Here is a 57,671-nt window from a genome sequence, read left to right on the forward strand (position 1 = left end):
AGTTCCAGCAGGCGATCGCCGCCTTCCAGCAGGCGTTGCAGTTCTTGTACACCCTTGCGCGGGACGATGATCTGACGCTTACCGCCTTGTCCTGGCTCCAATGCCGCTTCGCATAGCGCCAGACGGTGGCCATCGGTTGCGACACAACGCAACGACGTTTCACGCAGATCAAACAAGAGACCGTTGAGATAAAACCGGACATCCTGCTGGGCCATGGCAAATGCTGTGCGCTCCAGCAGTTCTTTCAAAGAGGCTTCCGGAATCTGCAGGCGTTCGCTGGCATCGACTTCATCCAACGACGGGAAGTCGTTGGCGGGCAAACTGGCGAGTGTGAAGCGGCTGCGTCCTGCTTGAACAGCAACTTTGTCCCCCGTCTTGCTGATGGTGACAAGGCTCCCATCGGGCAGGGCGCGCACGATTTCGAACAATTTGCGTGCAGGAATGGTGAGTTCGCCATCCTGAGCGCCATCGACGGCCACGCGCGCGACCATTTCCACTTCAAGATCCGTGCCGGTCAGCGACAGTTGGCCGCCATCGAGACGAGCAAGCAAGTTGGCCAGTACTGGCAGTGTATGGCGGCGCTCGACCACATTCACGACTTGTGCCAATGGCTTGAGTAGAACTTCGCGTTGCAGGGAAAACCGCATATCAACCCCTTGCCCTAATTGGGTGGTGGAGCGTTGCCGCTTGGCAAGCTCCGGCTTTTGAAAGGATATAAATCTAGAAAGCAGGTGGTGTTGGTACAACGAAATTATCTGTAAAACTTCATTAAGTTATTGTTTTAAAAAGTAAATTCGCAATCCAAAAGGCTGCGGGAAAAGCACGGGTAGATTGCGGAAAACTTGTGGATAACTTTGGCGGCGTTGTGCCATCCCGAGTTATCCACAACTCTTGCCTGGCTTATTCACTGAGCTTGCGGATCAATTTTTCCCAATCTTCGTACAACTTGCCATCACTGTCTTTGAGTTTCTTGATCTGACGGCACGCATGCAACACGGTGGTGTGGTCGCGGCCATCAAACGCATCCCCGATGTCGGGCAGGCTGTGTTCGGTCAACTCTTTGGCCAGTGCCATTGCCATTTGCCGCGGACGCACCAATGACCGGGTGCGGCGCTTCCCCAGCATCTCTCGAAGCTGTAGCCCGTAGTAGTCTGCCACGGCTTTTTGGATGTTGCCGATGCTGATCGATTGCTGCAGCGCGCGCCAACGATCGCGCAGGGTTTCCTGCGCAAACTCCAACGTTACCGGTCGCCCCAGCAAGCCAGCTTGGGCGGTCAGTTTGTTGATTGCGCCTTCCAACTCACGCACATTGCTGGGCATCTTCTTGGCGATCAGCTGGGCGACTTCATCCGGAATCGACGTGCCCCGTTCACGTGCTTTGGATAACACGATCTGTGCGCGGGTTTCGAAATCCGGCGGGTCAATGGCCACCGACAATCCCCAGCCCAGCCGGGACTTCAGCCGCGGCTCCAAGCCTTCCACTTCACGCGGATAGCGGTCGCAAGTCATGATGATCTGCTGCTTGCCATCAAACAGGGCGTTGAAGGTGTGGAAGAATTCTTCCTGGGTGCGATCCTTGCCGGCAAAGAATTGGATGTCGTCGATCAGCAGCGCGTCGATTTTCTGGAATTGCCGCTTGAATTGATCAGCAGATTTTTCCTGAAGCGCACGGAAAAACGCGCTGTAGAAATCGTTGGAACGCAGGTACAGCACTTTGGCTGCCGGATTGAGCCGGCGCATTTCATTGCCGGCGGCAAACATCAAATGCGTCTTGCCCAAGCCGGTGGCGCCATACAGCAACAACGGGTTGTGGCTACGCTCGCCAGGCTTTTGCGCGGCTGACCATGCCGCAGCACGAGCCAGCTGATTGCTGCGGCCTTCAACGAAATTCCCGAACACATAATGTGTGTCCAGATTGCCCCGAAACGGTTCCTCGGCAGCCGCAGCTGGTGCGGTGCCAGCGCGTGGTGATGTTGGCTCGGCAAGCGTGCGTGTCGGCGCACCGACGTTCAGCGAGACATCGTCAAACCCACCAAAATGGCGCGCCAATTCGCGAATTCGCGGCAAAAACCGATCGCATACTTCGTCGCGCACAAAGGTATTGGGCGCGTACAGCAGCAGCCCATCATCGCGTGGTACCGATTGCAGGGGTTTGAGCCAGGCCAGCACATCTTCCTGTGCGACTTCGGATTCCAGGCGATGCAGGCAGGCGAGCCAGACGTCCATGCGTTGGTGCGTTCTCTCAGAGACGAAAACCCACAGGCGCAGATGAGGGCCTGTGGATAACATTGGGGAAGACTGGCAGATTAGCATCCCGAACGATTCCCGCCAAACCACGGCGTAGGGTTTCGGGTATCGCTTGGCTTGCACAGGCCGCATAAAGCCGCTATCATTCCGAGTCTTTTCCGTTCAAAACAAGCAAGCAGGCCCGAAATGGCGACCAAGCGCACTTACCAGCCCAGCAACCTCAAGCGCAAGCGTGATCATGGCTTCCGCGCCCGTATGGCAACCGCCGATGGCCGCAAGGTGTTGGCGCGTCGCCGCGCCAAGGGCCGTCGCCGTCTGACGGTCTGACCCCCAAGCGGGGTCAGCTCTCCGGTTTCGGCCGGAATGCGATGACGCAGGATGCTTTGAACCTAACGCCGGTATCCACTCAGGATGCCGGCGTTATCGCGTTTGCGGGTTCATGTGGGTTGCCGCCGCAGGCAAGAGTGCGCGCCAAGGCCGAGTTTACGCAGGTGTTCGAGACCGGCAAACGCGTGGCCGAACCGCTGATGGCGTTGCATTGGTTGCACGATACGCATGCACCCAGGATCGGCTTGGCGGTGTCGCGCAAGGTCGACCCGAATGCGGTAGGTCGTAATCGGATCAAGCGCGTTCTGCGCGACGCCTTCCGTCATCTGCGGCCGCAGTTACGCCCCGGTGCGTACGTGATTGTGGCACGTGCAGCGGCGCGACAAGCCGATAACGTAGCGCTGCGCGATTGTTTCGATCGCCTGCTCAAGCGCGCTTGTGCATTGCCGCAAATACAGGCGCGGGGCACAATGCCGCCCGCACCTTCCCTTCCTCAAGATGCTTCCGGGCCGATCATGGCTGTGGAACCAGGCAAGCCTGTCCAATGAATCAGACCCGTACTTTCCTGTTGATGGCTTGGCTGATGGTGGCCTTTTTGCTGTGGCGCGAATGGGGCAATGAGCATGCCCCGGCGGCAACGCCGGCGGCCATTCCGGCAGCCCAGCAGACTACACCCGGTAATTTGGCCAATACGTCCAATTTGCCCACCGCCAGCGCGATTCCCGGCGTAGCGGCGAGTGCTGCGAGCGCACAACTGCGTGCCACCGCCGAGACCGGCCCGCTGGTGCGGTTGCGCAACGACGTGCTGGATCTGCAATTGAATGGCCTTGATGTGGTGCGTGCCGAGTTGCTGCAATACCGGCAGGCACGTGCGCCGGGTAGCCCGGCAGTGGTTTTGTTCAACCCCGAGCAGGCCCAGTTTTTTGTTGCCCAGGCCATTTGGCGTGGCGTCGATGGCACTGTGTTGGTGCCGCTGCCGGAAGGCCCAGCGCGTGAATTTACCCTGGCCAACGGTGCCGCTGCCGTCAGTGCGCGGTTTGTCGCCAATGCCGCCAATGGCATTCAGCTGCAGCGCACCGTGACCCTGGCGCGTGGTAGCTATGCGCTGCAAGTGCACGACGAGCTCGTCAATACCGGCAATGTGGCGTGGACCGGCAATGTCGCGCGGGTGCTGGATCGGGTGCCACCGGTGGTCAAAACCGGGTTCACCAATCCGGAAAGTTTCAGCCTGAGTGGCGCGGCGTGGTACAGCGCCACGGACAAATACAAAAAGCGCAAATACACCAACTTCACCAAAGATGGCCCGCTGGATCAGACTGTGACCGGGGGTTGGGTGGCGCTATCGCAGCATTATTTTTTAACCGCATGGGTGCCGCAGAAAGATCAAGCGGCGTTGTTCACTTTGGCTGAAAAGGGCCGCACATACGAAATCGCCGCCCGTGGCCCACAGGTGAGTCTGGCCCCGGGCCAGCGGTTTGCGAGCAATGCCACGTTGTGGGTGGGGCCAAAATTGGCCGATAAACTGGAAGCAACCGCACCGGGGCTGGAGTTGGCGCTGGACTACGGCATGTTCACGGTGTTGTCCAAACCCATTCACTGGTTGCTGACCCAATTGCACAAACTCACCCACAACTGGGGTTGGGCGATCGTGCTGTTGGTGGTGTTGATCAAGTTGGCGCTGTATCCGCTGTCGGCTGCGCAGTACAAGTCGATGGCCAAAATGCGCAAGTTCCAGCCGCGCATCGCTCAGCTCAAAGAGCGCTATGGCGAAGACAAGCAGAAATTCCAGATGGCGATGCTGGATCTGTACAAGAAAGAAAAGATCAATCCCGCCGGCGGCTGCTTGCCGGTATTGATCCAGATGCCGGTGTTCTTGGCGCTGTATTACGTGCTGCTGGAGGCGGTGGAGTTGCGCCAGGCACCGTGGATCGTGGGTTGGGTCAGTGATCTGACCGCGCAAGACCCGTACTTCATTTTACCTTTGCTCAATGCTGCGGTGATGTTCTTGACCCAGCGCCTGACCCCGGCGGTGGGGATGGATCCGATGCAGCAGAAGATGATGCAGATGATGCCGTTGGTGATGGCGGTGATGTTTGCGTTCTTCCCGGCCGGTTTGGTGCTGTACTGGGTCACCAATGGCACCTTGGGGCTGGCGCAGCAGTGGTGGAATACGCGCAGGTTTGCCGAGGAGCCGGCCAAGGCGTAACCCAGGTAATGTTGGCCGTGGATGCTTGACGGGCTTTATCACGATCCTATGTCGATGCACGCAGACACTGACACCATCGTTGCCATTGCCACCGCACCGGGTGCCGCTGGCGTTGGGATTGTGCGGTTGTCCGGCCCGGCGGCACGCAGCATCGCTGAAACGATCTGCAGGCGCAGCCTGTCGCCCCGCGTTGCGCAGTACGCACGTTTTGCCGATGCCAATGGCGACATCCTTGACGATGGCATCGCCTTGTATTTTGCCGCGCCGGCCAGTTTCACCGGGGACGATGTGGTGGAGTTGCAGGCGCATGGCAGCCAAGTTCTGCTGCGCGAGCTGGTGGGCCGCTGCATCGCACTGGGTGCGCGGCAGGCACAGCCGGGGGAGTTCAGCCAGCGGGCATTTGGCAATGGCAAATTGGATCTGGCACAGGCCGAGGCACTGGCCGATTTGATCGCTGCGGCAGATGTGCGTGCGGCGCGTGCTGCAAGACGCTCACTGGATGGTGTGTTCTCACGGCGGGTGGACGCGTTGATGGCGCAAGTGTTGGCCCTGCGCGTACACGTGGAGGCGGCGATCGACTTTGCCGACGAGCCCTTGGATACGCTGGGTGGGCGCGCGTTGCAGGACAATTTGCACATAGCGCAGGACACGCTGGCGCAATTATTGGCTGCCGCCAGCAATGGTCAAGCCTTGCGGGATGGTTTGCATGTGGTGCTGGTGGGGCCACCGAACGCGGGCAAAAGCTCGATCCTCAATGCTTTGGCCGGCCGCGATCGTGCGATTGTGACTGACATCCCAGGAACCACCCGCGACCTGCTGCAAGAAACCATTCAGGTCGATGGTGTGGCGTTGACATTGGTGGATACCGCGGGTCTGCGCACCGCCAGTGATGCCATCGAAGCCGAGGGTATCCGGCGTGCACAACACGAGCTTGCGCGTGCCGATTTGGCGCTGGTGGTGGTCGATGCACGCGATCCACAGGCGGGGCGACAGGCGGTCGAAACGGCGCTGGTTGGCATACCGGACGTGTTGTGGCTGTACAACAAGATGGATTTGCTGGCCACGCATCTGGAGCTTGCCGAAGATGCGTTGGCGGTGTCGGCCAAAACCGGTGCCGGGATGCCTGCGCTGCATGCGCGGTTGCTGGCGCTGGTGGGGGGGGAGGCCACCAGCGGTGCATTTTCTGCGCGCAGCCGACATGTGCAGGCGTTGCGGCATGCCCAGCATGGGCTTGAGCAGGCAACCCTTGAATTGCAGCACGAGCGACTGGAACTGGCAGCGGAGGCGCTGGCGCAGACGCACGCGGATTTGGGCACCATTGGCGGCGCAATTGACGCAGATGGATTACTGGGTCACATTTTTTCGACGTTTTGCATCGGAAAATGACTTTCGGATGGCGCACGCTTGACAAACACGCTGCGTTGCCGCGTGCTATCGTCAGACAAGCCATGGTTTAACGGGGGAAATACTCATGTCTGCAAGCAAAAAGCTGTTCCACGGGGTCGCACCGGTTGCCCTGACGCTGGCCATCGCCTGTGCGCTTGGTGCCTGTAAAAAAGACGATGCTGCAGCCACTGGGCCAGCAGCGCCACAAGCCGCCGCCAAACCCACGCCGGAGTCGGTGGTGTCGGCCAGCGTGGCATCCATGGGGGCCGATCAATTGCGTGAAGCCGCAGGCAAGGCCTACAACGAGAACCGGTTGTATGCACCGGCGGGTAATAATGCGATGGAGTATTACTTGGCCCTGCGTGACAAGGTGCCAGGCGATGCCGGCGCGTCGAGTGCGCTGAATGACTTACTGCCGATGGCGGTGGTGGCAGCTGAGCAGGGTGTGACTCGGCAGGATTATGCCGAAGCCAATCGTCTGTTGGCGCTGATTGGGAAGGCCGATGCCAACCATCCGGCGCTGGCGCGTTTGAAGGCCAGCGTAGCCAGCAATGAAGCCAAGGCTCAGAAAGAGGCCGAAACGCAGAAATTGACGGCGGAAGAAGAAGCCAAGAAGCAGGCAGATTTGGCGAAGAAGCGCGAAGAAGACCAAAAGAAGCTGCAAGAACAGCAGAAGCAGCAAACCGCAGCACAAGAGCAGCAGCGCCAGCAGCAGGCCGCCGCCGAGGCGGAACGCCAGAAACAAGCCGCCGCCGCCGCCGAGGCGGAACGCCAGAAACAAGCGGCAGCCGCAGCAGAAAAGCCAACCCAAGCGGCCGCACCGTCTGCAGCACCGGCCGCACGGCCGTCTGCAGCATCCAACGAATTGCGCCCGATCTCCACGCCCAGCCCGCGCTTCCCGCCGGCGGCGCAGCGCGCCGGTGGCACCGGTTCGGTGCAGGTGGAATTCACCGTGGGTACCGATGGTTCGGTGTCCAGCGCGCGCGTGGTGTCGAGCGATACCCCACGTCAGTTCCAGCGTGATTTTGAACGTGAGGCACTGGCTGCGGTCAAGCGCTGGCGCTTCCAACCGGTGGGTCAGGCCACCACCAGTCGGCGCACGATTTCGTTCGAGTAATTCCGAACGGATGGAGGCTGCAAAAAAGCCCGGCGTTGCGCCGGGCTTTTTCTTGTTTGCACATCCCGCGTCAGGTCAGGCCGAGATCGCCAATTTTTCCTGCTTGTAGCGCCACACCGCCAGCGCCCACAGCAGCGCGGCCAGCGCCAGCGAGCTGGCGAGGTAGACGCCCCATTGCTGCAGCGAGGCGACTTCGCCGCGCGAGATCTTCTGGATCAGCTGGTTCTGCGACAGGAACGGCACCGCGTACTGCCACACCGCGGTGTCCTTCAACGGGTAGGCCATCAGCCCGTAGGCCGGCAGCATCGGCAGCATCATCAGCCACATCATGTGGCTCTGTGCTTCCTTCATGCTCTTGGCACCAGCGGCCAAGGTGGTGATCAAGGCGGTGCCGATCAATACCAGCGGCAGCAAGGTCAGCAGCAGTTTGCCCATCGCCGCGAAGCTCACATCCATCTGACTGCCGATGCCGCCGCTGGCCAGTGATGCCGACGTTTTGAAGGACACCAGGATCAGCAGCATCGACAGCAGGCCCAAGGATACCGCCGCCAGCATCTTGCCGCCGACCAATGCTGCACGTGATGCCGGTGTGGCCAGCAGTGGCTCAAGGGATTGCCGCTCACGTTCGCCGGCGGTGGTATCCATCGCCAAGTGTGCGCCGCCGATGAAAGCGAAAATGGTCAGGATCATCGGTAGCAGCACGCTCATGAACTGGCTGTTCTTGGCTTCCTGAGTGGCCATGTCGCGGGTGCCCACGCGCAGGGGCGTGGCGATGGCCGGGTTGATGCCGCGGATCAGCAGCCGCATCGCGCCAATGCTGTTGCCGTAGCCTTCCAGCACCTTGGTGACCCGCGCCACTTTGACATCGCCATTGCGGCGGGTGGAGTCGGTGATGATGTCGATTTTGGCTGGCTTGCCCGCCGCCCAGTCCTTGTCGAAATCGGTGTCAATCGCCAGCGCCAGATCTTCCTGTTGGGCCCGCACGCGGGCGTCGATGTCGGCCGGCGCGGCATGAGTGTCGATGCCGTAGCTGGCCAGGAACGTGATCAAATTCGGCGCACGTTCAATGCCCACCACGGGCAGATCCAGGTTTTTTTCCAGTTGGGTTTCGGCCCGCATTTGGGTGAGCTTGCCGATCCCGAGAAACAGCACCGGATATAGCAAGGGCGCGACCAGCAAGGTCAACAGGAAGGTGCGGCGATCGCGCACGAAGTCACGCCATTCCTTGCGCATCACCGTGAATAACGTGCTGAAAAAATGTTGCTGGTTCATGCGTGCAGGCCCTCTTCGCTGCCGATCAAAGTCACGAATGCGTCTTCCAGATTGTCTTCGCCGGTCATCGCACGCAGCTCATCGGGGGTGCCCTGCGCGGTCACCTTGCCGTGCGCGATGATTACGATGCGGTCACACAGCGCGGCCACCTCTTGCATGATGTGGCTGGAAAAAATCACGCAGCGGCCTTCGCCGCGCAGCTCTTTCAAAAAGCTGCGCAGGCCACGCGTGGTCATCACATCGAGGCCATTGGTGGGCTCATCCAAAATGACGTTTTTGGGGTCATGCACCAGCGCACGGGCGATTGCGGTCTTGGTGCGCTGGCCTTGTGAAAAGCCCTCGGTGCTGCGATCGAGGAAGTCTTCCATTTGCAACGCGGCGGCCAGTTTTTGGGTGCGCTGGGCAATCGCCTGCGCGGACATGCCGTGCAGTTGGCCGAAGTAGTCGATGTTCTCGCGTGCGGTCAGACGCTTGTACACGCCGCGTGCATCCGGTAGCACGCCCAGGCTGCGGCGCACGCGCTCGGCATCGGCGGCCACATCAATGCCATCCACCAGCACGCGGCCGGTTTCCGGTGTCATCAGGGTATAGAGCATGCGCAAGGTGGTGGTTTTGCCGGCACCATTGGGGCCCAGCAAGCCGGTGATCTGGCCGTCGTGTGCGGTGAAGCCGACGTCATCCACGGCGATCACGCGCTGCTTGTCCTTGCCCTTGCCGGGGAAAGTTTTGCGAAGATGTTCTGCAACGATCATTGCGTTGTTCCTTGAAGGTAGGGGCGCTTACGGCGCGGCGCCGTTGAAGCTGGTAAAGGGCTGTGCATAGGCCAACGTGTCCAGGCAGCTGGCGTCCAGGTGTTTGCCATCGGCTTGTTCGATGAACTGCGCAAACAGTTTCGGCATGCAGCCGGCACCAATCACGTTATGGCCCTGGCCTTTGAGTACAAACAGGCGGCTATTGGGAAGGGTCTTCACCACCTCGCTGCCGTAGCGCGGCGGGGTGACGGGATCAAACTCACCCTCCAACACCAGCGCCGGCACTTGGGTGGCAAGCGCCTTGTGGAAATCCGTCGGCGGAGTGCCTTTGGGCCAGATCTTGCACATCGCAGCCATCCCTTCCGACATGGTGTTGCCAAGCAAGGTGTGGCTGTCTTCCTCACGCGCCACCATGCTGGCCGCGTCTTCGCTGCACACCACCGACAGCTGCATGCCCATCGCCATCGCGTCTTTCATCTCGCCGGACATCATCTTGATCAGCGCCAGCAAGCCTTCGTAGTGGCCGCCATTGGCTTCGTGGATGAGCTTGGGCAGCAGTGAACTTGCCAGTGGCATGTAGGCATACATGCGCACCATGCCGGCCACGCTGTCGGCATGCAGCACGTCCTGCTTCCATTCACCGCTGCTGGCATCGCGATAACTGACGGTGGGCGGCGCGGCGCGCAGTTTGGCCAGCAACGTGTCGAGTTCGGCACGCGGGTCGCCCAAGGCGGTTTTGCACGCAGGATTCTTGCTGCACACCCCGAATTGCAGGGCCAGCGCATCATCCAGATTGCGGGCGAAGATATTGCCCAGCCCCAGCGTATTGGGTACCACCGAATCCAGCACGATGCTGCGTGTGGCCGCCGGGTAGCGCATCGCATATTGCTGCGCTACGCGGGTGCCATAGCTCACGCCCACCAGGTTGATCTGCTTGGCACCGATGGCCTGCCGCACCGCATCCAGATCGGTAATCGCATCGGTGGTGGTGTAGTGGCGCAGGTCGGCTTGCTTCGACAAGGTGTCTACGCAGGCCAGCGCCTTGGCTTGCATCACCTCGGGCGTGGGGGTGCCGGTGCTGCCGTCGTCATCGTCGGCTGCACATGACAACACATTGGATTTGCCGGTGCCGCGTTGATCGACCAAGATCACGTTGCGGTGCTTGCGCACTTCCTTGAACACCGGATCCAGCCCGGGATAGGAGTCCACTGCTGACTGTCCGGGGCCGCCTGCGATGAAGAACACCGGATCGGGCGTGGCAGAGCCATTCTCCGAAGCAGGTACCCACGCGATATTCAGCGCGATCTTGCGGCCATTGGGTTGGCCGCGATCTTCGGGCACTTCAAGGCGCGTGCACTGGGCTTCCAGGGCGTCTTTGCTGAACGGTGAGCTCAAGCTGCAGGGCGTGAATGCCAGCGTGCCCAATAGCGTGGGCTTGATGGGCGCAACCGGTGCGGTGCTTTGCTTGCTGGCAATGGTCTTGCCGGAGTCCGTATCGGGGGTGTGGTGTAGCGTCTTGTAGCCGAACACGGCGACAGCCGCGACGATGGCCAGAACAAGTCGAGTCTTGCGGGAATTCATCGGAAACAACCTCGTTGGATGGTTGTGGTTGGAAAGGAACTGGCGTCAGCCTGCATCAGGCAGAAACACATCTTCGATATGCAGTGAAAACAAGCGGGCGATGCGAAACGCCAGTGGCAAAGAAGGGTCGTACTTGCCGGTTTCCAGCGCGTTGATGGTTTGTCGCGAGACCTCCAGCTGTGTTGCAAGTTCACCCTGCGACCAGCCGTGGGCCTCACGCAATTCGCGCAGCCGGTTGTTCATAGATAGCGCTTGGTGACAAAAAATTTGGCGGCGCCGTAGCACAGCATCAGCAGCGGGAACACCCAGATCATCGCCATCGCGGCATCAAAGTGCAGCACTTTGGCTTTGTCCAGCAGGCCGCCGGCGAAATACAGCACCGAGACCAGCAGGCTGGCGATGCCGATGGCTTCGGTTTCGATCCGCCGTTGCAGTTCGTCGATCTCGCGCAGGTAGCGCAGGGCCGCCCACATCAGCATCAGGATGGCCAGTGCCGGCGATACGGCGATGACGGCGCGCAGCGGGATCGATGCGATGCCCTGCTTGATCACCCAGATCGAAGCAAACAGGGCCAGTGAATAGAACCCCATGATCGGCAGCAGCGCGCGGATATAGCGTTTGCCGGCCGGCTGCGCGTACATCTCGTCGCAATGCTCGCGCCACCAGCGCGGCAACAGCAGCATCAGCGCGGAACCGGCCAGATAACCGGTGCCGATCCCGAGCCAGGTGCTGACGGCGTTCTGCGGCCATTGCAACAGCCACTTGCCGGCCCCGGCCAGGGCAAACGAACCCAGCCCGATCAGCACGAAGCCCCAGATCCAGCGGCGCAGGGTCACGGCTGTTTGTCCTTGCGTGCTTTGGCGATGAACGCGATCCCCAGCCCGATGAAGGCCATGCCTACCCCCAAGAAGGCGGATTGGCCGCTGGCGGCAACCGCCATAAACGCGATCCCGATACTGAGGAAGCTGATTCCGGAGGCTTTCGTGGGGTGTTGGGTTTTCATGCGGTACGCCGTGACTTGTCAAGCTTGCTTGACAAGATGATGCACGCATCAAAAATGGCTTGTCAAGTCCCCTTTACAGCACTATGCGTCGAAGCATGAGGCAGTCACTTGTTGCTGACGTACTTCTCGCGGCGAATCATCGGAATCGGTAGGCCGATGGCTTTGAGCGCTTCGAAATTGGCATCCACCATGTCCGGGTTGCCGCACAGATAGGCGATATCGGTAGCGGCATCGGGCACTAGCTCGGCCAAGACGTTTTGCACATAGCCGTGGCGCACGTCGGGGTGCGCATGCGGGGAATCGGCGGCGGGCAATTCGCGTGACAGGCAGGGCATATAACGGAATTGCGGATGCGCCTCGGCAAACGCGCGGAATTCATCGCCATACAGCAATTCCGCTGGCGTGCGTGCGCCTTGCAGCAGCACCACCTGCACGCCGCGCTGGGCCATTTGCTGCGCCAACTGCGGCAGCATCGCCCGGTACGGGGTGATGCCGGTGCCGGTGCCGATCAATACATAGCGGCGATTGGCATCATTGGGATACAGACAAAAGCGCCCAAACGGGCCGCTGGCATCGACCGTGGCGCCGATGGCCAGCCCTTCGAACAAGGCGGTGGCGGCACCGCCGGCCACGTAGCTGACAGCGATATCCACCTGCGCATCCGGGGCGTCGTCAGGCTGCCGGCCGATGGCGATGGAATAGCTGCGCTTGGCCGCGCTGCCATCGGCGTATTCGAAATGGATCTGGATGAACTGCCCGGGGATGCACGGCAACGGCTGGCCGTCATCACGCAGAAAGGACAGATGCGCCACGGTCGGCGCAATCATGCGGCGGGCGGTCAATTTAAGCGGAAAGTGAACAATGGCCACGGCGTTGCAACACTGCGTGGCAAGAGTGGTGCCACAAGGCTGCCTATACTACCAGCCAACTTGCGCGGCCTTCGCGCACGAGGGCGTTCATGAGCATTTCCACTTCCGCGCCGGCATTGCGCGTCAATGCGCTGCGCAAAACCTACGATAACGGTGTCGTGGCGCTGCAAGGCGTCAGTTTGGATGTGACACCCGGTGATTTTTTCGCCTTGCTGGGGCCCAATGGTGCCGGCAAAAGCACGCTGATTGGCATCGTCAGTTCGCTGGTCAACAAAAGTGGCGGCAGTGTCGAAATTTTTGGCATCGATATCGAACGCGAGCGCAGCTTGGCGATGCGCCAAATTGGTCTGGTGCCGCAAGAATTCAACTTCAACATGTTCGAGAAGCCGCTGGATATCTGCGTGAATTACGCGGGTTTCTACGGCATCCCGCGCGAGCAGGCATTGGCGCGTGCCGAACAGGTGCTGAAAGAGGCGCAGCTGTGGGACAAGGCGGACAAAGTGAGCCGCTCATTGTCTGGCGGGATGAAGCGGCGGCTGATGATTGCCCGCGCCATGATGACCCAGCCGAAATTGTTGATCCTAGATGAGCCCACCGCCGGGGTGGATATCGAAATCCGCCGCGGCATGTGGAAGACGCTGAAGGACATCAATGCCGCTGGAACAACCATCATTCTGACCACGCATTATCTGGAGGAAGCCGAGAGCCTGTGCCGCAATCTGGCCATCATCGACCACGGTCGCATCGTGGAGCAGGGGCCGATGAAGTCGCTGCTGGCCAAGCTTGACGTGGAAGGTTTCGTGTTCGATATCGAAGGCGGGCTGCCATCGGTATTGCCGCAGATCGACGGTGCCGTGCTGCTGGCCAGCGATGTGCATACGCTGGAGTTGGACATGCCGCGAGCGATGGATTTGAATCGCGTGTTTGCCGCCTTCGAGGCCGCCGGCATTCGGGTGCGCTCGATGCGTACCAAGAGCAACCGGCTGGAAGAATTGTTTGTTCGCCTGACCGGCAAGGAGGCCGCATGAACACCAATGCAAACCTGGTCGCGCTTGCCACCATTGCGCGGCGCGAAGTGATGCGGATCTTGCGCATCTGGACACAAACCCTGATTCCGCCCGCCATCACCATGACGCTGTATTTCTTGATCTTCGGTGGGCTGATTGGCTCACGCGTGGGCAAGATGGGTGGCATGGATTACATGCAATTCATCGTGCCGGGGCTGGTGATGATGAGCGTGATCCAGAACAGCTACGGCAATGTGTCGTCGTCGTTTTTCAGCTCCAAGTTCGGCCGCTATGTGGAAGAACTGCTGGTCAGCCCGATGCCCAATTGGGTCATCCTGACCGGCTATGTGACCGGCGCGGTGCTGCGTGGGGTGATGGTGGGTGCGATTGTGCTATGCATCGCGATGCTGTTTACCCGCGTGCATATCCCGCATCCTCTGGTGACGCTGAGCGCGGTGTTACTGGGCGCCACAATCTTCTCGCTGGCCGGTTTCATCAACGCGGTATTTGCCAAGAAGTTTGACGATGTGGCCATCGTGCCCACCTTCATCCTCACCCCGCTGACCTATCTGGGCGGCGTGTTCTATTCGATCACCTTGCTGCCGGCTTGGGCGCAGGCGGCCACCCATGCCAACCCGATTTTCTACATGGTTAATGCCTTCCGCTATGGCTTGCTGGGGCAAAGCGATGTGCCGTTGTGGGTGGCATATGCCTTGATGTTGGGCTTCGTGGTGGTGTTGGCCACGATTGCCTTGGCCTTGTTGAAGAAAGGTGTGGGGCTGCGCAGTTAAGTCGTCATCGTGCGGTGCCAGTGCCGCGCGATCCATGCGCCAGCATCATCCAACACGGTGTAGGCGGCGGGCACCACCAGCAGGCTGAGGGCGGTGGAAGTGACCAGGCCGCCAATCACCGCCCACGCCATCGGCGCGCGCATGCTGGATTCGCCGGAAAAGCCCAGCGCCAGCGGCAGCATGCCGGCACCCATCGCAATCGTGGTCATGATCACCGGGCGGGCGCGCTTGTGGCAGGCGTCGATCAGCGCGGCGTGCCGCGACAGGCCGTGCTGGTCTTCGGCCATCACCGCATAGTCCACCAGCAGGATGGAGTTCTTGCTGGCGATGCCGATCAGCATCAACAGCCCGATCAAGGCCGGCAGCGACAGCATGTGGCGGGTAATCAGCAGTGCGCCGAATGCACCGGCGGCGCACAGCGGAATCGCGCTCAAAATGGTCAGCGGTTGCATTGGGTGACGGAACAGCAACAGCAGCACCATGTAGATGCAGGTGATGCCGGCCACCATCGCCATGGCGAAACCGGTGAACAGTTCGACGAAGATTTCCGAATCGCCGGTGTTGATGAACGAGACCCCCGGCGGCAAGGCTTTCACCGCGGGCAGTTGTTGCACCTGCGCCATCACCTCGCCCAGCGGACGGCCATTGAGCTCGGCGGTCAAGGTGATGTTGCGTTGGCGCTTGTAGCGACTGATCACCGACGGCCCGCTGCCATCACGCAGGGTGGCCACCGCCGCCAGCGGCACCGCGCCACGCGCACCCGGCACGCGCAATTGCACCAGCAGGTCCGGCTGCGCCAAGGTGGCTTGGTCGAAGCCGACGCGAATCGGAATTTGTCGGTCGGCCAGATTGAGTTTGGCCATGCGCTGCACGTAGTCGCCACTGGTGGCGATGCGTGCGGCTTCGGCAATCGCGGTGGTGGACACACCCAGTTCGGCGGCGCGTGCCGAATCCGGGAGGATCTGCACTTCCGGGCGCAGCAGCGAGGCCGACGAGGACACGCTGCCCAGCCCGGGAAGCGTGCGCAGTTCGCGCTCCACGTTCGCCGCCGCCGCGTACAGCGCATCGGCATCGTCACCGGCCAGCACCAATTGCATCAGCTCGCCGGGCTCATTACTCATGAAGCTCAGGCGCACGCCGGGTAGGTTGGCCAGGCGGTTGCGCACCTCGGTTTCCAGCGTGCGTTGGCTGCGTTGGCGGGTGTTGGATGCGCCCCATTCCAAGGTCAGTACCGCGCGACGCAGATCGGGCAAGCCGCTTTTGCCGGGGTCGCCCAGATTGGGCACGCTGCCAATTTGGGTGAACACTTGCTTGAGTTCGGGGATGGCGTGCAGTTGCGCGCGCGCCTGCTCGGTCATGCGGGCGGTGTCTTCGATGCGCACGCCGGGTGCCAACTCCAGCGACAGCATGCTGCGGCCTTGGTCGGATACCGGGATGAAGGTGGTGGGGATCAGCGGAATCAAGGCCAGCGAGGCAAAAAAAAGCAGGGCCGCCGCACCCAGAGTTTTCCAGCGATGCTGCAGCGCCTTGTCCACCCACACCAGATAGCGGCGCATCAGGTTGCCGTCTTCCTCGGCATGCGGCTTGGGCTTGAGCAAATGCGCGGCCATCATCGGCGTCAGCAGGCGCGCCACCAGCAGCGAGAACAATACTGCGGTGGCGGCGGTCCAGCCAAATTCGCGGAAAAACTTGCCGGACACGCCGGGCATGAAGGCCACCGGTACGAACACCGCCGCCAAGGTGATGGAGGTGGCGATGACGGCGGTGCCGATTTCATCGGCAGCATCGCGCGCGGCGTCCAGTGGCTTCTTGCCCATGCCCAGATGGCGCACGATGTTTTCGATTTCGACGATGGCATCGTCCACCAGCAAACCAATCACCACGCTCAGCGCCAGCAGGGTGATCATGTTCAGGCTGAAGCCCAGCCACTGGATCACCGCAAAGGTGGGGATGATGGAGAGCGGCAGCGCAATCGCCGACACCCAGGTGGCGCGCCAATCGCGCAAAAACCAGAACACCACCGCCAGTGCCAGCAGCGCGCCTTCCCACAGCATCGTCATCGAGGAGGAATACGAGCGCTGGGTTTCTTCCGACATATCGGTCACTTGCCGGAACCTCACGCCGGGGTGCTGCGTGGCCAGCTCGGCCAGCGCCGCACGCACGGCATCGCGCACCTTCAACTCATCGGCCCCACGTGAGCGCGCCAGCGAAAACCCCACCACCGGCTTGCCATCGAGCAGCGCGATCTGGCTGGGGTCGGCACTGCCATCGTGCACCGTGGCCAGTGCGTCCAACCGGGTGTGCTGGCCATTGGGCAGGGCGATGCTGAAGGCGCGCAGGGCCTGCGCATCGGCCACCGTGTTGAGCGTGCGCACACTCTGCTGGCCGCCGTCCTGCTCGGTCTTGCCGCCGGGGCGGTCCACCTGCATCGCCGCCAATTGCTGGTTCACCGCGCCGGCGGTGATGCCCTGCGCCAGCAGGGCTTGCGGGTTCAGATCCACCCGAATCTGCCGGTCCACGCCGCCGATGCGGGTGACAGCCGCCACCCCGTTGACGCCATACAAGGTGCGCGCCACGTAGCGATCGACAAACCACGACACGTCGTCCGGCTGCAACGCCGGCGCATCCACCGCATAGGTGAGCAGCGAGCCGACGATTTCCACTTTCGACACCACCGGCTCCTGGATGTCCTGCGGCAGATCCATGCGAATCCGCGTGACGGCGTCTTTGCTGTCGTTCAGTGCCTCCAGCAAATTGGCGTCGATGCGAAATTCAATGACCGTGGTGGACTGCCCATCCACCACCGTGGAGAACACACGCTTGACGTGGTTGAGCGTGGCGACCGCATCTTCCACCTTGCGCGTCACTTCGGTTTCCAACTGCTGCGGCGAGGCGCCTGGCTGGCTGATGACCACGGTCACCATCGGGAAACTGATGTCGGGGAAGCGCGCCACTGGCAATTGATGGAAGCTCCACAGCCCCGCCACGCACAGCACGAAGAACAGCATGATGGCGGGCACCGGGTTGCGGATGCCCCAGCTGGACAGATTGCCGCCGCCGCTCATGGGGTCTTGCCTGGAGAATTGCCTGCGCTTGGCACCACGCGCACGCGGTCACCGTCGGCCAGAAAGCCGGCGCCTGCGCTGACCACGGCGTCACCGACCTTCAGGCCACTGCGGACTTCGATCAGAGCACCTTGGGTGCTGCCGGTGTCGATACGTACTTGCTGCGCGCGTTGCTCGCGGCCCACGCGGAAGGCATAGGTGTGGCCGTCGCGGCGCACCACCGCCGCCACCGGGATCACCAGTGCGCTGCCCTGCCCGATCGCAATCCGGCCCTGCACATAGGTGCCGGGCTGCACCGGCCCGGGCGCGGGCAGATCCACATAGGCGGTGCCGGTGCGGGTCGTGCTGTCCACGCCGGGTGTCACGGCGCGCACGCGGCCGTGCACGCCGCTGCCTTCCAGCAGCACCGCTTGTCCGGGCTGTACCTGTGCCAGTTGTGCTTCGGGCAGCTCGGCGCGCCATTCCAGCCGGCCTTGGCGGATCAGCCGCAGCAACTCGCTGCCGGCACCCACCACTTGCCCGGGCTGCACCAAGCGTCTGGAAATGGTGCCGGCATCGGGGGCGCGTAGTTCCGCATAGCTGCGACGCAGCGCGGCGGCATCGCGCACCGCACGGGCGGTGCCCAACTGGGCCTCGGCCTGGGTGCGGGCGGCGCGCAGTTCATCCAGCGCCATCGCACTGATGTAATGCCCATCCACCAGCGATTGCCCGCGGGTGTATTTCGAACGCGCCAGCTCGGCCCCGGCGTCGGCTTGCCGCAGCGCGGCGGTGGCCTGCGCCAGATCGCTGTCCAGGCTGCGATGGTCCAGCTCCAGCAGCAGCTCGCCCTTGCGCACCTGTTGGCCCACGTCCACGTGCAGCGCGGTGACGCGCAGGCCGGACAGTTCCACCCCAAGCTGCATCTCTTCCCACGCCGCCACCGGACCGGCGGCCGGCACGTTGCGCGACAGGGTTTGTAGTTGTGCCGGCATCACGCTGACCGCTTGCGCCGATAGCGCGGCGGGAGTGCTGTCCTGTTTGTGGCAGGCGGTGGCCAGTAGCGTCAAGCACAGGGCAAGCCCCGGCAACAGCAGGCGTGAACAAGCGCGCATACACAACGATCCGATGGGAGGCGGTGGCGCGCAGCCTAGCATATAACTAAACCAATGGGTCTATTAACTCACGGCGCGTGCTGGCAAGCGGAAAAACGCCGTCGCCGTTGCCGTGCTGTTGGCCGCTGTGGTGGCCACGTCCTCGCCACGATCGTGCGCCAATTCTTCGACGATATGGGCCAGATACATCGGCTCGTTGCGGCGGTCTTTTGGCATCGGTTTAATGGTGCGCGGCAGCAGATAGGGCGCGTCGGTTTCGATCATCAAACGCTGGGCGGGAATGTGCTTCACCAGTTCGCGCAGATGCACGCCACGACGCTCGTCACACAGCCAGCCGGTGATGCCGATATGCCAGTCCTGATCCAGATAGTCGAACAGCTCCTCGCGGCTGCCGGTAAAGCAATGCACCACCCGCGGGCCAAGCTGGCCATCAAAGTTTTGCAGCATCGCCATGAAGTCGGCATGCGCATCGCGCTGATGCAGGAACAGCGGCTTTTGCGTGTCTACTGCAATCTGCAACTGTTTTTCGAACGCACTGCGTTGCGCCGGGCGCGGCGAAAAATCGCGAAAGTAATCCAGCCCGCATTCGCCCACCGCCACCACTTCCGCGTGCGCGTGCAGGGCGCGCAGCTCGGCATCGCATTCGGCGGTGTATTCGCCGGCGTGGTGTGGGTGCACACCGGCGGTGGCAAACCACTGCCCGGGTTTGCTGCGCGCCAATTCGAGTGCCTTGGGCGAATGTTCGCGGGATGCGCCGGTCAGGATGGCGCGGGTCACCCCCGCCGCCACGGCGCGTTGCCACACCGCTTCGCGGTCGCGGTCGAAGCTGTCGTGGCTGAGGTTCAGGCCGATGTCGATCAAATCCATGGCGTGATGTTACCTGTGTCACTCACAACAGCGTGCCGCCCAAGATCATTGCGGCGATGCTGAAATAGATAACGAGGCCGGTGACATCGACCAAGGTGGCCACAAACGGTGCCGAGGCACTGGCCGGGTCGAAGCCCAGCCGTTGCAGTGCAAATGGCAGCATCGAGCCGGTCAACGAACCAAAACTGACAATGCCAATCAAGGCCGCCGCCACGGTCAGCGCCAGCAATACCCAATGCGGGCCATAGTCGTAGATGCCGCCGTATTGCCAAATGCTGATGCGGATGATGGCGATCGCACCCAGCATGGCGCCCAGCAACATGCCGGTGGGCAATTCGCGCAAGGCCACTTTCCACCAGTCGCGCAAGCGCACTTCGCCCAAGGCCAAGCTGCGGATCAGCAACGAGGTCGCCTGCGAGCCAGAGTTGCCGCCCGAGCTCATGATCAGGGGAATGAACAAGGTCAACACCACCGCTTTGGCCAGCTCGTCATCGAAATGCTGCATCGCGCTGGCGGTGAGCATTTCACCCAGGAATAACGCGCACAACCAGCCGGCGCGTTTTTTGATCATCGCCCAAAACCCGGTATTGATGTAAGGCTGCGCGATGGCCTGCATGCCCCCGAATTTGTGCGCGTCTTCGGTGCCTTCGGCAATCAGCGCATCCAGTACGTCATCCACCGTCACCACGCCCAGCACATGCCGGGCTTCATCCAACACCGGGATCGCCAACAGGTCATGGCGACGAATCAAGCGCGCCACTTCTTCCTGGTCGGTGCTGGCCGACACCCACACCGGCTCGGTGCGTTGCGCTTGCGACAGCGCGGGGGCATCCGGTTCGCCGGCCACCAAGCGCCGCAGTGACACCGTGCGCACCAGCGCATGCGTGGCGGGATCCAACAGATAGATGGCGTACACGGTTTCGCGGCTGCGCTCGACATCGCGGATATGCGCCAAGGTTTGCGCCACCGTCCAATCGGCGGGAACCGACACAAATTCGGTGGTCATCAGGCTGCCCGCAGTATGCGGCGGGTAGCGCATCAGCTGGCGCAGGGCCTCCAGGGTGCCGCTGCGCATCCGCCCGGACAGCCGTGTGCGGTCGGCTTCGTCCAACTCCAGCAGCACGTCGGCGGCGCGGTCATCGGCCATGCCTTCCAGCAGCGCAGCGGCACGTGCATCCGGCATCCGCGCAATCAAGTTGCCGGCGCGTTGCAGCTCGGGGCGGTCGAACATGTCGATGACGCGGGCCAGCGGCAAGCCCGCAACAATGTCGGTGGCCGCATCAAGGCTGCGGGCATTCAAGGACTCAACGGCATCGGCAATATTTTGCGATGCAAAGGGCAACAACTCAGGCGCTACCGCCTGCAAGATCGGGGTCATGGCTCACCTCTGTGAACAAGGTTGCGGCTGTCGCCGCGTGAGCCGGTCAACAATCAGTCCGGTGCGCGCAACGACAGCATGGGCAATCGACTGCAACTGTCGCTTGGCATCGTGAAAATCTCCTGGGAATGCCGGGCTTGGGGGCGATGACACACACCATCCAAGGCAGGCGCGGCAAGGCTACGCTGCTGCTGCGTGAGGGTCAACGTTATGGCGTATCCCTTCGCAGGTGGCAGTGGTTTTTGGTGGCGGGCGGTTAATCTTTAGCGATGTCGTCAACCTCATTTCCCATCGCGCCACTGTTGGCAGACATTCGCGCATCGCTTGCGACGCATCCGCGTTTGGTGCTGGAAGCACCGCCCGGCGCGGGCAAGACCACGCAGGTGCCGTTGGCGCTGCTGGATGCCGATTGGCTGGGCGAGCAAAAAATCGTACTGCTGGAACCGCGCCGCGTCGCCGCGCGCAGCGCCGCCGTATTCATGGCCAAGCAGTTGGGGGAAGACGTTGGGCAAACCGTGGGTTATCGGATTCGGTTTGAAAACAAGGTGTCGGCAAAGACTCGGATTGAAGTGGTCACCGAGGGCATCCTCACCCGCATGTTGCAGGATGACCCGTTGTTGGAAGGGATCGGCGCGATTGTTTTTGATGAATTCCACGAACGCCATTTAAGCGGCGATTTGGGGTTGGCGCTGGCACTGGATGTGCAAGCGGGGCTGCGCGAAGACCTGCGCATCGTGCTGATGTCGGCCACCCTGGATGGCGAAAAACTCGCCAGCTTCCTGGATGCTCCGCGGCTGTCCAGTGCGGGGCGAAGTTATCCGGTCGCAGTTTCGCATTTCCCTGCCAAGCGTGAAGAAGCGTTGGAGCACCAAGTGCGGCGCTGCGTGGAACATGCGCTGGCGACGCATCCGGGGGATCTGTTGGTGTTCCTGCCGGGGCAGAGGGAGATTGCGAAGGTGGAGCGGCTACTCGCGGCTGCGCTGCCGGTACCTGGGGTGCTGCTTTCCCCTCAGTCGGGGCATCCTGCCCCGATTCGGGCGCGCGCCATCCATGGCGCGCTTGACGCAACACCCCAGGTACCGGCATCACAGCTTTCGACCATCGAGGTGCTGCCCCTGCACGGCGAGCTCCCCCTCGAACAACAAACCCACGTGTTGCAAGCTGCGGCAGATGGTCGCCGCCGCGTGGTGTTGGCGACCAATGTGGCGGAATCCTCCGTCACCCTGCCAGGGGTGCGCGTGGTGATTGATGCCGGGTTGGCACGCGAGCCGAAATTTGAGCCCAACAGCGGGTTTTCGCGCCTGGAAACCGTGGCCATATCGCAAGCCAGTGCCGACCAGCGCGCCGGCCGTGCCGGGCGAGTGGCAGAGGGCTTTGCGTATCGGCTGTGGCCACAATCGCAGCGCTTGGAGCCGCAGCGCAAACCGGAAATCGCGCAGGTGGAATTGGCGGCACTGGCGCTGGAATTGGCCGTGTGGGGGAGTAGTGAATTGCGTTTCGTGGATGCGCCGCCCTCCGGCGCATTGGCGGCGGGGCGGGAGGTGTTGCAGAGGCTGGGTGCGCTGGATGCGCAAGGCGCCATCACCGCACGCGGCAAACGCATGCTCGGCTTGGGCACGCATCCACGTTTGGCTGCCATGCTGCTGGCAAGCGGCGAGCCGCAGCAGGTGGCATTGGCTTGTGATCTTGCCGCGCTGGTGGAAGCGCGGGATCCGCTGCGCACACGGTCCGATGCGCTGGCGCAGCGCTGGCAGGCCTTGGCGGCATTTCGCAATGGTCGGGTGCCCGTCGATGCCAACCGCAGCGGCTTGGCAGCGATGGATATCGCGGCCAAACAATGGCGCCGCCGCCTGCGTTGTACGGCGCTGCCGCCCGCCTCTGCACCTGCGCATGCACTGGGCGATCTGCTGGCGCACGCCTTTCCCGACCGCATCGGCAAACAGCATCCGCAAGACCCCAAACGCTATCAGCTGGCCAACGGCCGCATGTTGCGCTTGTTCGACGATTCCGCGTTGTATGGCGAGCCGTGGCTGGTGGCCAGCGAGCTGCGTTTCGAGGCCAAGGATGCGTTGCTGCTGCGCGCTGCACCGGTGGATGATGTGTATCTGCGCCACGCCTTCGCCGCGCATTTTCAAACCAGCGATGACGTCCGTTGGGATGCCGGCAAACGTGCGCTGCTGAGCGAGCGCGTTGAACGCTTCGATGGCATCGTGCTGGCAACAAAATCTGCCGGAAAAGTGGATCCTGCGTTGGCCGCGCAGGCCTTGATCGATGCGGTGCGTGACTTGGGATTGGGCTGTTTGCCGTGGAGTGAAGCGCTCACGCAATGGTGCAACCGTGTGCAATGCCTACGGGTGTGGATGCCGGAGCTGGGCCTGCCGGATCTATCGGATGTCGCGCTGCTTGCCACACTGGAGACATGGTTGAAGCCCGCCTTCAGCGGCAAGACGCGCCTGGATGCCCTCGACCCCAGTGAACTTTCCGGCGCATTGAAATCCGGCATCAACTGGAGCCTGCGGCAACGCATCGACCAGTTCGCGCCCACCCACATCAACGTGCCTTCGGGCTTGCAACGGGCGATCGAGTACCCGCTTGATGACCACGGCCAACCGGCATCGCCGGTGCTGGCGGTGAAGTTGCAGGAATTGTTCGGGCTGGCGCACACCCCGCGTATTGCCGATGGCCGCGTGCCGCTGCTGCTGCATCTGCTCTCGCCCGGCGGAAAACCGCTGCAAGTGACCGCCGACCTGCACAACTTCTGGGCCAATACCTATGCCGAAGTGAAAAAGGAAATGAAAGGCCGCTACCCGCGCCACCCATGGCCGGACGACCCGTGGAATGCCACCGCCACCCATCGCGCCAAACCGCGTGGCACCTGAATGACCGGACACGGGGTACTGCAAGGCGACCCAAATATCGCCATACTCGAATCAGACCATCCGTACACAGCCAAGGAGTACGTCATGAGCAAACTCGACAAAGCACAAGATCGCGCGCTGGAGTTGATCGGCGAGATTGGCGACGGCTTGCGCAAGAAGGTGCCGGACAAAGCGGTGCAATGGCTGGAAACCGGTGCTGCCATTGGTGCGTTGCGGGCCGGCTCGAAAGTGGCGGGCACGTTTGTGCGGCGCAACCCGGTGTTGGTGGGGGCGGCGGTGGTCGGCGCGGGGGTGCTTTGGTACGCGGCGCGCCAGCGGGCCAAAAAATCCGCGGTGATTGATGGCCAAGCCACACGCCTGCGACACGCCGATGCCGAACAGGACGAATACGGCGTGTAATCCCGGTTACCCGGAGCAATGCGCGCAATCGGCTTCGGGGAGTTCCACCACAAAGCGTGCGCCGCGCTCTTCGCGGTCTTCGTACCACAGATTGCCGCCGGCATTGGCAATCCATTGGCGCGACAGCGCCAAACCCAGGCCGCTGGAGTGGTCGTTAACCTCGGCCGGTCCTGCGGCGCGTTGGAAGGGCTGAAACAGGTTTGCCTGGAAATCGGCGGACACGCCCGGGCCACGGTCTTGCGCCACCAGTTGCCACGTCCCTTGGCGTCCGTTGCGGATCAGCAATTCCAGTTCGCCGCCTGCACGGGCATATTTCAACGCGTTGCTGACCAAATTCTCACCCACCTGACGCATCAGTTGGTCGCTGATGGCGACACAGGCGGTGCTGCTGGTGGTGTGGATGTGGAGGTGCAGCCCGCTGGCTTCCAGTTGCAATTCATAGCGCGCGGCCAGCCACTGCACGATGTCGGCCAGATGCGCGCAGGTGTGCGTGTTGCGCGGCAATGCGGATGCCGGCTTGGCTTGGCTTTGCAGATAGCTGCGGATATAGCCCAAGGCTTCGCGCGTGCTGTCGTCGATGATTTGCAAATAGCGCGGCCTGCGTTCGGGTTTGCAATCCGGTAGCGCCAGCATTTCACTGGCAAACAGCACACTGGCCAGTGGGTTCTTCAAATCATGCGCGACCAAATTCAGGAGTTCTTCACGCTCACGCGCCACTTGCGCCAAGCGGTCTTGGGTCAGCTTGAGCGACAAATGCACGCGGATATGCGCCAGCACTTCATTGTCGTCATAGGGCTTGCGGATACAGGCCACCGCGCCAGCGGCGAAGGCATTGAGTAGCCGCTGGTGATCATGCGCGATGGTCAAAAACACGACCGGAATTGCGCGCACGCTCGATTGTTGCAAAGCGCCCAGCACCGGCAGCCCGACGGCGCCAGGCAGCGGGGTATCGAGCACGATTAAATCCGGTTGCTGGGCCACGGCGGTTGCCACCGCAGCATCGCCACCGCAGACCTCCACGTGGTGCCCGTCTTGCAGCAGCCGCTGCACCAATACCGCATCGGTACTGGGTTCGGGCATTACAACCAGTACGCGACCCTTAGTGACAACTCGATGAGGCATCCGCGCAAGTATCGTTCACGAAATCAGCTGCTACGTTAACAAACAGCGGGCACGGGTGGCATTACTGTTTGTCCACACCTCGCCATTGCCCCGGTTGCAGGTCTTGCAGCGTGTGCTTGCCAATTGCCACCCGCACCAGCCGCAATGTGGGCAAGCCCACCGCTGCCGTCATCCGCCGCACTTGTCGGTTGCGGCCTTCGTGGATCAGCAGTTCGATCCAGGCATCCGGCACGGTTTTGCGAAATCGCACCGGCGGGTCACGTGGCCACAGTGGTGGTGTTTCGATGCGCCGCACTTGCGCCGGCAAAGTGCGGCCATCGTTCAGCAACACGCCTTGTCGCAACGCCACAAGTTGCGCGTCCTGTGGCGTGCCTTCCACCTGCACCCAATAGGTTTTGGACAGCTTATGACGCGGGTCGGTGAGGCGATGTGCCAACGCGCCATCGTCGGTGAGCAGCAACAAGCCCTCGGAGTCAAAATCCAGCCGTCCCGCCGCATACACCCCTGCCGGCAGGTCAAACTCGGCCAGCGTGCGCCGCGTTGGCGTGCTGCGGTCGGTGAACTGACACAGCACGTTGAAAGGCTTGTTGAAGGCAATCAGCATCCGCAATTCAGCGCGGTTTGCGAAATCGCAGGGTCATGCGGTCGCTTTCACCAATCGCTTGATACTTGGCATCGTCAGCGGCGTCGTGCTGATTGGTGGGCGGCAATGTCCACACGCCATTGGGATGATTGGCATTGTCTTTCGGGTTGGCATTGATCTGACTTTTGGCCTCCAGTTTGAAACCGGCCTGGGTGGCCAATTGGATGACCAGGGCTTCGGTCAAATAGCCGGTTTTTTTCATCGTCTCCAACGATGTCCCGGGCTTGGCGCGATGATCGGCCACACCCAGGGTGCCACCGGGTTTGAGCACGTCGAAAAAGGCGCGGAAATAGGTATCGGCATTGCCATCGGCCACCCAGTTATGCGCATTGCGGAAGGTCAGCACCATGTCGGCCGACCCCGGAGTGCCGAACACCGGCTTGGCCGGGTCAAACACCGGTAACGCCGGGGTGCCATAGATCTGTGGTGCCGCCGAAAACTTTTCTCTCAACGCCTTGTTCAGGCGGTAACGGTACTCGGGCTGGTTGGGGATGGCGTCATCCCAAATCGCGGCAGCATAGTGGCCACGGTTGCGCAGGTAAGGTGCCAGGATGTCGGCATACCAACCGCCACCGGGAGTGATTTCAACCACGGCGTCATCCGGTTTCACCCCAAAGAACGCCAGCGTCTGCGCCGGGTGGCGGTATTGGTCGCGCGCGCGGTCTTTGGCATTGCGCCAGCTGCCGTTGATGGCGGCATCAAACGCGGTGGCATGCGGCTTGGCGTGCGGCCTGGCCGCCGTCGGTTTGTCGGCCGGTGCGGGCGCGGCATGGGTGGCACTGCACGCCAGCAAGGCGGCAAGGCTGATCACAATGGAGCGGAGCATGCGGAAGACCTCACAGGGGTGTGCGGCCATCGTAGCCGCAAATGCACGCAGCCCGGCGGATAGCCGGGCTGCGTGGGGGGTGCTTGGACGCAAAAAAATTTACAGTGTGGCGAGTGCGGCATTAAGCGTTGCCGATGGCCGCATCGCCGGCACCAACTTGTCCATCTGTGGTTGGTAGTAGCCGCCGATGTCGACCGGTTTGCCCTGCACGGCGATCAACTCCTCCACGATTTTGGCTTCGTTATCGGTCAGGGTTTTGGCCAGTACGGCAAATTTCGCTGCCAGTGCAGGATCGGTGGTTTGCGCGGCCAAGGCTTGTGCCCAGTACAGCGCCACATAGAAATGGCTGCCGCGATTATCAATGGTGCCCAACTTGCGGCCTGGCGAGCGGTCGTTGTCGAGGAACAGTGCGTTGGCTGCATCCAGTGCATCGGCCAACACCTGCGCGGTCTGGTTGCCGGTGGTGTTGGCCAGGTGTTCAAACGAAGCCCCCAACGCCAAAAATTCACCCAGCGAATCCCAGCGCAAATAGTCTTCTTCCAAGAACTGCTGGACATGCTTGGGCGCGCTGCCACCGGCACCGGTTTCGAACAAGCCACCGCCATTCATCAGCGGCACGATGGATAGCATTTTGGCGCTGGTGCCCAGCTCCATGATCGGGAACAGGTCGGTCAGATAGTCGCGCAGCACATTGCCGGTGGCGGCGATCGTGTCCAAGCCTGCGCGCACGCGCTTGAGGGTTTGCCGCATCGCACGGATCGGACTCAGGATGCTGATATCAAGGCCATTGGTGTCGTGCTCATTGAGGTAGGCGGCCACTTTGGCGACCAAGCCACGGTCATGGTCGCGACGCGGATCCAACCAGAAAATCACCGGCGTATTCGACAGGCGCGCACGGGTCACCGCGAGTTTGACCCAGTCACGAATGGCCGCATCCTTGGTCTGGCACATGCGCCAGATATCACCCGCCTTGACTGGGTGCTGCAACAACACGGTGCCGTGCTCGTCAATCACGCGCACGGTGCCATCGCCACTGATTTTGAAGGTCTTGTCGTGGCTGCCGTATTCTTCGGCGGCCTGCGCCATCAGGCCCACATTCGGCACGCTGCCCATGGTGGCCGGATCGAACGCGCCGTGTTCCTTGCAATCGTCGATTACCGCTTGATAGATGCCCGAATAATTACGATCTGGAATCAGTGCCTTGGTGTCCTGCAGCTGGCCTTGTGCGTTCCACATCTTGCCGCTGTCGCGGATCATCGCCGGCATCGATGCGTCCACGATCACGTCCGACGGCACATGCAAATTGGTGATGCCCTTGTCGGAGTTCACCATTGCCAGCGCCGGTCGCTGCGCGTACAGCGCGCTGATGTCGGCCTCGATTGCAGCGCGTTGTGATTCCGGCAACTGACCCAGCTTGGCGTACAAATCACCGATGCCGTTATTGGGATCAAACCCGATTTCGGCCAGCGTACGCGGGTGTTTTTCCAGCACAGGTGCGTAAAAACGCGACACCACGATGCCAAACATGATCGGGTCGCTGACCTTCATCATGGTGGCTTTCAAATGCAGCGAGAACAGCACATCGCGTGCCTTGGCGTCTGCAATCTGCGCATCCACGAAATCGGCCAGCGCCTTGGCATCCAGCACCGCCGCATCGATCACCTCACCGGCCTGCACCGGCACCGGCCCGCGTAGCGGGAAACTGCTGCCAGTCACGCTGGTGTATTCAATCCGCACATTGCCCGGATTGACCATGGTGTAAGACTGCTCGCTGCCGTAGAAATCGCCGGACTCCATGTTTGCAACATGCGATTGCGAAGCTGCATCCCATTTGCCCATGCGGTGCGGATGCTTCTTGGCATACGCCTTCACCGACGCCGGTGCGCGACGGTCGGAATTGCCTTCGCGCAGCACCGGATTCACTGCGCTGCCCTTGGTGCGGTCGTAACGCTGCTTGATGTCTTTTTCGCGCTCGCCCTGCGGTGCGTCTGGGTAGTCCGGCAGCGGGTAGCCCTTGTCCTGCAATTCCTTGATCGCCGCTTTCAGCTGCGGCACCGAGGCGCTGATATTAGGCAGCTTGATGATGTTGGCTTCCGGCGTTTTGGCCAGCTCGCCCAACTCGGCCAAATCATCACTGACCGCACGTTCGCCCAGCAACTGCGGAAATTGCGCCAGAATCCGTGCGGATAGCGAGATATCGCGGGTTTCAACCACCACGCCGGCGCTGCGCGCATACGCCTGCACGATGGGCAGAAACGATGCCGTGGCAAGGAAGGGCGCTTCATCGGTCAGCGTGTACAGGATCTTGGACATGGCGGTTCACGGGCGCGGAGGAGGCGCTTATTGTCACCGATTGCGGCGTCAAGAAAAATCCAGCCTTGCCTGGATCCGCGCAGCCTCAGGCCGCCGCCGCTTTCGTGCGCAATGCGAAATCTGCGGCGATGCCGGCAAAGATCACCATCCCCACCCAGTTGTTGTGCAAGAACGCGCGGAAACAGGCCTCGCGCTCGCGTCCACGCGCCAGCCCGAACTGATACACCACCAGCACGCAGGCCAGCCCCAGCCCCAGCCAAAAATACAGGCCCATGCCGGCGTCGCGGCCCACCAGCACCAGCGCTGCAAGCATGCCGGAATACAGCACGGCCTGCGCGGCCAGATCCATGTCGCCAAACAAAATCGCGGTGGATTTGGCGCCCATACGGATATCGTCGTCGCGGTCCACCATCGCATACCAAGTGTCATACGCGGTGGCCCAGAAGATATTGGCCACATACAACACCCACGCCAGTTTCGGCACGCTGCCGGTCAGCGCCGCAAACCCCATCGGGATACCCCAACCAAATGCCATCCCCAAATACACCTGCGGCAGATAGGTATGGCGTTTCAAATAGGGATAACTGGCCGCCAAGACCACGCCGACCACGCTCATGTAAATGGTCAGCCGGTTCTGCGTCAGCACCAGTGCAAATGCCAGCAGCATCAGCAGCGCAAACAAGACCAGCGCCTCGCGCCCGGACACCGCACCGGTGACCAATGGCCGCAGTTGGGTGCGCGCCACACTGCCATCCAGCCAGCGGTCGGCGTAGTCGTTGATCACGCAACCGGCGGCGCGGGTCAGCCACACCCCCAGAGTGAACACCAGCAACGGCCACACCGGCGGCAAGCCCTTGGCCGCCAGCCACAATCCCCACCACGTGGGCCACAACAACAACAGCCAACCGATCGGGCGATCGGCGCGGGTCAATTGTGCGTAGTGACGCAAACGTGCGCGCCAATCCGGCTCGGGAGCCTCAACAGGGGAAGAAGATGCCATCCCATTAGCCTACCAGCGGCACATTTTGGTGCAATCATGCGAGAATGCGCGTCCGCGATGCACCGCCATCGTGCGCAACGCGCCTGTAGCTCAGCCGGATAGAGTAGTGGCTTCCGAAGCCATTGGTCGGGGGTTCGAATCCCTCCAGGCGCGCCATCTTGCAGATGGCTTCCTGTCGTGATTGCCGGCCTTCGCACACAGCGCGAAGGCGTTCGCTGTCACCGCGAAGCTGCGCTTCGCAAGCGGTGCCGCTCACCCCTCCAGGCGCGCCATTTGCGCGAATGGTGCCTAGCGGACAGACGCCACGCTTGCAGCCGGCAGCGGCGCATCGACTTCAAACAACCGCGTTTGTACCAGCATCTGGTCCAGCAGCAGCTCCAGTTTGTAGTGGCCCGCTGGCCAGCCGTTGGGTCTGCTGATCTGGAACGTGGTCACGGCATTGCCGTTGAAGACCAAGGTCTTACCCTCGGCCAGCACGGTTTGTTTGCTGTCCAGGTGGCTCCAGCGGGCATCAAGGCGGTGCGGGGTGGGGGACTGGCCGCTGAGTACGAGTGACGCATAGATCGTGTCGCTGGGAGCAAAGCGCAACATCGGGGCCAGCACGCGCTGGTCGCTGCCAAGCGCGTTGCCCAATTCGATGCGGGCAATGGCAGGGGTATTGGCGGATGGCAACGAGTGCATCGCGGCGGGGGTGGTTGCGGGCAGCGTTGCCGTTGGCATGCGTGCGGCGGGTGTGGTGGCGGGTTGGCAGCCGGCCAGCACGCCGAGCAGAGGCAAGCTGTGCAGCAGGCGCATGGCTTTATTGCCGGTGGGCGCGCTGCGCGTTGGGCGCGGGGCTGCCGGGGGTGGCGCGCCACGGATTGATATCCAGACCGCCGCGCCGGGTGTAGCGCGCATGCACCGACAATTGTTGCGGCTGGCAGTGGGCCAATATGTCGATAAAGATACGTTCCACGCATTGTTCGTGGAATTCGGCGTGGTCGCGGAAGCTGACCAGATAGCGCAACAACCCGGCGCGGTCGATGCGTGGGCCGCAGTAGGCAATGCTCACATCGGCCCAGTCGGGTTGGCCGGTGACCGGGCAATTGGATTTGAGCAACGCGCTGTGCAGGGCCTCTTCTGCCAGGCTGTCCGCATCGGCGTGCAGCAGGCTGGCATCGGGCGGGCCATAACAGGTGATCGCGATGTCTTGAACATCCAGGTTGCCGGCGGCATCGTCGCTGCCGATGGCAGGCACACCAAATTGCACGCTGACCAGTGCGCCGGCTGCTTGCGATAAGTCCGCTGCAATCCGCAGACGCACATGCTCGGCACTTTCAAACACGCTTGCGTTGAACGAGTTGAGGTAGAGCTTGAGCGACTTGGATTCGATCAAATTGGCCGAGGTAGCGGGCACCTGCAGGGTCGCGGTGGCCACCTGCGGCAAGCCATGAGGGTTCAGCCAAGACAGCTCGAACGCTTGCCAGCGGTCATGGCCGATGAACGGCAATGCATTGCCATCAATCCCCAATTGCGCACGTGCCAGCGCCCGCGCGATCGGGTACAGCAGGCGCGGGTCATAGTGCGCGGGATAGACAACCTCGCGCCCCAACAGTGAACCTTCGATGGTCATTGCAGGCCTTACTTGACCTCGAACTGCACCAGCGCCACCGGTCGACCATTGGCATCGACCTCGACATTGTAGGCGCCGGTATCGGTGGGGGCGAATTCGAATACCGTGAACGGCCCCTGGATGTTCTTGGTGTCTTCTTTCTGCGATTTGCCCTGATTGAACCAGAACACTTCCAGCCGTTCGCCTTGCTTGCGACCGAACTTGGTGGGCACCGAGATGTACACGGTTTGTCCGCTCTTGAATTCGCGCAGCGGGGTGGTGATGTCGCCGTTGCCATCGACCTCGGCACCGGCCTTGGCCGCATTCGGGTTGACGACGACCGACTCCACGCCATCGTCGTGGCGCTGCGGCACGCTGGTGTTGTCATCCACAGGCTTGGGCACCTGCGGGCCTTGGCGGTTGCAGGCAGTCAGAGCCACAGCGGCGAGGAGCAGGCACAGGAAGCGGGGCACTGGCATCATCGGGATTCCTAGCAATCAAACAGGTGTGATGCCGCCCATTCTAACGGGCTGGGCGCGGCCAGCCCCAGCAGAGCATGAACGATGGGGCTGCAACAGATAGTCGGTGGACTGCATTTCCACCAAGCGCGAGGCGGTGCGCTCGAATGCGCCGCGCAGACGCTGCCCGGCGTACAGTGCCATCGGAGGGTTGGCCGCAGTGCACACGAGATTGACGTGGCGGTCGTACATTTCATCAATCAAGTTGATGAAGCGTTGCGCGGAATCCTCATTATTGGCATCAAACGCCGGAATACCGCCCAGCAACACGGTGTGAAATTCGCGGGCAATTTCAATGTAGTCGGTAGTGCCGCGTGGACCCTCGCACAGTGCGGCAAAATCGAACCAGCACAAGCCCTGTCCACGTGCGCGCACCGCAATGCGGCGGTCGTCGATGACAATACCGGCATCGCGATGTGCAGCATCACCGCCCAGCGCTTGCCAACGTTCCTCCAGCCACGCATCGGCGTTGGCATCCAGGGGTGTGCGATATACAGGTGAGCGGGTCAGTGCGCGCAGTCGATAATCGGTGCTGCTGATTAGCTCGACTACATTGCAATGCCGGGTAATCAAATCAATCGCCGGCAGGAAGCGTGCGCGTTGCAGGCCGTCTTGGTACAGATTGACCGGCGCGGTATTGGAGCTGGTGACCAAGGTCACGCCCTGTGCGAACAGATGCTCCAGCAGGCGGCCCAACAACATCGCGTCACCGATATCATCGACGAAGAACTCATCCAGCACCAAAATCCGCAGGCTGTGTCGCCACTCTTGGGCAATGGTTACCAGCGGATCAGCTTCACCGGTGTGCGCACGCAGGCGTGCATGCACATCGCGCATAAAGCGATGGAAATGGGTGCGCTGTTTTTCCTTGAACGGCAGGCCATCGAAAAACAGATCGATCAGGAACGTCTTGCCACGCCCAACACCACCCCACAAGTACAGGCCTTGCGGGCCGGCGTCAGGGGTGTGATCGAACCAGCAGGCGAACAGGCTGCGTGCAGGTGGCGGCACCAGCAGCGCCTGATGGATGTGATCAAGCGCAGTCAGCGCGGCGTGTTGCGCAGGGTCGTCCAACCAATCGCCACGCGCCACGCCTGCAGCGTAACGCTGCGACGGAGTTGCCACCGCCGTCATGCCGGCAGCCAGTTCCGTACGCTGTTGCGGATCAGGCCGCGCAGGTCAATCAATTTGCGATGGAAGAAATGACTGGTGTCAGGCATTTCGATCAGTTGTGGCGGCTGCGGTAAGCCACTGATCCAAGTGCGGACCGCATGTGCATCCACGATTTCATCACTCAGGCCCTGAATCACCAACCATGGCACCTGCGGCAACGCGATGTCATCGAACGCCCAACTACGGCCCACGGGGGGGGCAATCGAGATCAGCGCTTTGGCTCTCAGGTCCACCGCGCCGCACAGGGATACCCACGCACCAAAGCTGAACCCCGCCAGCCACAGCGCCTTGTCGGGATGCTGCAGCGCTGCCCACGCGACCACGGCACGCAGGTCATCCAGCTCGCCTTGACCGTTGTCGAACTGGCCATCGGAGTGACCCACGCCACGGAAATTAAAGCGCAATGTAGCGATCCCGGTTTCGCGCAAGGCACGTGCGGTGGTGGTCACCACCTTGTTGTGCATCGTGCCGCCCTCGGTAGGCAAGGGATGGCAAACCACCGCCAACAGCGGCTGCGGCGTGCCCTCGGCAGGGTCAAAGGCGACTTCGATCTGCCCGGCCGGGCCGGGAATAAGGACGCTGCAAGAGGTGGTGGTGCCGATTGTCATGTCAACATGATGCCGCAAGTGGCAAGGCATGGTGTTCTATCCTGGTGCACAAAACACAAACGCCGCCCTGCGGCGGCGCTTGCAAGCATGCGATGCGCGCGGTTACTTCTTGCTTTGCGCCACCATGTACTCGACGACTGCCTTGATCTGGTCGTCAGTCAGCGCCGGATTGCCGCCCTTGGCGGGCATGGTGCCGGCAGTGCCGGTGAAGCCTGCGGTCGCCTTCTTGATCAACTCCTCGATACCCTGTGCGCTGGCGCGGGCACCGATGCCGGCACTATCCAACTTGGGCGCGCCACCTACGCCAGCGGTATGACACCCGGTGCAGGGGCCGTTGTTGAAGATTTCAGCGCCATCGGTGCGGCCTTCAAACGGTACATTGGCGGTCAGCGCAGCCGTGGCGGCAGCCGCGGCAGCGGCTTGCGCGGCAGCACCGGTGGCGCCGGCATATACCGCACCGACCGGGCCAATGCGGTCTTGCAGGCGCTGTTGCGCGGCGGGATCGGTGGGGTATTCCACCTTGCCGTTCAGGTGATGGGCAAACAGGATCAGGCCCACCATTACCAGGAACAGAAAGGCAATCACCATCGAAAAGCGCTTCAGGAAAGCGAGGTCAGTCGTCCGCACAGTGCACCCACATGAAATGGCCGATTGCGGCCGTCAAGAGCCGGATTATTCCAGAATGAGCGCAGTAGTGCGAGGTCGGCCTTGCGGCGAGCGGGTGGCCGCCAGTTGAAAGGCGCGATGGACGAGAATTGTTAGCTGCGCGTGAATGCGTATTAACGCCTATTCAGGTTGATCGGAAAGCTGCAAACAGTGATGCATTTCCGGGTTCAGGTTGACAACTCATCACGTTAGAGGTGATAACACCATCGAATAGGCCGCACAGTTTCGGATGAGTCATCTCCGATGTGTGCCGCGCTGCGGGGGCGCATTTTGCAAGTAATTGAGCACCGCCGGGGTATGGCGGATAGACGAAATTCCAGAACGGACTTGGGGGTTACATGAGCAACAATCGGAACAGCCGCACGCTTGGCAAGGCACATAATCGCCGCATCATCAGGCTTGATCCGATGACGCGCGCCGTGCGTTCGGCGTTGAGTGTCTCGGCACTGACCTTGGCGATTGGGTTTGCGGGCAATGTCACGGCGGCAAACCACCACGTCGCCGCAGTGCATGCCCTGCAAATCGAGCGCGCTGCGATTGATCACGTCCCGGTTGTCGACCTTACGGTGGTTACCGACAGCTTTGCCATCGACAGCCACCGTGCACCCCTGGTGGCGCTGGCAATCAATGAATACAGCATTGGCGATATCGTGATCGACAATGCCGATCCGATCAGTGAAATCCAATTCGGCGATGCCATAGCCATTTCTGGCTACAGCAATGGCGGCATGGTGGACATTACCAATCAAGCCGACGCAAACCTCGAAGCGATGTCGTTGCTGGGCAGCGCGATCGGCATTTATGGGTACTCCACCACCGGTGATGTTTCTATCCACAATGCGGCAGATATCTATGCCTATTCTGCGGGCAGCCTGGCGGACGGCATCTTCGCGTCCGGCGCAAATGTCGATGTGACCAATAGCGGCGGTATCCAGGCCGACGGTTACGATTGGGCTGCCGGTATCGAAGCGCAGGCCGCCGATGCGGTGTCGGTTGACAATTCCGGCGATATCAGCGCCAGTGTGTATGCCACCGGACAGGCTTTCGGTATTTACGCCACGGGTAGTGACGTCACCGTGATCAACAGCGGTGCCATTACCGCACAGGGCTATTACGCCACCGGTATCGAAGCGCGTTCCTACGGCGATATCAGCATCAACAATAGCGGCGCGATCGATGCGGGTTCGATTGATGCCGTGTACGACCCCTACACCGGCACCACCACCGTGTATGGCTCAGCCCTCGCAACGGGCATCAATGCCACCAGCGGTGGGGAAGCGGCGGCGGTCAGTGTGGCCAACAGCGGTGATATCAATGCTATCGGCTATTTCGGCGCGACCGGGATCTCGGTGGTATCCAGCGGACTGGGTGGCACTGCCAGCGTCAATAACAGCGGTGCGATTTACGCCTCGCAGTACACCAAATATGGCGTAGGTGCCAACGGCATCTTCACCTCGGCCGATGGCGACGCCTCGGTCACCAACAGTGGTGCGATCACAGTGGTGTCCGCAGGTGCCGCGACAGGCATTTCGGCACTCTCGTTTGCCGGCACTGCCAGCGTCACCAATTCGGGTGACATCGAGGTCGTCAGTACCGCAGCGCTCGGGTACGACGCTACCGGCATCCTGGCATTCAGCGCGAATGGCGATGTGTCTGTCAGCAACAGTGGTTCGGTCTCGGCACAAGCGTCGCTCGGACTTCTTTATTCCAATGCCTACGCGATTCGGGCACAAGGCTTCGGTGACGTCAGCGTTGCCAACACCGGCTCGCTGTACGCCAATGGCAAGTATGCGTTTGGCGTATATGCCAGCTCCAGCGCCGGTAATGTCACGGTCAATAATGCCGACGGTGCCAGCATTGGGTTCTATTCCTATCTGGGCCAAGGGTTCGGTGTGCTTGGGATCGCCAGTTTGGGCGATGTAAGCATCGACAATGCGGGTGATATTGCCGGCTATGCCTACACCCAGGCGGTGGGGGTTTTCGGGTTGGCGGCGGCGGGGAATGTCAGCGTCACCAACAGTGGCAGCATCGCTACCGAGAGTGCAACCAGTGCCTCGGTGGGCATCTTCGCGCGTGCCGATTACGGCAATGCTGCGGTGAACAATAGCGGCAGCGTGGACGCCTATTCCGCACAGTCGGTGGCCTACGGTGTGCTTGCACGTTCCGACTACGGTACTGCCAGCGTGACCAATAGCGGTACCGTCAATGCCAATGGGTATCTGGCCGCCGCCGGCCTTATCGCAACCGGTTACTACGGTGCCAGCGTCACCACCACCGGGGGCACCATCACGGTGCTTGCCACCGGCAAGGCGACCGGGATCGAGGCCATGTCGGCGGTGGGTAATGCCGTGGTCGACAATGCCAGTGACATCCAGGCCATTGGTGCGGTACTGGGGGCGGACGGCATCGCTGCAAGTTCGGTGCTTGGCAATGTGGCCGTTGGCAATACTGGCGCGATCCAGGCGTTGTCGTTGTATGGCGATGCCAATGGCATTCGCGGCTATTCGATTGGCGGCGATGTCGTGATCGAAAACCACGGCAGCGTCATGACTTACAGCAACGCAGGTAGTGCGATTGGTCTGTATGGCTATTCGATGTACGGCAATACCTCGGTGACCAACTCAGGCAGCGTTTCTGCGGACTCCTACAACGGGCTTGCCGATGCCATTTTCGCATCCGGCATGGATGTGAGTGTGGCCAACAGCGGCGCACTGGAGGCCATCGGCAACACATGGGCCGCCGGTATCGAAGCGCAGGGCAGCAACGCCGTGACGGTCACCAATTCTGCTGCCATCAGCGCTACTGCCGGCGTGTTTGGCCAGGTGGCTGATCCGGATGGCAATATCGTTGCCGCCGCCAATGGGGGTACTGCGTTCGGCATTTACGCCACCGCAGGTGAAGGCGGCGCGGTGGTGGTCAACAGCGGCAGCATCGCAGTCGACGCAGGTTACGCCACGGGTATCGAAGTGCAGTCCTTGGGCGACATCAGTGTTGCCAATAGCGGCAATATCGATGCCGGCTCAGGTTTGAACCAGTACGACATGGGCTACGGTTACACCCTGTATTACGGCACCCAACTGGCCACCGGTATCGCCGCCAGCAGCGGTGGTGAGGGCGCAGCCGTGCAGGTCGTGAATTCGGCTGACATCACCGCCAACGGCACATTCGGTGCATTCGGTATTTCCGCAGTGTCCAGCGGTATTGGCGGTACGGTAACGGTGGTCAATAGTGGCGATATTCTTGCCAGCCAGGCCAACAAGTACGGCGCGGGTGTTTACGGTGTATTTGCGTCAGGCGATAGCGATACCGCCGTTGGCAACAGCGGCCACATCACGGCAGCCTCTGAGGGTGCGGCAATTGGCGTGGCGGCACTGTCGTTTGCAGGTGATGCACTGGTGGTCAATTCCGGTGATATCAGCGCCAGTTCGGCTGCAACGGCCTATTACGGTGCCACCGGCATCGTGGCATTTGCCGGCAATGGCGCGGCGGCAGTGAGCAATACAGGCAGTGTCAGTGCCGTTTCGCAAGCGTTGCTCGGTGCACCTACGCGTGGCGTGGACGTGCAGGGCCAGCAGGGAGCAACGCTGTATAACAGCGGCTCGATTTATGCCAACGGCAAGTACGCCTACGGTGTCTTCGCGACCTCGGCGGCAGGCGACGTCGGCATCAACAACGCCGCAGGCGGTGAAATTGGCTTCTATTCCTATCTCGGCAGGGGCTTTGGTGTATTGGGGATTGCCTACTCGGGCGATGTCGGTGTGGTCAATGCCGGGACAATTGAAGGTTACGCCTACGGTCAGGCAGTGGGTGTCTTCGCCCTTGCTGCTGCCGGTGACGCTGGCGTGAGCAACAGCGGCCACATCACGATTCAAAGCGGAAACAATCCGGCAGTGGGTGTGTTTGCACGCGCCGATTACGGTACCGCGACGGTGGTGAACAGTGGTGATATCACGGCAGTTTCCGGTGGCGATTTGTACCCGGGAACCAATGCCTATGGCGTGCTTGCCCGCGGGGCCTATGCGCAAGTGGGCAACAGCGGCAACATCACCGCCAATGCCTACTACACGGCCACGGGCATTGCAGCGCGTTCGTACTATGGCACCCTCGTCAGCACCACCTCAAGCAGCCATATCAACGCCTCCGCGTTGTTGGTGGCGATCGGTATCGAAGGGCGCTCGGAACTCGGTAATGTTGCGATCAGCAATGCCGGCGACATCAGTGCGACGGGTGTGCTGGGTGGCGGCGTCGGGATTCAGGCCTATAGCGGTGGCGGTAACTCCAGTGCCACCAATACCGGTCATATCACCGCCAAATCCACCTACGGCATGGCGATTGGTGTCACCAGCTACTCGGCAGCGGGCAATGCGCAGGCCAGCAACGGCGGCATGATTTCCGCGCAGGGCGGCGATTACGGCGCTTATGGTGTCTCGGTACAAGCCGCTCACGGGATGGCAACGATCAACAACAGCGGCAGTGTGTCGGCCACATCGACGGGAACCTCCATCGGTATCGTTGCCGAGGCGTATGGCAATATCGTGGTCAACAACACCGCCACCGGTTCGGTGGACGCCGGCAACGGCAGCATGGCAGCTGGGATCCAGTTGACCAGCGCCAGCGGCAACGCCACGGTCAATAACGCCGGTCAGATTCATGCCAGCGGTGGCGACCTGTCGGCGGGTGTGGTGTTCAAGGGCACCAACGGCACCAACACACTGAATAATCTTGCCGCGGGCATGGTCCGTGCGGATGGTGCGGATGGCTATGCGTTTGCGGTGATTGGTGGTGATGGTGTTGAAGTCATCAATAACAGCGGCAAGCTGATGGGTGCGCTGAATTTGTATGCGGGCAATGATGTCCTCAACAACTTGGCCGGCGGTGTGTGGGATCTAATGGGTACCACGCATACCGATTTCGGCGACGGCAATGACACGGTCAACAATTCGGTCGGCGGCAAGATCACCGTGGGCAGCGGCAAGATCGAAATGGGGGCCGGCGATGACAGCTGGGTCAATGCGGGTACGCTGACCATTGGTACAGGCGGTGTGGTCAGCTTCGGCGATGGTAACGACCTGGTGAACAACGGTGGCCTGATCACCCTGACCGGCGGCAGCATCCAGATGGGGGCCGGTGCCAACAGCTTCATCAATGGTGGCACCATCCAAAGTATCGGCAGCGGCAACACCATTAACGTGGGGGCTGCCGGAACCTTCACCAGTGGTGGCTTGCTGAACTTCCTCAATGGGGCGACCACCGACAAGCTGGCTATCACGGGAACCTTTGCAGGTTCCGGTAACCTCAACCTGGATCTGAATCTGGTCAACAACAGCGTGGATCAGATTGCAGTCACCGGCAATATGGCCACCACGGCGGCGCAGAAAGTCAATGTCCTGTTTACCGGCATGCCGTTGACGGCGCACGCCTCGTCGGTATTTGCCACCGTCAGTGGCACTTCGGCAGCTGGCAACTTCGTCGCCGGGCAGATGATCGGCTACAACTACGCAGCCAACTTCCTTGATGTGGGCCTGACCGTGAGCAGCCAGCTGGATGCCACCAACACCACGCCGGACAAGTTCTCGGTCAATATCGATGTCAACGGTTTGAACGATACCGGTGCATTGGCCGCTTCGGCTGCTGCGGGTGCTGCCGGCGTGATGAACACGCAGATGGGCACCTTCCGTCAGCGTTTGGGTGTGAATCCCTACGGTGATGCCGGCAAGGTATTGAGCGCCTTCATTCGTGGCTATACCGATCAAGGCGACATGCAGCCTGATCACCTGGCCGGCAACTTTGGGCAGGGTGGGCACTTCAACTACAGCCAGTCCAGCTGGGGTCGTGAATTTGGCATCAATGCCAACCTGTTCGAGAACTTGCATGCCGGCCTGGTGTTGGGCAATGCGGACAGCCGTCAGCGCCTAGCCGATGGCGGCGTGGGTGAAAACCGCTTGAACGGTGCAACGGTGGGTGGTTATGCCACCTGGTACGTGCCGGGCAGCTTCTACGTCGACTTCAATGCCCGCAAGATGGGTGCAGATATCCGCTCGACGTCGGCAGCGGGCTTGCTGACCAGCCGTTCGAACACCACCGCATGGAGCCTGGAAGCGGGCTACGAGTGGAACGTGGGTACCTTCAACTTGGTGCCACAGGTGCAGTACACCCGCACCCATGTGGAAGATCTGAAGAACTTCTTTGGTGATCGCGTCAACTTCGAATCGCACGGTGGCACCTTCACCCGCGCCCGCCTGGGCTTGGAAATGAACAAGACCTTCCAGGTAGGTGATGTGCGCTGGACGCCGTATGGCTCGCTCAACGCCGTGCGCGATATCAACGGCAAGAGCACCTACACCGTCGGCAACTTCTACGGCAATACCGACACTCGCGGGACCAGTGCCATGGCGGAATTGGGCCTGGGTGTGCAGAAGGGGGGCTTCGGCTTCAACATTGGTGCCAACTGGGCCGATGGCGGCGCCTACAAGAGCTTTGTGGGTGGCCAGGCCAGCGTGCGCTTCTCTTGGTAACCGCTTGATCCCGGGCCCGGCGTGCCGTCGGGCCCGGAATTCGTAATTTGTAGTCTGGATAACACGTGGCCAACGAAAACAATCCGAATGTAGTACCTGATCAGTCCTCGATCCAGTCAAATCAGGACACCCCTGAGCTGGACACCGGGCTGGACGCTCTGACAACGGAGGCTCCGGCAGCGCCAGCAACCACCGAAGCCAGAACTTCTGCCGATGCCGCCAAGCCAGGCCAAGCACCGCGTGATCTGACCCAACTCAAGGTTGAAAAAGGCTGCTCGCGTGGGCTGGCCGGATGGCTGGGACAACATCGCTTGTCACTGGCCATCACCTCCTACCAAACCGGGCGCATCTATTTGGTCGGCAGCGATCAGCAGGGTCGCGTGTCGTTTTTCGAACGCATTTTCGAGCGCGCAATGGGTGTGGTGGGCAATGCCCAACGCATCTATCTGGGTGGCTTGTATCAGTTGTGGCGGTTCGAAAATGTGCTGCGTCCGAACGAGGTCATCCATGGCCAGTTCGATAAGTGCTATGTACCGCGCAACGCGCAGACCATCGGCGATCTGGACATCCACGAATTGGGTATCCGCAAGAATGGCAAGGTGGTGTTCATCAACACCAAATATTCCTGCTTGTCAGAACTGAGCCAGACCCACAGCTTCAAGGCGATCTGGAAGCCCAAATTCATCAGCAAGCTGGCGCCGGAGGACCGCTGCCATTTGAACGGTCTTGCGATGGTCGATGGCGAACCCAAATACGTCACTGCGGTGTGCAAGAGCGACAGTGTCGACGGCTGGCGCGACCGCCGGCATGACGGTGGCGTGGTGATCGACATCGACACCGATGAAATCGTGTGCGAAGGCCTGTCGATGCCGCATTCGCCGCGTTGGCATAACGGCAAGCTGTGGCTGCTCAATGCCGGCACCGGTTATTTGGGCTGGGTGGATTTCGACAAAAAAGCCTTTGTGCCGCACGCCTTCGTGCCAGGCTTTGCACGCGGCTTGTCGATGATTGGCAATGTCGCAGCGGTGGGGCTCTCGAAGCCGCGTAATCAGCGCTTCGAAGGCTTGCAGCTTGACGAAGAATTGAAGAAGCGAGATGCCGATCCGTGGTGCGGCGTGCAGATCATTTCGCTGACCAATGGCGACGTGATGAACTGGATCCGATTCGAAGGTGACATCACTGAAATCTTCGATATCAGTTTTCTGCCGAATGTGAAGCACCCGATGATGATCGGCCTGCGCACCACGGAAATTCGCGACTTGATCACATTTGAATCCGACATCCCGGCGGAGGCTGCAATCGCATGATGCATTCACTTTCTCTGGCCGCACTGGCGTTGGGCATGCTGATCGCCCAGGGCGCACAAGCGCAGACCCACAAGCCAGCCACGGCAGCGGTGCCAGCTGCACCCGCAACCAAAGACATGGCGGCGGAAACCTTCAAGCAGTGGGACAAGAATGCCGATGGCCAATTGTCGCTGCCGGAGTTTCGTGCCGGCTGGCAGCAGGCGCAGGCGGCTGCACAACTGCAGGTGCAATTGCGCCGCCAATTTGCCACGCTGGATGCCAATCACGATGGTGCCATCGACGCCAGTGAATACGGCAATCTGGTGCTGATCAAAAATGCCGGCAAGACGGCACCGCCACTGGCCCGCTTCGATGTCAATGCCGATGGCAAGTTGGAGTTCGGTGAGTACTTGAAGTTGGTGGAAGCCTTGGCGCCCAAGGAAGCTGCGAAGGGCGCTGCCAAGTGAAGGCCACGTTTCATCCGGTCTGGAAGCAAGTAACGCCGGAATTGGCGCAGGAAATCGTTGCGTTCTGGAAACAGCACAATGCAATTGGCGACCAAGCCGTCGCGAATGCGCGTGCCGAGCAAGCCGTGTGCGTCGCGCGGGATGATGCCGGCCAGTTGTGTGGAGTGGGCACGGCGATAGTCAAAGTGCTGCCGCGCTTGCGCCAACCGATGTATTACTACCGCCAGTTTTTTGCCAAGGCCTTGCGCGGGCAACATCAGGAGCTGGCGTTTTATCAGGCATGCAAACAGGTGCTGCAAACGTATAACCAATCGTTGGCGCAGGCCGAAGGTTTGGGGATCTTGCTGGAAATCGAAAACGCCAAGATCGCGCATGCCTATAACCAGGCCATCGTGCCTGGATTTGAGGCAGTGTTCATTGGCTATTCGCCGCGCGGCCTGCAATTGCGCGTGGCGTATTTTGAGGATGCCATTTTGCTGACGCCGGCACCGATCCGGATGCAAGCGTTACCAGGCGGGCGTGCTGCCACCCGCTGAAGAGTTGACCCATCCCCGGCACGGCAACGGTCGGAAACTGTTTACAACGGAGAACGCGCCATGAAAGTACAAGCCAGTTTGTTGTCTCTCGCCATTGCGTCCACCCTGGCCGTTGCTGCGGCGCCGGCGGATGCAGCGGTATCCCTCAAGTCTGCGGCCATTGCCCGCGCGGATCTGCTGATTGGTGGCAACGCCAACTTGCTGCGTCGTGCACCGGCCGATGTATTGGTGGCCAAAGACGCGGTGGTCGATGCCAAGGGCACCGAGCACGTACGCTACAACCGGACGTGGAATGGCCTGCCGGTCATCGGTGGCGATTTCGTAGTGCATTCGCGCAATGGCAAGCTGTCCAGCGTCAGCCAGACCTTGACCAGTGCACAGCGTCCGTCGTTGCGTGCACAGGTCAGCCGTGATCAGGCCATCGTCGAAGCCGGTGCGCACTTTGGCACCCAGTTCTTCGGTGCACCGACTGCACGCACCGTGGTGTATGCCCGCAACACCGTGCCGGTGTTAGCGCATGAAGTGGTCTTCAACGGCATCAAGGCCGACCAAACCCCGACCGAAATGCATTATTTCGTCGATGCCCGCAGTGGCAAGATTCTGGATCAATGGGACGGCGTCAATACCGCCAAGCCGGGTCCTGGTGGCGGTGGCGGCAGCTGCACCCCGGCCGTGGGCATTGGCAAGACACTGACCGAAGGCAACGTGACGCTGAACACCTCCCTGTGTGGCAGCAGCTACAGCATGGTGGATACCACCCGCGGTGGCGGCGCTACCCACAACATGGCGATGAAGACCATCGGCATGGGCAATGTGTTTACCGCCAGCAGCAATACGTGGGGCAACAACTTGGTCACCAACTCGCAGACCGTGGGTGCGGATGCACAGTACGGCATTGCGACAACGTGGGATTACTACTTGAACGTGCATAACCGCCACGGCATCGACGGCGCGGGCACGGGTGCCATCACCCGCGTGCATTACGGCCGCAACTACCAGAATGCCTTCTGGAGCGACGGTTGCTACTGCATGACCTTCGGTGATGGCGATAACGGTGCCACCATCTATCCATTGGTCGCCATCGATGTGGCTGGCCATGAAATGTCGCACGGTGTCACCAGCCGTTCGGCAGCACTGGTGTACAGCGGTGAGTCGGGCGGCTTGAATGAAGCCACCTCCGACATCTTCGGCACCATGGTGGAGTACTACGCCAGCAATGCCGCGGATCCAGGCGACTACGTGATGGGTGAGAAGCTGTTTCCGAATAATGCCGATATGAAGAAGGCGATTCGCTGGATGTTCAAGCCCAGTTTGGACAAGGCTTCGGCCGACTGCTATTCATCCTCGGTCGGCTCGCTGGATGTGCACTACAGTTCGGGTGTAGCCAACCATTTCTACTATCTGCTGGCGGAAGGTGCGGTGGTACCCAGTGGGTTTGGTGCCGGCACGTGGGCCAACCTGACTCCTGCAAAGCTGGTGTGCAACGGTAATACGGCGCTTGCTGGCATCGGTCGCGACAAGGCCAGCAAAATCTGGTATCTGGCACTGACCGCCTACATGACCTCCACCACCAACTATGCCGGTGCGCGCAGTGCGACCTTGAGTGCGGCAGCGGAGTTGTACGGCAATGGTTCTGCCGAGTACAACGCGGTGGCCGCGGCATGGAGTGCAGTCAGCGTCAGTTGATGATCTGGCATTAGGCAAACACGAACGGCCCGCGCAAGCGGGCCGTTTGTTATCAATGCAGTACGATGATTGAAGCTCTTGTTGGCAGCGATCACTCACGAGTCGCAAGCTGGGCTTCGATCTCCAACAGGTCGCGGTCGCGCCCGATACTGGCGGCGGCCACCAACACTGCATCTTTGAAATAGCGGACAAGGCAATCATCGGTAGCGGGATCGCCGTCTATTTCAACGCGATTCCAACCACGCCCGTGGCCCACGTAGCGCAAGTCGATGCCGTAATGGTGCGTCCAGAAAAATGGCGGTACAGCAAACGTGCTGACATCCCCCAGCATGCCATCGGCAACGCATTGACCTTGCCGCTGTGCATGCACCCAATGTTCGACGCGAACATGCGTTCCTGCGTGCGGGTAGCTGGCGACATCGCCTGCGGCATACACATCGGGTGCAGAGGTGCGTAGCTGCGCATCCACGCGAATGCCGTTATCGACAATGAGCCCGCTGCTGATAGCCAATGCGGTGCGTGGTTTTACCCCCACGCCAATCAGAACGGCATCGACGGCAAGTGTGTCGGCGTTGCTCAGCGTCAGTGTCTGGCCATCGAAGTGATGCGGTTTGCAATCCAGATGGAACACCACGCCCTGCGTGCGGTGCCGTTTGAGTAGATCGGCAGCCAGAACATCACCCACGATGCGTGCAAGTGGTAATGCTTCGGGGGTGATCACATGCACATCAAGGCCACGGCTGCGTAGTGCGCCGGCGGCTTCCAGGCCAATGAAGCCTGCGCCGATGATGGCCACGGTCTTGGCTGCATGAAGGCCTGCAATGAGTTTACGGCTATCGTCTAGCGTGCGCAGGGTAAATACATTCGGGAAATCGAAACCGGGCAGTCGATTCGGTTCGGCGCCAGTCGCTAGTAGCAGTGCATCGTAATCAAAGGTCATTCCAGTGTGGGTACTGACTTGATGGGCGGCACAATCCAGGTGGCCAATTTCGCAATCAAGGTGAAGCTCGATGCGTTGCTCGTGATAAAACGCAGCAGGCTGCAGCGGGATCCACTCTTCTGGTGCACTGCCAGCCAGATAATCCTTGCAGAGATTGGGCCGATCCACTGGTGGCGACGTGTCGGCACTGAGTAGGGTCAACCTGCCGGCGTAGCCACGTTCACGCAGGCGTTGTGCACAGGCAAACCCTGCTGCGCCGCCACCGACGATGACAATTTTTTGTGGCGTGGCAATGGCTACAGGTGCTGGTGTATGGACGGGGTTGGCAGTGCCGCGCACAAAAATCATTTCGCCAATGGTTTCCACCATCCAGCATTGCAGTGGTGAAAACGCAGGTGCATGAATCGCCTGACCGGTGCGCAGGCTGAAACAGGCGTGATGCCAGGGGCAGCGGATGTCATCGCCCACGCGCAGCCCTTCGCCAAGCGGTGCGCCGTAATGGGTACAACTGCCGGAAACCGCATGTATCTCGCCATCAACCATGGCTAGCAGGACTGCCGTACCCTGCACATGGCCAGACAAGACGCCATGCGTGGGAATTTCAGAGCGTGCAATCCCGAGACTGAAATCCGGACCTGTTACCGAAGTGGTGTTGCCCATTGCAATTTCCTTCTGGTCGATGTGTGGGTAGCTTCTTGCACGGCAGATGCAAAACGCGTGAAAAGGTTGCAAATCCAGATACTGAAATTTATCGGAACCTTTTTCGCGCCACTGCATCTGCCATGGCAAGACCAACGATGAAGGCCCGCCATGCTTGATCTTGCCGCAGCATCCACCGAGAGCATCCTCCATGAAGTAGCCCGTGATGATCTACGCCCCAGTCGCCTTGAGGCGGAAGCAGCGGTACGCATGTTGATCCGTTGGGCAGGTGATGACCCCGCACGTGTTGGGTTGCAGGACACCCCGGCACGTGTGGTGCGGGCGTATGAAGAATGGTTCGGTGGTTATTGGCGTGACCCGGTCAAGATTCTGGGCCGGCGGTTTGAGCGTTCCGGCTATGACGATTTCATCTTGTTGCGCGATATCCCGGTGCAGTCAGTATGCGAACACCATATGGCTGCGATTCAAGGCGTGGCACATGTGGCCTATCTGCCGGGTGAAAACGTGGTCGGCATTTCCAAGCTGGCGCGGTTGGTGGATGCGTATGCGCGGCGATTGCAGATCCAGGAACGTTTGACCGCTGAAATTGCCGATACCTTGCAGCATGCATTGCAAGCACGTGGGGTGGGGGTGGTGATCCGGGCCAGCCACGGCTGCATGACCACACGCGGCGTGCATGCCCATGGCGCGGCGATGGTGACCCGGCGCTTGCTGGGGGAGTGTGCGCACGAACCGTATCGCAGCGATATTCTCAAAGCGTTGTCAGCATCCGCTTGATTTCGGGAGAGGACATATGCCGATAGCAGCCAATACCACTGCACCCAACTATGCCGACATGGCCGATGCCGCCTTGGTGGCCTGCGTGCAGGCCGGCCAGTGTGAAGCATTTCGTACGATCACCCAGCGTTGCAACCAACGCATGTTCCGGGTGGTGCGCGGGGTGATTCGTGATGAGAGTGAAGCCGAAGATGTGGTGCAGGAAGCCTATGTGCACGCCTACGAAAAAATCGCCAGCTTTCGCGGTGAATCTTCGCTGGCCACGTGGCTGACCCGCATCGCACTCAATGAAGCCTATGGCCGCCTGCGTCGGAGGCGCGAGACCGTGGACATCGAACAACTGGAACAGGCATCGGCGACATCGGCACAGGTCATCGCCTTTCCCGGCCATGCATTGACCGATGATCCGGCGGATGCGGCAGCGCGTGGGCAACTGCGGCGATTACTGGAACATGCGGTGGATGCACTGCCGGAGGCATTTCGCTTGGTCTATTTGTTGCGCGATGTGGAAGGCTGTTCGGTGGAGGAAACCGCCGCCGCATTGGGGATTCGCGAAGAGACTGTGAAAACCCGTCTGCACCGTGCACGCCGGCAACTGCGTGCGGCGCTGCAAGCCCGGATCAACAGCAGCACAGCGGATGCTTTTGCATTTATGGGCGAGCGCTGTGCGCGCACTACCGAAGCGGTGATGGTGCGGGTGGCGCAGCTCCCCATCACGCATTCCTGATTCACTGCAAAACCCAGAGCCACACGGAGAATTCCTATGCTGCTGTATGCCTTGATCGTGTTTTTGGTGGCTGCCTGTGGTGGCCTGGTGTTAGCCTCGTTTGTATTGCGCGGAAAATTGGCGCCGTGGGTGGTGTCGCTATTGCATGCCATGCTGGGAGCCAGCGGCTTACTCTTGCTGGGGGCGGCGATTTTGACGGCAGAGCATATCGGCATGCTGCCGGTGGTGGCCCTGTGCGTGTTTTTGGTGACCGCGTGTTTTGGTTTCTATCTGGCCTCCATCCACTATGGCAAGCGCGTTGCACTCAAGCGTGTGGTGCTCACCCATGCAAGTCTTGCAGTCACTGGTGCATTGCTGTTGATTGCGGCGGTGGCCATGCAATGAAACACCCTGCGCATCCTGCTTTGGTGCATTTCCCCATTGCCTGCTGGTCATTGGCCAGCTGCGCGGATGGTGTGGCATTGCTTGCGTGGCCCGCACAATTGCATCTGTTGGCAGCGGTGTTAATCGCCATTGGCTGTGGGTCGGGATTGCTGGCCGCGGTGGCAGGGTTTGTCGAACTGCTGAAGCTGCCGGCTGGGCATCCTGCCGAGCGCAAGGCAAACGTCCACATGAGCTTTGCACTCGCCAGTGGGTGTTTGTATGCCGGCAGCTTGTTTCTACGAATCGAGCATCAACAATTCATCGCGCCCGATGTGCTGGCGCTTCTGCTCAGCGGTGCGGGCTTGCTGGTGCTCTTGGTCACCGGCTGGCTGGGTGGTCAACTGGTGTATCGCCATGGGGTGGGGGTGGCTGGGCGCTAATCGGCGCGGCAATCGGCATCGCGGCGCAGCTTGTCCAGCCAGCCGGTTTGCTGCGCGCAGCGGGCGGTACGTTCGGCCTCACGGGCTTGTGCGGCTTTGATGTTGGCCGTTTGCTGTGCTTGTGCCTGGCGCTGGGCTTGCAGTTGCGCAAGCTTGGCTTTGATTTGCGGCAGCAGGGCTTGCGCGGCACGTTCGCCTTCTAGGATCGCACGGTTTTTTTGTGCGAAATCGGCAGCGCCGATGTCGTTGACCTTGGGACGAATTACCACGTCGGCACGCGTCAATTCCAGCGCACCCAATTTCTGGCCCATGATGGTGATGCTCTGATTGACATTACCCAGCAAGCTGGCGGAATCGGCCACGCCATTGGCCTTGCTGCTGATGTCCACCGCGATCACAAAATCGGCACCCAGCTCACGCGCGGCATCCACCGGCACCGGACTGGTCACGCCGCCGTCCACATAGTGATACTTGCCGATACTCACGGCTTCAAACACCCCCGGGATCGAGCTGGAGGCGCGCACCGCCTGGCCCACGTTGCCACGCACGAAGACCGTGCGTTGCCCGTCTTCCAGCCGTGTTGCCACTGCGGCGAAGGGCTTTTTGAGCTGTTCGAATTTCCGCCCACCCACTTGCGCGTTGACGTAATCCTCCAGCTTCTGGCCCTTCACTACACCACCGGAAAACAGGCTGACATCGCGAATCGATGCTTCATCCAACGCCACCGCTTTTTGTTGCAGCGCATAGGCATCCATGCCGCTGGCATACAGTGCACCGACCACGCTGCCGGCGCTGGTGCCGGCCACCACCACCGGATGGATGCCGTTGGCGTCCAGCATCTTGATCACGCCGATATGCGCAAACCCTTTGGCTGCGCCGCCGCCGAGTGCCAAGCCAACCTTGACTGGCGGTACCTGCACGGTGGGTGCGGTGATGGCAGGCGCTTTGGGGGCAGGCGTGCTGGCGCAGGCGGCAAGCAGGGTACACAGCACGCTGCTGGTGAGACTGAAGGCTGGAATACGCATGGGGCGCAAGCTTAATGCGCAAACCCGCAACCGCAGCTCAATGCAGATTCATTCCACGGAATCCGGCCGCCGAAACGGCAGCACCTTGCCGCGCTCTTCGGGCATGGCCGCGTGCTGCCACAACACCGGTACATCGTCGGGGGCGCGGGGTTCGAAGGTGTCGTGGGCGTGATCATTGCGCTGTTGTTCGAGTTCTTCTTCAATCTCCCAGCTGTATTTCGCCCGCACCGGCAGCGGATCACTGCGACGAAACAGGAACGCAGCCACCACGCCGCCTACTGCGCCGCCCAGATGTGACTGCCACGACACGCCGGCCTCGTGCGGCAGGATGGTCATCAACATGCCGCCGAAAAACAAAAACGCGATCATGCCGGCCGCGATGGCAGCACGGTCGCGGCGCAACAGGCCCAACGTGAACACCAGGAACATCAGCCCATGGGTGACGCCGCTGACCCCCAAGTGATGCGAGCCGGGATCGCCCAGCAGCCATGCGCCTAGTCCGGAACCCAGCCACAGCAGCGGCAGTGCGCGCAGGGTCGCCTTCGGGTAAGTGGTACCGGCCAATGTGCCCAGCAGCAATATGCCGGTGGTATTGGCCAGGATGTGTTCCACCGAGCCATGCAACAAGGGCGCGGTCAGCAGGCCCAACAAGCCTGCCATCGAATGCGGGGTGACGCTCAGGAATTCCCAATTGAACGTCTGTTGGGCGATGAAGCACAGCCACAGCAGCAGCGTGAAGGCAAGGCTGCCATTGAGGGCACGCCGAAAGCGACGGCGGTCGCTTTGGCGTTGGGCGTCACGGGGCAGTGGCGTGGACATCCTGTCAAAATGGGGTGCCGTGGCGGTCAGGACAAGGGCGGTTCCGGCTTGGCGTGTGCGGGGCGTAGCAGGCTCAACGCAATCGTGCTGCCGATGATCAGCGCCACCATCCCCAATGCCAGCGGGATTGGCACCTTGTAGAGATCGGCCAACAGCATCTTCACGCCGATGAAGCACAGCACCAAGGCCAGCCCGTAAGGCAGCAGATGGAAGCGGTCGGCCATGCCCTGCAGCAGGAAGAACATCGCACGCAAGCCGAGCACGGCAAACACGTTCGAAGTCAGCACGATGAACGGATCCGCGGTGATCGCGAAGATCGCCGGGATCGAATCCACCGCAAAGATCACGTCGGTGATCGCAATCATCACCAGCACGATGAACAGCGGGGTGAACTTGCGGCGGCTGCCTGCGCCAATCCACAACGCGCTGCCGTAATAGCGGCGCAGGAACGGCAAATGCGCGGTGACCCAGCGCAGTACCGGGTTGTGTTCCAGATTCGGTGGGTCGCCCGCCGCCCGCCACATTTTCACGCCGGTCAGCAGCAGGAATGCACCGAACAGGTACAGCACCCAGTGAAAGCGTGCCAGCAAGGCTGCGCCGATGAAGATCAGGATCGCGCGCAATAGGATGGCACCGAGGATGCCAAGCACCAGCACACGCTGGCGTTGCGCTTCGGGCACGGCGAAATAGCCGAACAACATCAGGAACACAAAGATGTTGTCGATCGCCAGCGCTTTTTCCACCAGATAGCCGGTCAGGAACTCCATGCCGATGCGATTGCCGGCCGCCACGCCCAACTGCTGCCCGGTGTACCACCACAGCCAGCCGTTGAAGGCCAGTGCCAGTGCCACCCAGCCAAGGCTCCACCAGGTGGCTTCCTTGAACGTCACTTTGTGCGGGCCGCCGTGGCGCATCAGCACCAGGTCGATCACCAGCGCGGCCACGACCACGCCGGCAAATACCAGCCACAGCAAGGGGGTTCCAATCGTTTGCATGCCAACTCCGCCATGTGAGTGACGGACGTGTCCATGCAGGATGCAAGGAAGAGGCACGCTTCGCCATTCGGCGAAGGTCTCACTCACAGACCAGTGGCCTGCCACGGTGCCGGGATGTGTGCTGAGCAACAGCAGACCCGTATTGACGACATCCGTACGCGGAGTTACTCCCCTTCTTGGGCGACAATACACAATTCCTGCGTCCGAAACATGAATATCGCCATGACCGAGCCCCTGCCCCAAGTCCGCCTGAAGAACGCCTGGCATTCCACCCATCCGTGGATTTTCCAGCGCTTGGTCGAAAAGCCCGCGCAGCGGCCCAAGCCCGGCAGCATTGTCGAGGTGGTGGGCGTGGACGGCGTGTTCATGGGGCGCGGTTTCTACAACGGGCATTCGCGGATTGCGCTGCGCATGCTGGAAAACGACCCGGATGTGGCGGTGGATGCCGGCTGGTTCTTGCGCAAGATTGCGGAAGCGGTGCGGTTGCGTCGCGAGTTTCTGCAGCTGGATGCGGTGAGCAATGCATGGCGGGTCTTCCATAGCGAAGGTGATGGCATCAGCGGGCTGGTGATCGACCGCTACGATGATTTGCTGGTGGTCGGGTTTTTCAGCGCTGGCGCATGGCGGCATCGCGAATGGATTTTCAACGCACTGCGCGAACTCTTTCCCGGTTGCCGTTTCCACAGTTTTGCCGATGAGCATGTGCAGAAGCAGGAAAGCTTCGACTACAAGGACACCTTGGGCACGCAGCCGGCCATCATCCGCGAATACGGCATCCAATTTCGCGCGGATCCGGCCGGTGCGCACAAGACCGGTTTCTTTGCCGACCAACGCGAAAATCGCGAATGGCTGAGTCATCAATGCACCGGCAAGCGCGTTCTGGACTTGTGCTGCAACACCGGCGGTTTTGCGGTGTATGCCGCGGTGCGCGGCGCAGCGGACGTGGTGGGGATTGATATCGACCCGGCGGTGATCGACATTGCCAAGGACAACGCGCATCTCAATCACGTCAAACCGCGTTTCGTGCAGGCCGATATCTTTCCGTGGTTGCGCGAAGCGGCCGCCAAGGGCGATCTGTATGACGTCGTCATCCTGGACCCGGCGAAGATGACCCGCGACCGCGAACAGGTCATCACCGCGCTGAAGAAGTACCTCGACATGAACAAGTTGGCGCTGGCCACGGTCAAACCGGGCGGCCTGTTTGCCACGTTCAGCTGCACCGGTTTGGTCAGCGAAGAGCAATTCCTCGACATGCTGCGGCGTGCCGCGTTTTACGCTGGCCGCACCGTGCAGGTGCTGAAGGTGGCCGGTGCCGGTGCCGATCATCCGTGGCTGGCGCAGGTGCCGGAGTCGCGCTATTTGAAGGCGGTGTTCTGCCGCGTGCTGGACTAACGGCGGCCTGCGCCGATGCGGCTGCTGATCGTCGAAGATTCGCAAACCTTGGCGGAGAGTCTGCGGGCCACCTTGGAGTCAGAAGGGCACGCCTGTGACCATGCCGCCGATGGTGCAGCGGCGCTGCGTTTTATCGCCAGCAATGCCTATGACTTGCTGGTTTTGGATTGGATGTTGCCTGGTGTGGATGGGCTGGGGGTGTTGCGTGCGCTGCGTGCCGCGCAGGCACCCACGCAAGTGTTGATGCTATCGGCACGCGATACCGTGGCCGACCGCGTGGCCGCGCTGGATGCTGGGGCAGATGATTATTTGAGCAAGCCCTTTGCCTTGGACGAATTGCTGGCAAGGGTGCGCGCACTGGCGCGACGCCCACGTGACGGCGGCACGTCGCTATTGCACTGGCAAGCCTTGCAAGTGGATACGCACGCCCGCCGTGCACGCTGGCAGGGCCAGGACATGCAGCTTTCACCCAAGGAATATGCGTTGCTGGAATTGTTGCTGCGGCAGCGCGGCAAATTATTCACCCGTGCTGCGATCTTCGATCGGTTATATGACAGTACCAGCGAAGCGTCCGACAAAGTGGTCGAAGTCATCATCAGTACCCTGCGCGGCAAGCTGCATAAAGCCGGGGCACCCGACCCCATCGCCACACGTCGTGGATTTGGCTATGTCATCGAATAAACCGCACCGGTGGTCGCTGCGCACGCGCCTGCTGTGGCAATTGGTGCTGGCCATTGGCGTGTTGCTGGGCGGGTTGTTCTTGACGTTGGATGCTTTGGTCGATCGCGCCATGTTCCAACAGTTGGATCAAGTGTTGTCGTCGCGGGCGGCATCGCTGGCACGGCAACTTCAGAATTCCGACGAACCGCTACCGGCGGTATTGCCGGCGTGGGATATCGCAGGGCACACCGAGTTTTTCGCTGTTTACGATGTGCGTGGGCGGTTGCGGGCGGCATCGATCAACAGTGGTCGCACCCCATTGGCCTTGCCGGCAACCACGGCGCGTTCGGGGAATGTGTTGTTACCGGATGGGCATCGCGGCCGTTATCACGTGGTGTTGCTGCAACGTGGTGCCTTCGCCAAAGGCAGGCTGTTGGTCGCCACCGAGCGCGAAAGCTGGGATAGCACCGAGCGCCGCATGCACGGGGTGCTGTTGCTTGGCATCTTGGCGGCGGTGATCGCTGCGGTATTGCTGTGCTTGCTGGTGGTGCGGCAAGCCTTTCGCACGATTACCCGCGAAGCGCAGCGTTTGCCGCACGATGGGCCGCCTGTGCAGGGCGCACTCAACGAAACCCCGCAAGAGTTGCAGCCGTTTGTTGAGGCCGCACACGCAGCGTTGCGCAATTCTTGGGCCATGGCCGAACGCGAACGCCGCGTGTCGCGCAGTGTGGCGCATGAGCTGCGCACACCCGTGGCGGAAATCGCCGCCGTCACCGAGCTGGCGCAGAACCAACAAGATGCGGATGTGCTCAAGCGCGCACTGACCACCGTGCACGCCACCAATGTCCGCATGCAGCGCGGGATTGAAGCGCTATTGGCGTTGGCGCGGTTTGAGTCTGGGCAAGAGCCGCCACAAACCGATCCCTTGGATGCCGCCGCGTTGCTGCGCCAGTTGGCAGCATCACTGGCGCAGCCACGCTTGCATCTGCAATTGCCAGCAGAGGCGTGGGTGGTGTGCGATGCCGGCATGCTGGAGCGCATCGCGACCAATCTGCTGCACAACGCGTTGGAATACGGTGATGCCGATGCACCGGTGCAATTGGGCTTGCAGTTGGATGGCGGCTGGTGGCTGCACGTGCGCAACCGCGCAAGTCATTTGCGTGAAGAAGACGTCCGCCACTTTGGCGAGCGCCACTGGCGCGGGCAGTGCGATGGCGACCCCCAACATGCCGGGCTGGGATTGGCCTTGGTCCTGGCGATGGCGCATGCATTGGGCCTACAGCTGCATTTCGACTTGCACGCAGGTGAATTGCAAGCGCGGTTGGGGCCAATCCCGGCGCTGTAAATTGACTCCGAAGTATCCGTACATGCTGTGTTGACCAATCTTGAAAACCACAATATCTTGTGTTGGTTGGTACCGGCTTCGATGCGATCGTCAGGCCGGTTTAAAAGGGAATCCGGTGCAAGTCCGGAACTGCCCCGCAGCGGTAAGTGGAAACGAACGGCGTCAATGGCACTGGGGGTAACCCCGGGAAGCGGCGCCCAGTAGGCGGGGACTCCCCACGTCCACAAGTCCGAAGACCTGCCAGCACACCGGGCTTGCCCGGTCGCAGCTGTTGCGACAGCCGTGACTCAGCATGTCGGTGCGGGTGGCCGCTTCCGCGGGGAAGCGCGTCGCGATGCGGGCAACTATGCCCGTGGCGTGCGCGTTTGCCGTGTCAGCGACAACCCCTTGGCCCTGCGCGCGGGAGCAGGCACTTGGTCAAGAATCGCCGCGTACGACGCTGCGGTTCCCGGTGGGGACACCTCATGCTGCAAACCATCATCAAACGCGACGGCCATGTTGAGCCGTTCACCCCGTCCAAACTCAACCAGTGGGGCCAGTGGGCTGCGGCCACCTTGGGCGATGCCGTGGATTGGCCGTCGGCGGTGCTAGACACCGTGTCGGCGATGTCCGACACCGCCCATTCCCGCGAGCTGCAACAACAGCTGATTCGCACCTGCCTGAACTTTGATACCTGGTCGTACAACCGCATGGCCGGCCGCCTGTACGCCACCTTGATCCGCAAAGATCTGTATCGCAATGACCGCCCCACGGTGCTCGCCTTGCATCGCAAATTGCAGGCGCTGGGATTGATGGAAGTGCTGGCCTATTCCGATGTCGAATACGCGCAGGTCGAAGCACTGATCAACCACGAGCGCGATTTCGATTACGCGCACTACCAGCTGCACACCCACCTGACCAAATATGCGATTGCCGATCGCGTCGGTGGCGTGTATTTCGAATCGCCGCAATTTATCTACATGCGCATGGCAATGGCGCTGGCGGTGGATCAGCCGGCCGAACGCCGCATGCACGATGTGGCCTGTTTCTACGAGCATCTTTCCAACAATCGCATCAACGCACCCACACCCAACCATGTGAATCTAGGCACACCGCTGCGCGGCTACGCCAGTTGTTGCCTGTACACGGTGGATGACAATGCGCGCTCGATCGCGGTGGGCAACCACATCGCCAACACCATGACCTACATGAGTGCCGGCATCGGCGCGCATATGCAAACGCGCTCGGTGAATGACCCGGTGCGTGGCGGGGTGATTCGGCATCAAGGCAAGCTGCCCTACTACCGGGCGCTGGTGGCCGAGGTCAAATCCAATTTGCAAAACGGCCGTGGCGGTGCTTGCACCACCTACTTCTCGATTTTTGACCCGGAAGTGGACGTGCTGTTGCGGCTGAAAAACCCGATGTCCACCGAAGATAAAAAAATCCGCGGAATGGATTATTCGTGGGGCGGCAATCGCTTTTTTGCACGCAAGGTGGCGCGCAACGAGGATGTGTTCTTGTTCAACTGCCACACCGCACCAGACTTGCAGGCCGCGTTGTACAGCGCCGACGAGGATCAATTCGAACAGGTGTATGCCAAGTACGAACAGGATGAAACGTTCACCAAGACCTGGGTCAATGCACGCGAGCTGTTGATCACCGCCAGCAATGAGTGGAACGAAACCGGCCGCATCTACGAGCACAACATCGCCGAGATGAACCGCCACACGCCGTTCAAGGACACCATTTTTTCTTCGAATCTGTGCGCGGAAATCGCACTACCGACAAAACCGTACCAGCACATCACCGAGTTGTACGCAGATGATGCCGACACCGGTGAGGTGGCCACGTGCAACCTAGCCGGCATCTGCGTGGACAACATCACCTCGGAAGCGCAATACGCCGAAGTGGCTTATTACGCCTTGCTGATGATCGACAAATGCATCCATCTGGCGCATTACGAGCTGCCGCAGGTGGGCATGACCTCGCGCAATCGTTTGAATGCGGGCGTTGGCATTTTGGGGCTGGCGCATTTGATGGCCAAACACGGCCAGCGCTATACCGAGCCCGCAGGCAAACAGTTCATCCACAACGTTGCCGAGCGCCATTACTACCACCTGCTGCGCGCCAGTTTGCAGCTGGGCAAAGAGTTGGGCAATGCACCGTGGATGCACAAGACGCGCTGGCCCGAAGGCTGGTTGCCGCTGGACACCAGCAACCGCAATGTCGAAAAAATCGCCACCTTCACCCTGCAGTACGACTGGGAAGCGTTGCGTAGCGAAATTATCGCCAATGGCGGTATTCGCAATTCGGTGTTGGCGGCGCATATGCCCACCGAGACCTCGGCCAATGCCTCGGGCAC

General features: G+C 61.1%; 49 protein-coding genes, 1 tRNA gene, 1 pseudogene and 1 riboswitch (2 of these 52 cut by a window edge). Of the genes and pseudogenes, 23 read left to right on the forward strand and 28 right to left on the reverse strand.

The genetic code is table 11. The features are described from left to right. Nucleotides 1-647: the 5' portion of a DNA polymerase III subunit beta gene (dnaN, locus tag K7B09_RS08290; RefSeq protein WP_223628930.1), read on the reverse strand. 454 nt of this gene lie to the left of the window's left edge; only the first 647 of its 1,101 coding nucleotides appear in the window; the start codon lies at nucleotides 645-647; its stop codon lies off the left edge, out of view. Between the two features lie 253 nt (nucleotides 648-900). Further along, nucleotides 901-2,226, reverse strand: coding sequence for a chromosomal replication initiator protein DnaA (gene dnaA, locus K7B09_RS08295; RefSeq protein WP_223628933.1), 1,326 nt, complete (start codon nucleotides 2,224-2,226; stop codon nucleotides 901-903). 207 nt (nucleotides 2,227-2,433) lie between these two features. Between dnaA and rpmH the strand changes: the two genes are divergently transcribed. The 5 genes from rpmH (at nucleotide 2,434) to K7B09_RS08320 (ending at nucleotide 7,283) form a co-directional block, all read left to right on the forward strand. Beyond that, entirely contained in the window at nucleotides 2,434-2,574 is a 141-nt protein-coding gene (gene rpmH, locus K7B09_RS08300) for a 50S ribosomal protein L34 (protein WP_028840469.1), read from the forward strand. 95 nt (nucleotides 2,575-2,669) lie between these two features. Further along, nucleotides 2,670-3,122, forward strand: a complete 453-nt coding sequence (gene rnpA, locus K7B09_RS08305; protein WP_223629064.1) for a ribonuclease P protein component — start codon at nucleotides 2,670-2,672, stop codon at nucleotides 3,120-3,122. After that, nucleotides 3,119-4,780 carry a membrane protein insertase YidC gene (yidC, locus tag K7B09_RS08310; RefSeq protein ID WP_223628935.1) on the forward strand — a complete coding sequence of 554 codons (1,662 nt, stop codon included), beginning with the start codon at nucleotides 3,119-3,121 and terminating at the stop codon, nucleotides 4,778-4,780. Before rnpA ends, yidC begins: the two co-directional genes overlap by 4 nt. Before the next feature lie 54 nt (nucleotides 4,781-4,834). Then, entirely contained in the window at nucleotides 4,835-6,166 is a 1,332-nt protein-coding gene (gene mnmE / locus K7B09_RS08315; RefSeq protein WP_223628937.1) for a tRNA uridine-5-carboxymethylaminomethyl(34) synthesis GTPase MnmE, read from the forward strand. Between the two features lie 79 nt (nucleotides 6,167-6,245). Then, entirely contained in the window at nucleotides 6,246-7,283 is a 1,038-nt protein-coding gene (locus tag K7B09_RS08320; protein ID WP_425507852.1) for an energy transducer TonB, read from the forward strand. Nucleotides 7,284-7,358: 75 nt separating this feature from the next. Here K7B09_RS08320 and K7B09_RS08325 read toward each other — a convergent pair whose 3' ends face one another. From K7B09_RS08325 to K7B09_RS08355, 7 genes are all read right to left on the reverse strand, one after another. Continuing rightward, nucleotides 7,359-8,555 carry an ABC transporter permease gene (locus tag K7B09_RS08325; RefSeq protein WP_223628942.1) on the reverse strand — a complete coding sequence of 399 codons (1,197 nt, stop codon included), beginning with the start codon at nucleotides 8,553-8,555 and terminating at the stop codon, nucleotides 7,359-7,361. After that, a complete protein-coding gene (locus K7B09_RS08330) occupies nucleotides 8,552-9,307 on the reverse strand; it encodes an ABC transporter ATP-binding protein (RefSeq protein WP_223628945.1) in 756 nt (251 codons plus the stop codon). The genes K7B09_RS08325 and K7B09_RS08330 overlap by 4 nt, the downstream gene beginning before the upstream one ends. A 27-nt stretch (nucleotides 9,308-9,334) precedes the next feature. Continuing rightward, on the reverse strand, nucleotides 9,335-10,888 hold the full coding sequence (locus K7B09_RS08335; protein ID WP_223628947.1) for an alpha/beta fold hydrolase: 1,554 nt from the start codon (nucleotides 10,886-10,888) through the stop codon (nucleotides 9,335-9,337). 45 nt (nucleotides 10,889-10,933) lie between these two features. Beyond that, entirely contained in the window at nucleotides 10,934-11,131 is a 198-nt protein-coding gene (locus tag K7B09_RS08340; protein WP_223628949.1) for a helix-turn-helix transcriptional regulator, read from the reverse strand. Continuing rightward, entirely contained in the window at nucleotides 11,128-11,724 is a 597-nt protein-coding gene (locus K7B09_RS08345; RefSeq protein ID WP_223628951.1) for a hypothetical protein, read from the reverse strand. The genes K7B09_RS08340 and K7B09_RS08345 overlap by 4 nt, the downstream gene beginning before the upstream one ends. Beyond that, nucleotides 11,721-11,891: a hypothetical protein gene (locus K7B09_RS08350; protein WP_223628954.1), complete on the reverse strand. Its 171-nt coding sequence runs from the start codon at nucleotides 11,889-11,891 to the stop codon at nucleotides 11,721-11,723. The genes K7B09_RS08345 and K7B09_RS08350 overlap by 4 nt, the downstream gene beginning before the upstream one ends. Nucleotides 11,892-11,995: 104 nt before the next feature. Beyond that, on the reverse strand, nucleotides 11,996-12,760 hold the full coding sequence (locus K7B09_RS08355) for an FAD-binding oxidoreductase (RefSeq protein WP_223628956.1): 765 nt from the start codon (nucleotides 12,758-12,760) through the stop codon (nucleotides 11,996-11,998). 89 nt (nucleotides 12,761-12,849) lie between these two features. Here K7B09_RS08355 and K7B09_RS08360 point away from each other — a divergent pair, with 89 nt between their 5' ends. Continuing rightward, nucleotides 12,850-13,788, forward strand: a complete 939-nt coding sequence (locus K7B09_RS08360) for an ABC transporter ATP-binding protein (RefSeq protein ID WP_223628959.1) — start codon at nucleotides 12,850-12,852, stop codon at nucleotides 13,786-13,788. Continuing rightward, nucleotides 13,785-14,558, forward strand: coding sequence for an ABC transporter permease (locus tag K7B09_RS08365; RefSeq protein WP_223628961.1), 774 nt, complete (start codon nucleotides 13,785-13,787; stop codon nucleotides 14,556-14,558). Before K7B09_RS08360 ends, K7B09_RS08365 begins: the two co-directional genes overlap by 4 nt. On the opposite strand, the gene K7B09_RS08370 is transcribed toward K7B09_RS08365, so the two are convergent. The 4 genes from K7B09_RS08370 to mgtE form a co-directional block, all read right to left on the reverse strand. Then, nucleotides 14,555-17,623 carry an efflux RND transporter permease subunit gene (locus K7B09_RS08370; RefSeq protein WP_223628966.1) on the reverse strand — a complete coding sequence of 1,023 codons (3,069 nt, stop codon included), beginning with the start codon at nucleotides 17,621-17,623 and terminating at the stop codon, nucleotides 14,555-14,557. The two genes, K7B09_RS08365 and K7B09_RS08370, sit on opposite strands and share 4 nt — an antisense overlap. Next, the gene (locus K7B09_RS08375) at nucleotides 17,620-18,714 is read right to left on the reverse strand and encodes an efflux RND transporter periplasmic adaptor subunit (protein ID WP_223628969.1); all 1,095 of its coding nucleotides are present in this window, start codon (nucleotides 18,712-18,714) and stop codon (nucleotides 17,620-17,622) included. Before K7B09_RS08375 ends, K7B09_RS08370 begins: the two co-directional genes overlap by 4 nt. A 63-nt stretch (nucleotides 18,715-18,777) precedes the next feature. Beyond that, nucleotides 18,778-19,581 carry a TatD family hydrolase gene (locus tag K7B09_RS08380; RefSeq protein ID WP_223628972.1) on the reverse strand — a complete coding sequence of 268 codons (804 nt, stop codon included), beginning with the start codon at nucleotides 19,579-19,581 and terminating at the stop codon, nucleotides 18,778-18,780. 22 nt (nucleotides 19,582-19,603) lie between these two features. Next, nucleotides 19,604-20,959 (reverse strand): magnesium transporter, encoded by a 1,356-nt coding sequence (gene mgtE, locus K7B09_RS08385; RefSeq protein WP_223628975.1) that lies wholly within the window; start codon nucleotides 20,957-20,959, stop codon nucleotides 19,604-19,606. A 269-nt stretch (nucleotides 20,960-21,228) separates the two neighbouring features. Between mgtE and hrpB the strand changes: the two genes are divergently transcribed. Both hrpB and K7B09_RS08395 read left to right on the forward strand, forming a co-directional pair. Beyond that, nucleotides 21,229-23,838, forward strand: coding sequence for an ATP-dependent helicase HrpB (hrpB, locus tag K7B09_RS08390; protein WP_223628978.1), 2,610 nt, complete (start codon nucleotides 21,229-21,231; stop codon nucleotides 23,836-23,838). A gap of 84 nt (nucleotides 23,839-23,922) precedes the next feature. Next, nucleotides 23,923-24,237, forward strand: a complete 315-nt coding sequence (locus K7B09_RS08395) for a hypothetical protein (protein ID WP_223628981.1) — start codon at nucleotides 23,923-23,925, stop codon at nucleotides 24,235-24,237. Between the two features lie 6 nt (nucleotides 24,238-24,243). Here the strand turns inward: K7B09_RS08395 and K7B09_RS08400 are convergent, their stop codons facing one another. The 5 genes from K7B09_RS08400 to ubiA form a co-directional block, all read right to left on the reverse strand. Further along, a complete protein-coding gene (locus K7B09_RS08400; RefSeq protein WP_263296757.1) occupies nucleotides 24,244-25,317 on the reverse strand; it encodes a hybrid sensor histidine kinase/response regulator in 1,074 nt (357 codons plus the stop codon). A 103-nt stretch (nucleotides 25,318-25,420) separates the two neighbouring features. Further along, nucleotides 25,421-25,963, reverse strand: coding sequence for a pseudouridine synthase (locus K7B09_RS08405; protein ID WP_223628990.1), 543 nt, complete (start codon nucleotides 25,961-25,963; stop codon nucleotides 25,421-25,423). A 7-nt stretch (nucleotides 25,964-25,970) separates the two neighbouring features. Continuing rightward, nucleotides 25,971-26,828, reverse strand: a complete 858-nt coding sequence (locus tag K7B09_RS08410) for a class I SAM-dependent methyltransferase (protein WP_223628994.1) — start codon at nucleotides 26,826-26,828, stop codon at nucleotides 25,971-25,973. A 99-nt stretch (nucleotides 26,829-26,927) separates the two neighbouring features. After that, nucleotides 26,928-29,141 carry an NADP-dependent isocitrate dehydrogenase gene (locus K7B09_RS08415; protein WP_223628996.1) on the reverse strand — a complete coding sequence of 738 codons (2,214 nt, stop codon included), beginning with the start codon at nucleotides 29,139-29,141 and terminating at the stop codon, nucleotides 26,928-26,930. A gap of 85 nt (nucleotides 29,142-29,226) precedes the next feature. Next, nucleotides 29,227-30,141 carry a 4-hydroxybenzoate octaprenyltransferase gene (gene ubiA, locus K7B09_RS08420; RefSeq protein ID WP_223628999.1) on the reverse strand — a complete coding sequence of 305 codons (915 nt, stop codon included), beginning with the start codon at nucleotides 30,139-30,141 and terminating at the stop codon, nucleotides 29,227-29,229. Nucleotides 30,142-30,220: 79 nt separating this feature from the next. On the opposite strand from ubiA, the gene K7B09_RS08425 reads away from it, so the two are divergent. Further along, a tRNA-Arg gene (locus tag K7B09_RS08425) sits at nucleotides 30,221-30,297 on the forward strand. A gap of 132 nt (nucleotides 30,298-30,429) precedes the next feature. Here the strand turns inward: K7B09_RS08425 and K7B09_RS08430 are convergent. The 6 genes and pseudogenes from K7B09_RS08430 to K7B09_RS08455 all read right to left on the reverse strand — a co-directional run bounded on the left by K7B09_RS08430 (nucleotide 30,430) and on the right by K7B09_RS08455 (nucleotide 34,658). Beyond that, nucleotides 30,430-30,936, reverse strand: coding sequence for a hypothetical protein (locus K7B09_RS08430; protein WP_223629002.1), 507 nt, complete (start codon nucleotides 30,934-30,936; stop codon nucleotides 30,430-30,432). 4 nt (nucleotides 30,937-30,940) lie between these two features. Next, nucleotides 30,941-31,753: an NADPH-dependent 7-cyano-7-deazaguanine reductase QueF gene (gene queF, locus K7B09_RS08435; RefSeq protein WP_223629006.1), complete on the reverse strand. Its 813-nt coding sequence runs from the start codon at nucleotides 31,751-31,753 to the stop codon at nucleotides 30,941-30,943. Between the two features lie 8 nt (nucleotides 31,754-31,761). After that, complete coding sequence (locus tag K7B09_RS08440; protein ID WP_223629008.1) at nucleotides 31,762-32,214, reverse strand: hypothetical protein; 453 nt, start codon at nucleotides 32,212-32,214, stop codon at nucleotides 31,762-31,764. 75 nt (nucleotides 32,215-32,289) lie between these two features. Beyond that, nucleotides 32,290-33,384, reverse strand: a pseudogene (gene zapE / locus K7B09_RS08445) (cell division protein ZapE); the annotation flags it as partial. Beyond that, on the reverse strand, nucleotides 33,381-34,031 hold the full coding sequence (locus K7B09_RS08450; protein ID WP_223629012.1) for an alpha/beta hydrolase: 651 nt from the start codon (nucleotides 34,029-34,031) through the stop codon (nucleotides 33,381-33,383). The gene K7B09_RS08450 and the pseudogene zapE, both read right to left, overlap by 4 nt. A 102-nt stretch (nucleotides 34,032-34,133) precedes the next feature. After that, nucleotides 34,134-34,658 carry a c-type cytochrome gene (locus tag K7B09_RS08455; protein WP_223629013.1) on the reverse strand — a complete coding sequence of 175 codons (525 nt, stop codon included), beginning with the start codon at nucleotides 34,656-34,658 and terminating at the stop codon, nucleotides 34,134-34,136. A gap of 377 nt (nucleotides 34,659-35,035) precedes the next feature. On the opposite strand from K7B09_RS08455, the gene K7B09_RS08460 reads away from it, so the two are divergent. The 5 genes from K7B09_RS08460 to K7B09_RS08480 all read left to right on the forward strand — a co-directional run bounded on the left by K7B09_RS08460 (nucleotide 35,036) and on the right by K7B09_RS08480 (nucleotide 45,187). Further along, complete coding sequence (locus tag K7B09_RS08460; RefSeq protein WP_223629015.1) at nucleotides 35,036-41,212, forward strand: hypothetical protein; 6,177 nt, start codon at nucleotides 35,036-35,038, stop codon at nucleotides 41,210-41,212. A gap of 65 nt (nucleotides 41,213-41,277) precedes the next feature. Continuing rightward, complete coding sequence (locus tag K7B09_RS08465) at nucleotides 41,278-42,519, forward strand: TIGR03032 family protein (RefSeq protein WP_223629019.1); 1,242 nt, start codon at nucleotides 41,278-41,280, stop codon at nucleotides 42,517-42,519. Beyond that, the gene (locus K7B09_RS08470; protein WP_223629020.1) at nucleotides 42,519-42,965 is read left to right on the forward strand and encodes an EF-hand domain-containing protein; all 447 of its coding nucleotides are present in this window, start codon (nucleotides 42,519-42,521) and stop codon (nucleotides 42,963-42,965) included. Before K7B09_RS08465 ends, K7B09_RS08470 begins: the two co-directional genes overlap by 1 nt. Further along, the gene (locus K7B09_RS08475) at nucleotides 42,962-43,501 is read left to right on the forward strand and encodes a hypothetical protein (RefSeq protein ID WP_223629021.1); all 540 of its coding nucleotides are present in this window, start codon (nucleotides 42,962-42,964) and stop codon (nucleotides 43,499-43,501) included. The genes K7B09_RS08470 and K7B09_RS08475 overlap by 4 nt, the downstream gene beginning before the upstream one ends. Nucleotides 43,502-43,561: 60 nt before the next feature. Further along, the gene (locus tag K7B09_RS08480) at nucleotides 43,562-45,187 is read left to right on the forward strand and encodes a M4 family metallopeptidase (protein ID WP_223629022.1); all 1,626 of its coding nucleotides are present in this window, start codon (nucleotides 43,562-43,564) and stop codon (nucleotides 45,185-45,187) included. 91 nt (nucleotides 45,188-45,278) lie between these two features. Here K7B09_RS08480 and K7B09_RS08485 read toward each other — a convergent pair whose 3' ends face one another. Continuing rightward, nucleotides 45,279-46,787, reverse strand: a complete 1,509-nt coding sequence (locus K7B09_RS08485; protein WP_223629023.1) for an FAD-dependent oxidoreductase — start codon at nucleotides 46,785-46,787, stop codon at nucleotides 45,279-45,281. A 150-nt stretch (nucleotides 46,788-46,937) separates the two neighbouring features. Here K7B09_RS08485 and folE point away from each other — a divergent pair, with 150 nt between their 5' ends. Genes folE through K7B09_RS08505 form a run of 4 tightly spaced genes read left to right on the forward strand, consistent with a single transcriptional unit; the run spans nucleotide 46,938 to nucleotide 49,094 of the window. Continuing rightward, nucleotides 46,938-47,564 carry a GTP cyclohydrolase I gene (folE, locus tag K7B09_RS08490; RefSeq protein ID WP_223629024.1) on the forward strand — a complete coding sequence of 209 codons (627 nt, stop codon included), beginning with the start codon at nucleotides 46,938-46,940 and terminating at the stop codon, nucleotides 47,562-47,564. Nucleotides 47,565-47,580: 16 nt separating this feature from the next. Then, nucleotides 47,581-48,291 carry an RNA polymerase sigma factor gene (locus tag K7B09_RS08495; protein ID WP_223629025.1) on the forward strand — a complete coding sequence of 237 codons (711 nt, stop codon included), beginning with the start codon at nucleotides 47,581-47,583 and terminating at the stop codon, nucleotides 48,289-48,291. Between the two features lie 36 nt (nucleotides 48,292-48,327). Further along, entirely contained in the window at nucleotides 48,328-48,675 is a 348-nt protein-coding gene (locus K7B09_RS08500; protein WP_223629026.1) for a hypothetical protein, read from the forward strand. Next, on the forward strand, nucleotides 48,672-49,094 hold the full coding sequence (locus K7B09_RS08505; protein WP_223629027.1) for a DUF2231 domain-containing protein: 423 nt from the start codon (nucleotides 48,672-48,674) through the stop codon (nucleotides 49,092-49,094). Before K7B09_RS08500 ends, K7B09_RS08505 begins: the two co-directional genes overlap by 4 nt. Here K7B09_RS08505 and K7B09_RS08510 read toward each other — a convergent pair. From K7B09_RS08510 to K7B09_RS08520, 3 genes are read right to left on the reverse strand one after another with little or no spacing between them, the layout of a single operon-like run. Further along, nucleotides 49,091-50,119, reverse strand: a complete 1,029-nt coding sequence (locus K7B09_RS08510; RefSeq protein WP_223629028.1) for a patatin-like phospholipase family protein — start codon at nucleotides 50,117-50,119, stop codon at nucleotides 49,091-49,093. The two genes, K7B09_RS08505 and K7B09_RS08510, sit on opposite strands and share 4 nt — an antisense overlap. 48 nt (nucleotides 50,120-50,167) lie before the next feature. Continuing rightward, the gene (locus K7B09_RS08515) at nucleotides 50,168-50,938 is read right to left on the reverse strand and encodes a rhomboid family intramembrane serine protease (protein WP_223629029.1); all 771 of its coding nucleotides are present in this window, start codon (nucleotides 50,936-50,938) and stop codon (nucleotides 50,168-50,170) included. 26 nt (nucleotides 50,939-50,964) lie between these two features. Beyond that, entirely contained in the window at nucleotides 50,965-51,933 is a 969-nt protein-coding gene (locus K7B09_RS08520; protein ID WP_223629030.1) for a TerC family protein, read from the reverse strand. Nucleotides 51,934-52,155: 222 nt separating this feature from the next. On the opposite strand from K7B09_RS08520, the gene K7B09_RS08525 reads away from it, so the two are divergent. From K7B09_RS08525 to K7B09_RS08540, 4 genes are all read left to right on the forward strand, one after another. Further along, nucleotides 52,156-53,325, forward strand: a complete 1,170-nt coding sequence (locus K7B09_RS08525; RefSeq protein WP_223629031.1) for a class I SAM-dependent rRNA methyltransferase — start codon at nucleotides 52,156-52,158, stop codon at nucleotides 53,323-53,325. Nucleotides 53,326-53,340: 15 nt separating this feature from the next. Continuing rightward, a complete protein-coding gene (locus K7B09_RS08530; protein ID WP_223629032.1) occupies nucleotides 53,341-54,006 on the forward strand; it encodes a response regulator transcription factor in 666 nt (221 codons plus the stop codon). Beyond that, nucleotides 53,993-55,330, forward strand: coding sequence for a sensor histidine kinase (locus tag K7B09_RS08535; RefSeq protein WP_223629033.1), 1,338 nt, complete (start codon nucleotides 53,993-53,995; stop codon nucleotides 55,328-55,330). Before K7B09_RS08530 ends, K7B09_RS08535 begins: the two co-directional genes overlap by 14 nt. A 50-nt stretch (nucleotides 55,331-55,380) precedes the next feature. Next, nucleotides 55,381-55,589, forward strand: a riboswitch (cobalamin riboswitch). 205 nt (nucleotides 55,590-55,794) lie between these two features. Then, a protein-coding gene (locus K7B09_RS08540; protein ID WP_223629034.1) for a ribonucleoside-diphosphate reductase subunit alpha crosses the window boundary here: on the forward strand, nucleotides 55,795-57,671 show its 5' portion. It continues 409 nt past the right edge of the window; 1,877 of the gene's 2,286 nt are visible here — the first part of the coding sequence; its start codon is at nucleotides 55,795-55,797; its stop codon lies off the right edge, out of view.

Source organism: Thermomonas beijingensis, from assembly GCF_020034655.1.
In the GTDB taxonomy this organism is placed as follows: Bacteria; Pseudomonadota; Gammaproteobacteria; order Xanthomonadales; family Xanthomonadaceae; genus Thermomonas; species Thermomonas beijingensis.

Coding starts and splice junctions, on each gene's coding strand:
- queF (WP_223629006.1), bottom strand. CDS start 31,753: ATGACCATCGAAGGTTCACTGTTGGGGCGCGAGGTTGTCTATCCCGCG.
- dnaA (WP_223628933.1), bottom strand. CDS start 2,226: ATGGACGTCTGGCTCGCCTGCCTGCATCGCCTGGAATCCGAAGTCGCA.
- K7B09_RS08535 (WP_223629033.1), top strand. CDS start 53,993: ATGTCATCGAATAAACCGCACCGGTGGTCGCTGCGCACGCGCCTGCTG.
- K7B09_RS08325 (WP_223628942.1), bottom strand. CDS start 8,555: ATGAACCAGCAACATTTTTTCAGCACGTTATTCACGGTGATGCGCAAG.
- K7B09_RS08460 (WP_223629015.1), top strand. CDS start 35,036: ATGAGCAACAATCGGAACAGCCGCACGCTTGGCAAGGCACATAATCGC.
- K7B09_RS08500 (WP_223629026.1), top strand. CDS start 48,328: ATGCTGCTGTATGCCTTGATCGTGTTTTTGGTGGCTGCCTGTGGTGGC.
- K7B09_RS08480 (WP_223629022.1), top strand. CDS start 43,562: ATGAAAGTACAAGCCAGTTTGTTGTCTCTCGCCATTGCGTCCACCCTG.
- K7B09_RS08495 (WP_223629025.1), top strand. CDS start 47,581: ATGCCGATAGCAGCCAATACCACTGCACCCAACTATGCCGACATGGCC.
- K7B09_RS08350 (WP_223628954.1), bottom strand. CDS start 11,891: ATGAAAACCCAACACCCCACGAAAGCCTCCGGAATCAGCTTCCTCAGT.
- K7B09_RS08375 (WP_223628969.1), bottom strand. CDS start 18,714: ATGCGCGCTTGTTCACGCCTGCTGTTGCCGGGGCTTGCCCTGTGCTTG.
- K7B09_RS08530 (WP_223629032.1), top strand. CDS start 53,341: ATGCGGCTGCTGATCGTCGAAGATTCGCAAACCTTGGCGGAGAGTCTG.
- K7B09_RS08380 (WP_223628972.1), bottom strand. CDS start 19,581: ATGGATTTGATCGACATCGGCCTGAACCTCAGCCACGACAGCTTCGAC.
- K7B09_RS08515 (WP_223629029.1), bottom strand. CDS start 50,938: ATGTCCACGCCACTGCCCCGTGACGCCCAACGCCAAAGCGACCGCCGT.
- K7B09_RS08335 (WP_223628947.1), bottom strand. CDS start 10,888: ATGAATTCCCGCAAGACTCGACTTGTTCTGGCCATCGTCGCGGCTGTC.
- ubiA (WP_223628999.1), bottom strand. CDS start 30,141: ATGGCATCTTCTTCCCCTGTTGAGGCTCCCGAGCCGGATTGGCGCGCA.
- K7B09_RS08430 (WP_223629002.1), bottom strand. CDS start 30,936: ATGCGCCTGCTGCACAGCTTGCCTCTGCTCGGCGTGCTGGCCGGCTGC.
- K7B09_RS08510 (WP_223629028.1), bottom strand. CDS start 50,119: ATGCGTATTCCAGCCTTCAGTCTCACCAGCAGCGTGCTGTGTACCCTG.
- K7B09_RS08370 (WP_223628966.1), bottom strand. CDS start 17,623: ATGAGCGGCGGCGGCAATCTGTCCAGCTGGGGCATCCGCAACCCGGTG.
- K7B09_RS08525 (WP_223629031.1), top strand. CDS start 52,156: ATGACCGAGCCCCTGCCCCAAGTCCGCCTGAAGAACGCCTGGCATTCC.
- K7B09_RS08365 (WP_223628961.1), top strand. CDS start 13,785: ATGAACACCAATGCAAACCTGGTCGCGCTTGCCACCATTGCGCGGCGC.
- K7B09_RS08340 (WP_223628949.1), bottom strand. CDS start 11,131: ATGAACAACCGGCTGCGCGAATTGCGTGAGGCCCACGGCTGGTCGCAG.
- K7B09_RS08395 (WP_223628981.1), top strand. CDS start 23,923: ATGAGCAAACTCGACAAAGCACAAGATCGCGCGCTGGAGTTGATCGGC.
- mgtE (WP_223628975.1), bottom strand. CDS start 20,959: ATGACCCCGATCTTGCAGGCGGTAGCGCCTGAGTTGTTGCCCTTTGCA.
- K7B09_RS08520 (WP_223629030.1), bottom strand. CDS start 51,933: ATGCAAACGATTGGAACCCCCTTGCTGTGGCTGGTATTTGCCGGCGTG.
- K7B09_RS08485 (WP_223629023.1), bottom strand. CDS start 46,787: ATGGGCAACACCACTTCGGTAACAGGTCCGGATTTCAGTCTCGGGATT.
- K7B09_RS08505 (WP_223629027.1), top strand. CDS start 48,672: ATGAAACACCCTGCGCATCCTGCTTTGGTGCATTTCCCCATTGCCTGC.
- folE (WP_223629024.1), top strand. CDS start 46,938: ATGCTTGATCTTGCCGCAGCATCCACCGAGAGCATCCTCCATGAAGTA.
- hrpB (WP_223628978.1), top strand. CDS start 21,229: ATGTCGTCAACCTCATTTCCCATCGCGCCACTGTTGGCAGACATTCGC.
- K7B09_RS08415 (WP_223628996.1), bottom strand. CDS start 29,141: ATGTCCAAGATCCTGTACACGCTGACCGATGAAGCGCCCTTCCTTGCC.
- K7B09_RS08410 (WP_223628994.1), bottom strand. CDS start 26,828: ATGCTCCGCTCCATTGTGATCAGCCTTGCCGCCTTGCTGGCGTGCAGT.
- K7B09_RS08330 (WP_223628945.1), bottom strand. CDS start 9,307: ATGATCGTTGCAGAACATCTTCGCAAAACTTTCCCCGGCAAGGGCAAG.
- K7B09_RS08440 (WP_223629008.1), bottom strand. CDS start 32,214: ATGATGCCAGTGCCCCGCTTCCTGTGCCTGCTCCTCGCCGCTGTGGCT.
- mnmE (WP_223628937.1), top strand. CDS start 4,835: ATGCACGCAGACACTGACACCATCGTTGCCATTGCCACCGCACCGGGT.
- yidC (WP_223628935.1), top strand. CDS start 3,119: ATGAATCAGACCCGTACTTTCCTGTTGATGGCTTGGCTGATGGTGGCC.
- K7B09_RS08405 (WP_223628990.1), bottom strand. CDS start 25,963: ATGCTGATTGCCTTCAACAAGCCTTTCAACGTGCTGTGTCAGTTCACC.
- rpmH (WP_028840469.1), top strand. CDS start 2,434: ATGGCGACCAAGCGCACTTACCAGCCCAGCAACCTCAAGCGCAAGCGT.
- K7B09_RS08360 (WP_223628959.1), top strand. CDS start 12,850: ATGAGCATTTCCACTTCCGCGCCGGCATTGCGCGTCAATGCGCTGCGC.
- K7B09_RS08470 (WP_223629020.1), top strand. CDS start 42,519: ATGCATTCACTTTCTCTGGCCGCACTGGCGTTGGGCATGCTGATCGCC.
- K7B09_RS08450 (WP_223629012.1), bottom strand. CDS start 34,031: ATGACAATCGGCACCACCACCTCTTGCAGCGTCCTTATTCCCGGCCCG.
- K7B09_RS08400 (WP_263296757.1), bottom strand. CDS start 25,317: ATGCCCGAACCCAGTACCGATGCGGTATTGGTGCAGCGGCTGCTGCAA.